Source organism: uncultured Sphingorhabdus sp., from assembly GCF_937872355.1.
Taxonomy (GTDB): Bacteria; Pseudomonadota; Alphaproteobacteria; order Sphingomonadales; family Sphingomonadaceae; genus Sphingorhabdus_B.
In genome coordinates, this window is the sequence record NZ_CALMSV010000123.1 from 1 (window position 1) to 40,463 (window position 40,463).

Sequence of the window (40,463 nt, forward strand, 5' to 3'; positions counted from 1 at the left end):
CAATGGTGCTGAGAAAGCGCTTCTCGGCCTTCACGTCTGTCGCAATCGGACGAAACAGCGGCGGCTGCGCCTGGTTGGTCCGGTTGGTGCGGCCAAGGCCTTGGATCGCGGCGTCGGCCTTCCAGCCGGGCTCGAGCAGGTAATGGACGCGCAACCGGCGATTCCGCGCCGACAGTTCGGCATGGTAACTCCGCCCCGTGCCGCCGGCGTCGGAGAACACGAGGATGCGCTTGACGTCATCCATGAAGGCCGAGGTCTCGGCGAGATTGGCCGAGCCTGCGCGGTTTTCGACCACCAGCCGGTCGCCCTTGCGGATGACGCGGCGCGAGCGGCCCGTCACCTCGGCGACCAGTTCGGTGCCGAAGCGCTGGATGACCTGATCCAGTGCCCCAGGTACCGGCGGCAGCGAGGCAAGCTTCTCGATGAGGCGGTCACGGCGTGCGACGGCTTCCCGGCTCTCGACCGGCTGGCCGTCGCGATAGACAGGCCGGGAGCAGAGGTTACCTTCCGAGTCGGTGAAGGGTTCGTAGAGCTGGACCGGGAAGGAGTGGGCGAGGTAGTCGAGGACATACTCGCGCGGGGTGATGTCGACCTGGACGTCGCCCCATTCTTCAGTTGGAATCTCCGCGAGCCGGCGCTCCATCAGCGCTTCGCCCGTCGACACGATCTGGATGACCGCGGCGTGCCCAGCCTCAAGATCGTTCTCGATCGCACGGATCAGTGACGGGGTCTTCATCGAGGTCAGGAGGTGACCGAAGAAGCGCTGCTTCGCGCTTTCGAAGGCGGAGCGTGCCGCAGATTTGGCCTGCCCGTTCAGCGTTCCCGTTGCGCCGGTGATGTTGGCGGCCCGCATCGCCGCGTCCAGGTTATTATGGATGACGCTGAACGCACCGGCATAGGCGTCGTAAATGCGGACCTGCTCCGGCGTCAGTTGGTGCTCAACAAGCTCGTACTCGACGCCCTCGTAAGAGAGCGAGCGGGCTGCGTAGAGGCCGAGCGCCTTGAGGTCGCGCGCCAGCACCTCCATGGCCGCGACCCCACCCTCCTCGATCGCTTCGACGAACTCGGCACGGGTGGCGAACGGAAAGTCGGCGCCGCCCCAAAGGCCGAGGCGTTGGGCATAAGCGAGATTGTGGACCGTGGTTGCGCCCGTCGCCGACACATAGACCACGCGGGCATTCGGCAGCGCGTGCTGGAGCCTCAAGCCCGCGCGCCCCTGCTGAGAGGCCGCTTGGTCACCACGCTCGCCCTTGCCCCCGATCGCATTCTGCATGGCGTGGCTCTCGTCGAAGACGATCACTCCGTCGAAGTCCGAGCCCAACCATTCGACGATCTGCCTGACGCGCGAAAGCTTCTCGCCACGCTCGTCGGTCCGTAGCGTGGCGTAGGTGGTAAATAGGACGCCTTCCGCAAGCCGGATCCGGGTGCCCTGGCGAAACCGGGACAAGGGCGTAACGAGCAGGCGCTCCATCCCGAGCGCGGACCAATCGCGCTGCGCGTCCTCGATCAGCTTGTCGGATTTGCTGACCCAGACGGCACGTCGGCGGCCCTTGAGCCAGTTGTCGAGCAGAATCCCGGCGACCTGCCGGCCCTTGCCCGCGCCGGTGCCATCGCCCAAGAACCAGCCGCGGCGAAAGCGGACGGCATTCTCTGCGTCATCGCGCGCGGCGGCGATAACATCAAAGGTCGCATCGACCGTCCAGGAGCCCACGAGAAACTCAGAATGCGCCTCGCCGGCATAGATGACGCTCTCAAGTTGGGCGTCCGACAGAACTCCATCTGCCACCAGACTCGAAGGCAGGTGCGGACGATAGGATGGTTTCGGTGACGCAACGGACGCCATCGCCGCGGACTGCACGAGCTTGGTCGGGTGTGCGCACGATCCGGGAATACGGATCGATTGCAATCCGTATTCCTCGTAAAGGGCATCGGTGAGCCGGGTGCCTTCCGGCGGCGACCATTCGACCGTTTCGTATGTAAGTTCGACGCCTTCTGGCGCGGCGTCTCTCGAAGAAGACGATGAGCGTGGTGCAACGGCGCCCAGCGATCGCGACATAGCCGGCCGCTCGATAGCGACGATCTCCGGTGATATGGCGACGGGCAGCCTTGGAGGCACATGCTGGTTCACCAAGTCGAGCAAGGTAGCGACGTCGGCCGCCATGCCTGGCGAAGCCGGAAAAGCCGTCGGATCGGCAGCGGGCAGCTTGTCGATCACAAGCAGCCGTGTGTCGATTTGTGTTCCGTGCTTCGCGTAGATGGCGCCGTCGATCGCCGCAGAAAACGCTACCTGCCCGCGTTCCTGGAGCCGCACAAAGGCTTCTCGCCATGCCGGGTTATCCGGTGCGAAGCTGGCGCCAGTGATGGCGACAAGGCGTCCACCGTCGCCAAGACGCGCGAGCGCTGAAGCGATGTGACGGAGAGCCGCATCCGTCATCCGTCGGTCTACGTTCGTCAATGCCGAGAACGGCGGGTTCATCAGAACGACGCTCGGCACGACACTCGCGTCGAGGTGGTCGTCGATCTGTGCAGCATCGAACCGCGAGACCTTAACGCCTGCGAAGAGATGATCGAGCAGCGCCGCGCGGGCCTCGGCCAACTCGTTCAAGACCAGAACGCCGCCGGCGAGCTCGGCAAAGACGGCGAGCAAACCGGTCCCAGCAGAAGGCTCAAGAACGCGATCGGCCGGCGTAATGCCAGCCGCGGCGCATGCGGCCAGCCCAAGCGGGATCGGCGTCGAGAATTGCTGAAGCGCCTGGCTGTCCTCGGAACGCCGCGTGTGGGTCGGCAGACAGCTAGCGATCTTCGTGAGCATCGGCAGCATTGCTGCCGTCGACCCAGCCTTGGCACGCATCGCGGGGCCGAACTTGCGAAGGAACAGAACGGCTGCCGCCTCGCAGACGTCATAGGCGGTCTTCCAATTCCAAACGCCGGCCGTGTCCGAGGCGCCAAAGGCAGACTCCATGGCGCTACGCAGAACAGCGGCATCGATGCGACGGCCGCGTTCGAGCTCGGTCAGGACCTGTCGCGCGGCCCTGACAGCGGCAGAGGTGAGATTTGCAGCGGCACGCATGGAGAGCGGCGTGGCGATGCCGCCGGCAAGAGATTCGGTCATGGCAGGAATTCTTTCGGAGAGCAGGAATGGGTCGAACCATCAGGCGCTCTCCTTTGCCCCCGACGGCTCAAACCCTTCCCGGCCCGACTCTCACTCTCCGCCGTTCCCAATAAGAATGGGGACCAGCGCTACACACCGGTCCCCAAGCAACCGCGGGACGGCCAAAGCCGCCCCGCTCTGTGATGATCACTCAGCCGCGTCGAGATGTTGCGGATCTTCGTCGGCGGCGGTCTCCTGATCCTCCTCGTCGGCGAGGAATTCGGGCAGCCGGCCCGCCTCGCTCTCCTGCTCTGACGCCGCATCGGGATCGAGGAGACGCAACGGCTCCGGCAACCAACCCGAGCCATCCAGAAGTCGTTCAGCCTCCTTGGCCATGTCGGCCTTCTTCAGATGGTCGATCAGTTGCGCCGACGACTCGCCCTTGGCCTGCCGCACGGCATCCAGAATACGCGGCTTGGTAACCCGGCCGAGATAGTTGTCGACGGTCGGTCGCCAGCCGGCCTGCACCATGTCGAGCCCGACCGCGCGCGCCAGCACATCGGCCTGGTCGAGACGCGTGCGAACGCCATGGGCGGAGACGCGACCCTGATTGTAGCGATTGGCTGGCTCATGGACGGCGTTGACCGCAAACGACGCACAGTGGGCGAACAGCGACGCCTGTGCACCACCATCGAGAGCCGTCAGCGCATCCCAGAGATCGTTCTCGCTCTTTGGCAACCGTGCCTTCCAGACCTCATGTCGCGCCTCGACTGCTTTGGCCGAGACGCTTTCCCTCAGCCCCGGAGCTTGGGCGGGAAAGTTCGGCGTGCGAAGGCTGATCTCAAGACAGCTCCCGGACGATGCGAACCGGTAAAAGGCCGTCAGCACGAAGTTATGCAGAACTGCCTGGAACGCGACCGCTGGATTTCCCGCCAACGCATCACGCAATGTCAGTGTACGATGCGCCGTCAACTCGATGATGAGACGATCCGGCAAAGGTTTGGTCGCGTCCTCATCATCCTCCTCGGCATCAGCAGCGCCGCCTGCGACCGCGATGACCGTGCGCTGGACGGAAGGGCCCACTTCAAGACCTTCGGTCGACGACGCATCGGCGCCCTGCCCGACATCAGGATCAGTTGCCGGCACCTCGTCCTCCGGCCGGACGTAACCCCGGTCCACGGCGAGGCGTCCTTCGGAGTCGATGCTGATGAAGACACCAGCTCGGGCGATCTCCGCCGGTTCGTAAAGCATCGGCCGGTCTTCGAATGCAGCCAGGGCCGACTCGATTTCGCCGAGACGCTGATCGACCTCGTCGGGCAACTCGTCGGCATCCCGGTAGTCGACTTCCAGCTTGGCTTGCTCGGCGTTCAGCGCATCGATGGTGGCCTGCTCCTCAGGCGAGAGATCGACGGGCTTGCCTTCGATTTGTCGTAGGCCTTGAGTGTGACCGTAGGGGAAATCTACGGCGACCGAGATCCACTTCCAGCCTTCGGCAGCAATCGTCTCAGCTTCGGCCTTGAGCTTCTCGGTTACGAGGCGGTCGAGCAAGACGACGTCCTGAAGCCAGCCGCCGTCGTCGTGCTCGAACAGATCCCGCAGAACGCCGCCACCCGCGCTCTGATAGGCATCGAGGCCCACAAATTGGGCCCGGGGATCGGAACCGCGCACGGTGTTCTCCGTGAGCAGCCGGCGGATCTGGTATGGCTCGTCATAACCGGAGCGGCTGACATTCTCCCAGACTTGCTCCTGGCGGGCGTGATCGGCCGTGACCGAGAACGCCATGAGCTGCTCGAGGGTCATGCCGTCTTCGGCATAGACCTCATGCAGCTTTGGCGAGACCGACGCCAGGCGCAGGCGCTGCTTGACGATTGCAGGGTTCACGAAATGACGCGCGGCAATGTCTTCCTCGCTCATGCCGAGATCGCGGAGTGTCTGGAAGGCCCTAAACTGATCAAGCGGATGCAGGCCGACCCGCTCATCGTTCTCCGCCACCGAATCGTCCTCGGCGATGCCCCCTTCACGCACAACGCACGGCACCGCCTGCGTCTTTGACATCCGCTTCTGTTTTACCAGGAGCTCGAGAGCGCGATAGCGCCTGCCGCCCGCTGGCACCTCGAACATGCCGGTCTCGTTGCCATCTGCATCGACGACGGCCCGGACACTCAGACCTTGCAGAAGCGTACGCTGCGCGATGCTCTCGGCTAGCTGCTCGATCGAGACACCGGCCTTGACGCGGCGAACGTTCGACTGGCCGAGCACGAGCTTGTTGAAGGGAATGTCCCGAGAAGGGGACAGCGTGATCTTTTGTACGGCTTTCGTCATTTTGGCTCTCCACGACGGGTGGCCGTGAGACTCTCTCTCGGCTTCCAACCCGTCGCGAACAGCCTCCCCTCCTCTCACTCTCGCGCGAGGCCAGGCATCACGCCGTCTCGTGATCGGCGACAGCCGAATCCAGCGATGCGGGCTCAATGGACCCGGGAACGAAACCGAGCAAATAGTCCGCGGCCTTGCTCGCCTGCGAGGCGGCCCGCACGATGGCGCGATTGTCTTCACGCAGGACTTCGAGCCAGGAGCCGATATAGTCGGCATGGCGCACGGTGGGGACGATCCCTAGCGACGCGCAGCTGAACGCGGAACTCAATTCGGCGACCAGCTCTTCGAAGGCATATTTCTTGGTACCGTAGGATCCGCTCTGGTCGCGATTGAGACGCGACGGGTGCCCAGTCGCATGACCGAGTTCATGCAAGGCCGTACGGTGCCAGTTGATGGGTTCGAAATAGGCCTGCGGCGGCGGGACCTGAACATAGTCTTCGGCTGTTGCATAGAATGCGCGATCTCCACCGATCCGAAATGGAATTCCGCTGGCCGTGATCAGGGCATCGACCGTCGGTTCGATGAGGCCGGCCGGCGGCGGCGGCGCAGCGGTGGCAATGTCGTCGGGCAGTTGCTCGCACTGATCGGTGTTGAAAACGGTAAATCGCTTGAGGAACGGGATCGCCTGCGCGTCTTCGCCGGTCTCGGCGGCGCGGCGCTTTTCATCATTCGGCACGAAACGATCCGCGTAGACGACGGTAGTCCCGCGCTCTCCCTTGCGAACGTGGCCGCCAAGAGAGAGTGCCTGGCGGAAAGTGAGCCAACTTTGACCGGTAAATCCGCGTTCGATCACGACTCCCCAGAGGATGAGGATGTTCACACCACTGTATTGCCGGTTGGTCGACGCATTTTTCGGCATGGCCAGCGGCGCTTTCGCCGCGGCAGTACCCCAGGGCTGAACCCAGGGGACGCGTCCGGCCTCAAGCTCGGCGATGATCTTGTCGGTGATTTCGTTGTAGAGGTTCGCCCGGTCCTGGCCGGCGCGCGCGCAAGCATTAGGGTTTGACATCGCGGGTCTCCGCGACGGGCACCGCGAGCCTCTCTCGCAGATTGTAACCCGTCACGGAAAACCAGCCTGCACTCTTACTCTCAGCTTCTTGCCTTAGGCCGCAGGCCTGATCCGGCGTGCGCCAGGGGCGCATCGCCCCAAGAGAAATGGCACCCGCAGGAGCGTGAGCATAGCGACGCCGAAGGCGGCACGCGGGACCGAGTGCAGCGACGAGACCGGTTAAAAGGGCACCCGGGAACGGGGCAGTGATAACGATCGCCGCAGGCGAGCCCCTTTTCCGAGTGCCCCCGGCGAGGAGCACCAAAGCTCTGGCGCGAGGGATCGAAGCCGCAGGCCGAGACGCGGCGCGGCTCGGTTCACGAGAGCCCGGTGCGGCCCTGGCCGCACGCGCACAACCACTAAAAGACTTGAGCGAAAGTGATGCTGGCAATCCTGCGAGAACAGCCTGGCAATTTCACAGTGGTCTCAGAACGGGCGAAAACCTTGTCCTCTGCTGACTGAGAATCCCAGCCTTGTGTTAGCAGCCGGAACAAACGGCGGACCACTAGATTCGTGTATTCGGAGTTATTCAATGCTGATGACCAGTGAGCGAAGGCCGGCGATACGGACACTGCAGGGTTGGGCGATCCACGTGCTCCAGGAAGCGGGCGCCATCCGCGAATGCGAAGAGCATGGTTGGATGCAGGACCGCGCCGATCCGCATGCACGAGAGCGAGCCTTCGATATTGCCCGTCGAGACCCGCCAGCAGACGTCTCCCGTCAAGCCGCGGAGGCCGCGCTTCACGACGTGCTCGACTCGATTGGCGATACCTGCCCAGAATGCCCCCCTGACGAGGAGGACCCGCGCTAAGCACCGACGCCGACCCGTCTGCTACTCAGCGGCCTAGCCGTTTCTCCACCCGCTTGCGCGCGTTGCCGACCTTTTTGACGGCCTTTTTCACCGCCGGCGCCGACTTTCCGGTCTTCTTCGCCTCGTACTGCACTTCGTAGTCCTGCCCGCCTGCCACCCGCGCCCGGTCCTGCTTTCGTCCGCGCGCCGTTTTGCTCTTCTTCGCTGCCGCCATCGGTGCCTCCTGTTGGGACATCGAAGCAACGCGACAGGGATTCGCAGGTTCCGGAACGATTCGAACTGTGCCAATTTGAATCGGCTGTAGCGTGGAGTTCTTCAGTGGCGTTTCAGCGTAACAAGCCGGCGGCTATCGGCGTCAAGGCGCCTTTCCCCGCCTTCATCGAACCGGCCCTGGCATCCTCGACAGAGAAAGTGCCGTCGGGAGAGCGCTGGATCCACGAAATCAAGTTCGACGGCTACCGTGTTCAGGTCCATCTGGCCAACGAGACGGCGAAGATCTCCACCCGGCGCGGCCACGATTGGACGCACCGCTTCAAGAAGGTCGCTCATGACGCCTGGCGGATCAAGGCGAACTCTGCGGTGGTGGACGGCGAGATCGTGGTGCCAGCTGCCGATGGCACGACCGACTTCTCGGTCCTGCAGAACGAGCTCAAGGGTAAGTCGAGGAGCATCGTGCTCGTGGCGTTCGATCTGCTCTATCTGAACGGCCGAGATATCCGGAAGCTACCGCTTTTTCAGCGCAAGGCCGAACTCAAGAAGATCCTGACCGGCACCGACATCCAGTTCAGCGAAAGCTTCGCGATAGACGGCCGCGAGATGTTTGCGCACGCCTGCAAGCTTGGCCTCGAAGGTGTCGTCTCGAAGGTCCGGGACGGCGCCTATCCGGCCGGACGCACGAATGACTGGGTCAAGAAGACCTGCGTGCAGCGTGAGACCCTGACTATTGCGGGTTTCGCGCTCGATGGAACGAAGTGGGACGGCATCTACGTCGGCCGGCGTAAGGGCGACGATCTAATATACGCCGGGAAGGTGGACCATGGATTCGACAAGGCATCAGCCGCCGACCTTCAGAAGCGTCTGAAGCCGCTGATCCGCAAGACGCAGCCTTATGCAAAGCGGATTGCGCACAAAGGAATCTGGGTCGAGCCCAAGCTGCTGGCCGAGATAGAGTACCGTGCAAAATCAGCGGAGGGAAAAGTCCGTCATCCCTTCTTCAGGGGGCTTCGGGAGGATCTGTAATGGATGCCTTTGACCGCTTCTGGGAGTGGGCGGAAAAGCCGCTCGATAGTCCGCTGACGATCCCTGCGGAGCTCCATCGAGCGGTTATGGAGCTGTCTCCGGAGGACAGGCGGGACCGCGCAAAGGTCAATGAGGCCGCAGGGCGGGCGGTTTCCGACCGATAGTTACCAGCGAGCGCCCAGTCTGAGCGCGCCCGCTCGAGACCCACCATTCAAGATTGACCTGCTTGAATTGGACAGTGTCCGAATTCGCGAAACGGAGTATGATCTGGTCATCACCGGCAAAGGCACTCTGCCCGCGGGCACCGGTGACTGAGAGACCAATCGCGCTCCCGCCTGCAGCAGGAGCCACCAATGTCTCATTATTCCGAACGTGTCATCCTTGCCCGTCACCATGTTGCCAAAGGACGTCAGATCGTCGAAAGGCAGCAACGGATGGTCCGCAAGGGTGGCGCAAACATCGCAGAAGCTCTGAAGCTCCTGGCTCTCTTTGAAGCAACGCAAAATATCTTCGAGGATGATCTGGAGCGCATCTTGCGGGAAGAGCGCAACTGCTAAGGCTCGCGACTTGGCAGTTTAGAGTCTGGCAATTTCCGGTCTCGGCGGCAAATCAGGCGTCAACGCTAAGACACGAGATGGTCGCACTTTGAGACCTAGCCTCGCGCGCGTCGTAACGCGACTTCCAACCGGGCCTTCTCCTTTTCCCAACGCGCTTCCTCGTCCCGCGCGCTTTCCTCAAGAACTTCGAGCTGTTGTTGAATGTCAGCGGCCTTTTCTTCGTGCTTGCGACGGGCCGCGTCCAAGGCACTTTGCGCCTTGTCGACGGCGTGCTGCCGTCGCTCACGCTCCTTCTGCCGGACGGCCTCCTCCTTGGCACGTTCGCGCTCCCGTTGCATCTGCTCCTTCTCTAAAGCAAGTGCAGCCTTCCGGTCGGCCGCATCGTCGTGGGCCCGCTTAGAAGGCTTCCGCGGTTGACGGCGGCCTGTCTTCTTTGAGCTGCCGCTGGCAAGGTCGGTAGGTAGCTCGGCATGCTCCCTGAATGGCCCGTTGGAGCCGACGGGTCTCTTCAGAACGATGCCCGGCGCAGCCATAGTCGCCTCGATGACGTCCGGATCGTCGCTTTCCTTCGCCGCGCCCTGGTGGAAGAGATTGCTGTCAGCGCCCCAGGCTTCGAGGGCCGCTTTCATGGAGGGAGCGGCGATCGCCAGATCGAAGAAGCCCAGCGAGGTCTGATAGGTCTTCAGTTTTCTGGCCATCGGTCTGATCCGCCCTCGTCGATCGTCAACGTCTCGCACGCCACCATGCCTGCGGAACACGACGCGGCCCCGAAGCGTTCCCCAATCCTTGAAGGACGTCCATGCATTTCGCAACGCGCTCTTAAGGATTGGCCTTGAATGAGCCGGATGTCGACCCTGCCCAAGCGCCTGCAGCCGATGCTTGCTACGCTTACCGAGGCGCCGTTCGACGACCCCAGCTGGGTTTTCGAGGACAAGTACGACGGCTTCCGGATGATCGCGGAAATCCGGCGGGGCAAAGTTGCGCTCTACAGCCGCAACGGCAAGATAATCAGCCGCAGCTATATTGAGGTCGCCAAAGCGCTGGAGGGCGTGAAGGGCGACGCCGTGATCGATGGTGAGCTTGTCGCGATCGGTAAGGATGGCGTCTCACATTTCCAGTTGCTTCAAAACGCGCTGCGCCATGAGGCGAAGCTGCTGTACTGCGCCTTCGATCTCATGTTTGAGAACGCAGCGGACTTGCGCAACCACCCCCTCCTCGAGCGGAAGAAGCGGTTGAAGGCAATACTGCCGCGCGACAAGTTGATCGCCTTCAGCCATCACCGCAAAGCGAACGGCATGAAATTCTTCGCCGAGGCCGAGCGGAAGGGTCTGGAAGGCGTCATGGCGAAGCGCGCCGACAGCGCGTATGCGTCCGGAAGCCGGACGGCGGATTGGCTGAAGATCAAGACAGCAAAGCGGCAGGAAGTGGTGATCGCGGGCTTCACGGCGCCGAGGCGTACAAGACCATACTTCGGCGCCCTGGTCCTCGCCGTGCGGGAAGACGACACATGGCGCTATATCGGACATGTTGGCACTGGCTTCAGCCACAAGGTCCTGGAAGACCTCCACGCCAAGCTCGTGAAGCTGACGATCCCGAAATCACCCTTCCCTGCCAAAGTGAAGGACGAGGCCGCCACGACCTGGGTCAAGCCCTCGTTGGTCGCCGAGGTCAAATTTGCGCAGTGGACGAGCAAGGGCGAACTGCGCCAGCCCGTCTACCTCGGGCTCAGGTCCGACAAGCGGGCGAAGGATGTCGTGCGTGAGCGAGAACGTCCGCGCAAGTAGCTTCCCTTCGGCGAAAGCCGGCAAAAAGGATTGATGCACTCTCCGCCGACACTCACTCGCCTCCAAGGTCGTGGATTTCCGGTCGCATGCCGTCAGGCGTGAGTTCGAGCGTCGCAAACGTGATCGGCAGCTTGAAACGCCGAGGTCCCGCGCTGCCGGGATTCAGGTAGAGAATGCCACCGACCGTGTCGATCTTCGGTACGTGGGAATGCCCGGAGACGATGACGTCGAAGCCGGCGCCGAGATCGGTCTTCAGCGTCTTCAGGTCGTGCAGAACGTAGATCGACTTACCTGCCAGACGGACGAGTTTCGTGTCGGGGTAGTCGCGAGCCCACTTGCCACTGTCCACGTTTCCACGAACGGCCGTGACGGGTGCGATCCGGCGAAGCGCGTCGACGATCTCGGGGCGTCCCATGTCGCCGGCATGAATGATGTGATCGACGCCCGTCAGGCCTCGCTCCGCCTCGGACCTCAACAGGCCGTGCGTGTCCGAAATGACTCCAATCCTGAACATCATTTCCCGACGCTCTCAGCCGAGATCGCCAAAAGACGATCGAGAAACTCTACCTGAGCGGACAGCATCTTGGTCCGCGCTAACTCGATATCAAACCATTCCGCGCGGTCGACTTCGGGAAAGCTCTGCCGTCGACCGCTTCGAGGCGGCCATTCGACATCGAAGGTATTGCTGGTCAGTGCTGCCGGATCAAAGTGTCCCTCGCCGCCGAATGCGATGACGCGCTTGCCTCCTCGCTGTCGGACCTCCCCCAGCGCCTGGAGTGGACCAATCGAAGCGCTCGGGCCGAGTTCTTCGGCAAATTCTCGTTGAGCAACGTTCTCCGGAACATCATTGGCATCGATTTCGCCCTTTGGAATGGACCAGGCGCCATCATCCTTCTCACGCCAGAACGGACCGCCGGGATGAACGAGCAGAACCTCGAGCCCCCGAGCTCCTCCCTTGCGGTATGCGAGAATGCCCGCGCTCAAGGTCGATCTCCTGGAAGTCTTTTTCACCGCAGCCATATGGCTCCTACTTTGCAGAGCAATCGAGAGCCGGCGAGCCGTCGTCCCGCCATACGGGACCGCGTTCGCCAAGCGCCTGCTTAGCTTCGTCCGCGGTCCTATGCACCGTTACTTCGGCCTCGCGCTCGGCCGCCTTCCTGGCGCACGCACCTACCCGCCGGGTCGCCATTAGACGGCGACGAGATGATCTCGCGTGACCTCGTTGAGACGGATTTGCCATTCGCCAGAGCCTGCCACGGACGACGAAGGAGTGCCGTCCGGCGTCACCGGATGCTTCACGACACCTAAGCCGACTTCCGCTGCGGCTTGGCCGCCGGCTTTTTCGCCGCGGCCTCCTTCGCCGGCTTCTTGCCTGCGATCGGCATCAGCATTTCCTTCTGCCCGGCCGCCGCCTTGCGCGGCTTTTTTCCTGATTTCTTGGGTGCCTCTGTCGCTGAGGCGCCCTCTCTTCCGATGCTCTTTCGCAGCGCGTCGATCAGGTCCACCACGTTCTCGCCGCGGGGACGCGCTTTCGCGGTGATGGGTTTGCCGGCGCGCTTCTGATTGATCAGTTCGATGAGGGCGGTTTCGTATTGGTCTTCGAACTTGTCCGGCTCGAAATGGCCCGCCTTCTGATTGACGATGTGCTTGGCGAGATCAAGCATGTCCTTGGTGACTTTGACATCCTGAATGTCGTCGAAATACTCATCAGCTGAACGGACTTCGTAAGGATAGCGCAGTAGCGTTCCCATCAGGCCCTTGTCCAACGGCTCCAGCGCGATGATGTGCTCGCGATTGGTCAGCACCACACGGCCGATCGCGACCTTGTTCATCTCGCGGATGGTTTCCCGAATAACGGCGAAAGCATCGTGCCCGACTTTACCGTCGGGACGCAGATAGTAGGGGCGAATGAGATATCGCGGATCGATCTCGCTGCGGTCGACGAACTCGTCGATTTCGATCGTTCGCGTTGATTCCAGTGCGACGTTCTCTAGCTCCTCCTTCGTCACCTCGATGAAGGTGTCCGTGTCGACCTTGTAGCCTTTGACGATGTCCTCGTTGTCGACCTCCTCGCCGGTATCGGCATCCACCTTAGCGTACTTGATCCGATGGCCGGTCTTTCGATTCAGCTGGTTGAACGAGACCTTTTCGGATTCCGACGTGGCCGGATAGAGCGCAACCGGACAGGTGACGAGGGAAAGACGCAGGAAGCCTTTCCAGTTGGCGCGGGGGGCCATCGCGGGGAACTCCATTACTGATGCCGGATTAAAGACGAACGACCGGGCTTGGTTCCGACATCGCGACCCGCCCCACAGCGGGATTTTTCTCATCGGCCTGCCTGGCCGGACTCGACATTTGTTCTTGTTATGTTCTAATTCGGGCATGACCGACCGACCCGCGAGCTGGCGCATGCCGACCCCGAAACAGATGGAAAAATTGGCCGCTGAAGCCGACCGCAGACGAGCGCCGCCCGCTGCGGGTCCAGATGCCCCCCTCCCGGCCGAATATTGGGAATCGGTCCTGAAAGACGCACGCGCCGGCACGACCGGGGCTCAGATGCGGCAGCGACGTCTTTCCGAGATTCAGCGTCACGTGCTGCGCGTCTCCTGCCGCCGCTGCGAGCGGACCGTGGAAATCCAGACCGCTGATGCCGTTCGACTGTATGGCGCCAACGCGCTCTGGAAGGACGTCGCGCAGCGGCTGCTCGACAATACCTGCCGGCAGCGCACCGGCAGGCATGAAGAAGACGGGTGCTGGCCAGCGTTCGAGACGCCGTAGCCGCTCTGGATTTGCCGATCCGATCTCTTTGCGCCTGGATGTCTGGATGGCCCCGAAGTATCACCCTACGCCCTTGTCGGGCGGCGATCGCAAGGCTCTGGCGAAAGAGCTCGGCAAGGCACGCGCGATGGCCAGCATGCTGGCGACCCAATCGGCGGAGATGCGGGCCAAAGGCGGGGCGATGATCCAGCAAGCCGACAGGCTGCTTTGCGAAAGCTGGAACGAGCGGATGTGGAGTGACGGCGAACCGATCGATCCGTCGCCGACCATCGATCAGGCCGTAAATGGAGGCTTCCCCTGGCTGGAGATCAGGTGCGCGCGCTGCAAGACGCCGAGCGATGTCGACCTGGCCGCGATGAAGCACCCGCCGACCACCTTCGTGCACGATCTCGCCAGCCGGCTGCGCTGTCGCAAATGTGCCAAGGCCGGCCGGCGTCCATCCGCGACTCTGCTACAGTTGACCTGGCAGCCGCGCCACCCTCGAGCCGAATCCTGACCGATGTGCAATCTTTATTCGATCACGACCAATCAAGCCGCGATCAACGCGCTGTTCCGCGTTGTCAACCGATACGTTGGAAATCTGGCGCCGATGCCGGGGGATTTTCCCGACTACAAGGCACCGATCGTGCGCAACGGAGTGGAGGGCCGCGAGCTCGCTACGGCGCGATGGGGAATGCCGTCGTCATCAAAGGCGCTGATGGACGCCACGAAGAAGCGAGCCGAGAAGCTGCAGGCCAAGGGCAAGGCAGTGGATTTCAAGGAATTGCTGCGAATGGAGCCGGACGGCGGCACGACCAACATCCGCAATGTGAAGAGCAAGCACTGGACGCGATGGCTGGGGACTGAAAATCGCTGCGTGGTGCCGTTCAACTCGTTCAGCGAGTTCAACAAGGCCGAGGGCGGTGATATCTGGTTCGCGCTCGATGAGACACGTCCCCTCGCCTGCTTCGCCGGTATCTGGACCAACTGGACGTCCGTCCGGAAGGTCAAGGAAGGCGAGACGACCAACGACCTCTACGCGTTCCTCACGACGGAGCCCAACGCCGAGGTCGGCGCCATCCACCCCAAGGCGATGCCGGTGATCCTGACAACGCCAGATGAAGTCGAGACCTGGATGACGGCCCCTGCGGACGAAGTACTGAAATTGCAAAGGCCGCTTCCGGACGGAAGCCTCCGGGTCGTCGCTCGCGGCGTCAAGGAAGACCCAATAGGGCCGACGACGTGACGGACGAGACCGACTACCAAACGGGGCCAGCACCGCATCAGCGCAAGATCATTCTGTCGATATAGACATCTTCTACGCATCAGTGGAGCAGCGGGACAATCCGGACTTGCGTGGCAAGCCAGTCGCTGTGGGCGGGATCGAAAGAGCGCGGTGTCGTAGCTGCAGCGAGCTATGAGGCGCGAAAGTTTGGAGTTAGGTCGGCATTGCCGTCAGTGACAGCCAAACGGCAATGCAAAGAGCTAATTTTCGTAAAGCCGCCGCGCTTCGAAGTCTACAAGGAGGTCTCTCGACACGTCCGGACAATCTTCGCGGAGCATTCTGACGTCATTGAGCCCCTGTCGTTAGATGAGGCCTACCTAGATGTCACCGAGAACATCCAAGGCCTCCCAATCGCGACAGAGATCGCGACCTTGATTAGAGTCAAGATCCTGAGCGAGACAGGCCTGACCGCGTCTGCCGGCATCTCTTACAATAAGTTCCTGGCAAAACTTGCGTCCGACCAACGGAAGCCCAACGGACAGTTCGTGATCACGCCAAAGATGAGGCCGAGCTTCGTTCAGGATCTCCCAGTCGGCAAATTCCATTGAATCGGACCGGCGACCAGTGCGAAGATGCATGGCCTTGGCATCTTCACCGGCATGAATATGCGCAATCAGTCGCTCGAGTTCATGAACGCCAATTTTGGGAAAGCTGGGGCGTATTATTACTGGATCTCGCGGGGGATTGACGAGCGTCCTGTCCGTGCCAACCGAATCCGAAGGTCCGTCGGCGCCGAAAGCACGTTTCGCGGGACTTGGCAGACCACGAAGCGCTGACCATCGAACTGCGCCCACTGGTCGACAAGGTCCGGCAACACTGCGAGGCGACGGGCGCGCGAGGCCAAACGGCGATCCTTTTCAGATTTCGAGCTGATCACTCGCAGCACGTCCGTACGCATGAACGACACCGCGGACGATCTCTCTAGCCTGGCTCTTGAACTATTAGCGCAACTTATGCCGCCAAAGAGGCCGATCCGGTTTATCGGTTTTTCTGTTTTGGGGGTTTGTTGGGTCAGGGCTCGATGATGATCAATTGCCTCTCATGCTGGCTTGATTTGGCGGGTCCAACCGCATCTCGTTGCTGCTTGCAATAGGTGCCATCCACTCCCCCAATTTACACAGAGCATGCTTGGGAAAACGCGCAAAATATCGCTTTGCAGTCGATAACTCTGACCCAAAGCATATACTGCGCTATCATATACGAATCACCGCATTTGTACTGTTTCAAGGATGGATTACGGCGCTATGGCGCGAGCTACCATGCAAGGCAAAGCGACGCTCGACGCACGATTCAAGTTTGCTGATACCGCGTTTTCGAGCGGCACCGAAGGTTGGAATTCTCAACTTCGTTTTGCCACCGGCATCGCCGACGGCGAGGACTATCTTCTTCGTCTGTTCAAGAAGACCGGAACCCCGCTGGACGAGGACCTGAAGCGGCTCATCACGCACGGCCTCAGGCGTGTCCGGCGTGTTCTGTCGTCACGCCGTGCGCGCCAGTTATTGGTCGAGGTTCTTGAGATCGTCGAGGACCAGGAAGAGATCGGTATCTTAATGGTTGATCCTGGCAGTCCGATCTGCGGGTCATTGCACAGGGTTCGAGCGCGAGAAGGCCGGCTGCTTACGACGACCGGCCGCAAGATGTTTTGGCGCAATATCTTGCGCGTAGCTGAAGGACTTGCACTTTGTCATGATGCGGGCATCGTGCACGGCGCTGTCAGCGAACATACGATCTTTTCGCATAGCGATGAAAAAGAGGATTTCCGACTCGGCGGCTACGAAGCGTGCGTACACATTGCCGACGGCGATGTGGGCGGCGCGGGACATCTGCTGCGGCCCTCCGGCACCGTCTCGTTTCGCCGGGACTGGAGTGATCTTGGGCAGGCAGCGTCGCGGATCCTCGGCCTGACCGAGGACGGCGGCGGTCCTTCCCTGCTGTCGATCGAGCGACGCATGCTTAATCGTCTTGCCGATCCGCCACGCTACCAGCTTTTCGACGGAAGTATCGTGCTAAACGAGATCGCCGAGGTCGTGGCCGATCTTGACCGGTCGGGGTCAAGCGGCGAAGGCGAGCTAATTCTCTACCCTTCCACCCAGGTTACCCAAAGCGACCTTGCATCGCTTACATCGGGCACCATCCCGGCTGACGATAGGGATGCGGTCCTCCGTTTTGTCGAAGAGGATCTCAGCGGACCAACGGTACGCACTGTTGTCGTAGATGAGGCCTTCGTGCGTATCGTCACCGACCTTGCCGCGTATGGCGTGAAAGTCATCGATGACTATGTCGGCATGATCGAGAACGCCAACAAGAGGCGGCCTGACGACTACATCTATGATGCCGTCGAGGTTCGCCACCGGATTCATCTTGCGCGAACTCGGAGAAGCGCCGAAGAGCGAGTACGCAGGCTTGGCCCTGGCGCCAAACCGTGGATTGACGCGAGTGTCACAACAGGAGTGAGCCGATCAGTCGAAGAGATTCCCACTTGGTACGCCCTCATTCTTCTCGAAGCCTTTACTTGGCTGCGGGAGCAATTCCGAATCTATCCCGTCGAAGTGCTTCACCCGCCGTCCGGCGGGGATTCAGATTTGGCCTGGATCGCCTCCCGCGAAGATCCCGACCGGGACATGCGACGCAAGCTGATGGGACTGCGCCCGGCATACGACGCCTTGGCGCGCGAATTGAAGTACGACGACGGCAAACCAAATTGGACTCTTTCACGCAGCGACGCGCTCGCCGGCGATCGGGAGCGATTTCCGGAACTCAGTTATGAGGGAACGGGCGGTGTCGTCGACGGCCGCCTACCGTTCACGTTCGCGACAAGCGAAGCTGTTGTACCGGGGCAGCTTCTTTTTCTTCGTCCTCGAAGAGATGGTGGATTTGAACGCGCAATTCGCCGCCGCCTTCAAAATATTGTGGCGGCCCGGACGAATATTGAACTCTTGAGAGCGATTGACGATCCGGCGCAGGTCGCGCTGGACGAAGTATTACGTGATATTGCGACCCCGAATGCGGTGCCGCCGGACGAGATGGACGGTTCGAAAAAGGTGGCATGGGACGCAATCGTATCAGGCAAGTCCATCAATGTCGTTGTTGGCCCTCCTGGCGTCGGCAAGACGTTCCTAATTTCGAATCTTGTCAAAAGCATTCTGGACAAAACACCGGACGCAAGGCTTCTAGTGTCGGCGCAAAACCACGAGACCTTGATTCAAATGGAGGACGAACTCAAGGCGACACTGGCGAGCGGCACGAAGATCGTCGTTCGTGTCGAGCGGACACGATCGACCGATGAAGTCAGCTCCTTGCGTGCGAGCTCCGTTGATCTTCTTAGGTCCGTTTCGACGGTCGACCACGCCGCTGAAAGCATGATGGTCAACCAACGCTATCAAATCAAGCAGGCGCTCCGGCCCGTTGATGCGTCGGAAGCGACGGTTGCGGAACGCGTATTTCGCGATACCGACAATCTGCTGCTGCGCTCTTCCGATGTCACGCTTGCCACGACATCGTCGCACATCATCGAGGAGATGATTGCCGATGGCGATCAATTCGACTGGGTCATCGTCGAAGAAGCGGCCCGCGCCAACGGTGCGGAACTGATCGGCGCGCTATTGCTGGGCAACAGAAGAATCATGGTTGGCGATCACAACCAACTCTCTCCATTCGATGCCGCCCAGCGGCAACAATTCTACGATCCCGAGCGCGCAGTTGATCTGCTGCGGGACGCGAAGGAGCGGCTTGAAACCATCTCCGATCTACCGCCGGAAGTTACTGAGGCGCTTGATACAGTTAAGTCGAGCGAACATCTGATGAGGGAGGCTCTCGCAACAGCGGCGCGTCTTGAAGAACCGTTTCGATCAATAGCTGAGCGCGAAATTGAGCGCGAAAAGGACACGGGGCGTCCGAGCACGATCGTCAACACGCTGCTGGAACAGAGCCGCATGCACCCCGCCATCGGCGATCTCGTCTCGAATACTTTTTATGACAGAAAGCTCGCTCCCTCCGACCGCGTCAAGCGTCGCACGCTAACGGTCACGTCCACGGTCGCGTACCTCACCTCTCCAATCGTTCTTCTCGATTTTCCGCCCCTCAGCATGTCAAAACGGCGACATTTCGAACACAAAGTGGAGCGATCATTCCGCAACGAGCTTGAGGCGCAGGCCTTGATAGCGGCCTTGAAAGGGTTGCGGCCGATAGTTGGCGCGGACGGCCGCCGACCGACCCTCGTGATCATCTCGCCCTACGCGGCGCAGGTGAGATGGTTCAAGCGCTTACTGCGCGGCCAAGTCAGGAAAGACAAGACCTTGTTCGGCTTCGCGAGCCCGCGCAGTAATGGTGAGTTCGTCTTTACCAGCGATAGCTTCCAAGGTGGCGAAGCCGATGTCGTGGCCGCCAGCCTTACGCGCAACAATGTCATGGTGGGATCGCGCGCGCTCGGATTCGTCAAAAGCCCACAGCGCATGAATGTGCTGCTCAGCCGCGCCAAGCAAAAGCTGATTCTTGCCACAAGCCAGCGCTTCATTCGCGAAGTGGTCGAAGGAATCGATCCGGATGCAAAAAAGGACGATCTTGAATTCCTACGAAAGATGCTGAAGGAGCTCGCGACCCTCGCCGGGACCGATTACGAGCTCGTCAGGAAGGATGCTCCTAGCATTAAGGTGAAAGGCGCATCCATCGTCGCGATCGACGAGAACGGGAGGCTTCCGGCGTGAAAATCTACCTTCCCGCTTGGCACTATCGCGCGCGCGCCATCGTTCAACGCACATGGGGATGGAGTCCAATCGAAGAAATGATCCTGCTCGCGCTCGATCGCACCCCAGAAACGATCGAAGAGGTGGCAACGTCGCTCGGGATTCCAAGCCAGGTCGCGGGCTCGACCATCGCGCGGTTGATGCAGTTCGGCCTGGTCGAGCTTCGCCTGGCTCCTGTCCCTCAATTGGCGACAAGCGGCGTCGGTCAAGACTTCATCCGGTTGGGTGGCGCCTTGCCGGAGCGAACTGAAGATCGGGAGATTCACATCAGTCTAGTGCTGGAGAAGGTCGGACACTCGGTCTTTCGCAACCGCGACGTCGAGACCGCTCCACTCTATCGGATGACCCATACAGATCACAAGGTCAACTTTCCTCCGGGCCCAGATGAGACCGATGACACAATGGCGGTCCGCGTAACGCAGCTCGTCGCCGGCATGCTCCGTCCCGGCGAATGGCTGCGCGGCGTTCAAACGATCAACTCCGTTCTCGAAAGAAAATATCTCGCGATCGAACTGAACGACGTCAAGAACGGATTGCTCCCTGAGGGGGCCAGCCAGGACTTGATCGGCGCTCTTCAAGCAACAATCAGGACTGGTATTCTGCCGGAAGCTAGCGATCCGCAGCCAAGCCGGTCAGTGACCGTCGATACGATGATTGGCACCGATCAATTGATCGTCGGCGGCGAACAGCATCTCGAATGCTTCGAACGCATCGTGGGTCAGGCCGAGGAAGACGTTTTCGTACTTTCGACTTTTGTGACGCCTCACGGCGAAAAATACACGGAGCAACATGAACGCATTCGAAAAGCTCTTGAACAGGCTGCGCAGCGTGGCGTGCGCTGCCACTTGTTCTACGGTACTGCGCTAGACACCGACAGAAAGAACGCGATCGCGATGCAGGAGCTCAATATGCGGCTCTCGTCGGTCCGTCGCGCGCGTGGCTTTGTGTTCACGCAGCGCGATTCTGTTCGAAGCCATGTGAAATGCCTTGCCGCGGATGACGGCCACGGCGGCGCTGTCGTCGTGCTCGGCTCCTCCAATTGGCTGTCGTCGCCCTTTTCTGCCTTGGAGGTGTCTGTCGAGCTGACAGAGAACCGCGCGGCCGCGGCGGGCCTGGATCTTTTGCGTTCTATCGTGTCACCTCTTTCAAGCGCCAGCCGTTCGATTGAGACGCTCCAATTCATAGCATCGGATTTAAGGCGCTCGCGGAGCGCCTTAACATCTAGCGCCGATGCTGGAGGGAGTATTCCAGTTCGGATGAGCATTCTCCAGGCTGACGATCATGAGCGATTGATTCGGAGGGTTGCTCACGAAGCCGAAGAGCGATTTGTCTGCTGTACCAACAAGGTCGGAGCTCCCATGGTGCCGGCGATCTTTAACCCCGCCGAAATCGCAGGACGCCGACTCGACGACGTCCGTGTTTACTACTCGCGCCAGACCGGGCCGATCAAACGGCGGCACGTCAAGGCCCACCGCGAACGGCTACATGGTGTAGTCGATCTGATCGCCGTGGAGGATCCGCAAGTCCATGCAAAGTTTCTTTTGTGGGACAGAGATCACGTCGTGGTGAGCACGATGAATTGGGGCTCTCAGTCGGGTTCACCGGATAATCCTCTCGACGAGATCGGCCTCCATTTGGAAGGGCCTGGCATAGCCGAGTTCCTCCTAATGAAGTTCGAGAGTCAACTCGACGATTAGTATCTGACACGTATTTTGGGCTGCGTCCAAATTGTCAACGCGCTGCGCGCCAATTGCGCTGAAATTGCTGAGTTCTTTGTTCAAGGTGGAAAGAGAACCTTTCGCCATCTATCATCAGGCGCAGCCAAAACGCCTGATAAATACAAAGCAGACCGAGCTCGCCGATTTTCCTACAGACTACGACGAAGATCGGTATGACCCCCAAAAATCTGCCGTCGTGAAAGCCACGCCGTCATAACGCAACCCGTTTGCAGTGCTTAGCCGGGTGGGCAGCCCCGATCGGGAGCGTCCAAAAGACCGCCTCACGAATTTTACCGTGGCGTTCTAGTCGTGACCCACCGAATGACGCCATCCGTCATGTAAACCACGGCGCCCCGAGGTGCTCCTGTGGCACGAAGATAGTCGCTCAGCTGAGCGGCATGATCGCGCCTATCCTGCTCGCTGGGCGCGACATCGCTCTTCCAATCCAGGACAACGGCAGGCTGACCATCTTGAACAGCGATGGCATCTATCCGCCCAGCCAGCGCAGTCGCCGCGGGTGAAGCCGAGAGCATCGCATAAATTGGCCACTCCGGAGCGAGGCTTGGCCTGAGTGCGGCGATTTCGGGCAGTGCAAGGGTGCGCGCGACGGTCACCGCTATTTCCTCTGGGTCCGGAAGCTTCGCTCCGTTGTCAGCATCAATTATAAGCTGCGTCATCAGCACTCGCGCACGTGCAGCGACGACCGGCATCTCCTCGGCCAGTTCGCCGGTAAGCATCTCCTCCATCAGCTTGTGGAGAATAAGGCCCCGCACGCGGCCGGCGCCGACCGGCAATTCGGTTTCTGGGGCTTCGCCAGGCTCCATCGCGATCGCCTCACCTCTTGGCGCTCGATCAGGATCGTGATCGCTTGGCCGCAGCCACTGGAGCGGCATCGCCGCGGCGGCGATCGCGGCACGCTCTGCCCCGAACAGCTCCGGCGTCTGCGTATTCGGAGGCGCGACGTCGGTCACGCGGGCGACCGGCGTCAAGTGCGACAGGACAAGCTGCGGCAAGTCCCGATGCGCAAGATCAACGATCCGTGCCCAGGACCGCTGCTCAGCCTGAGGCAATTCCGGAACGATCAGAAGTTCGCGGGCGCGCGTGCAGGCGACATACCAGAGGCGCTCCCGCTCGCGGGCCAAGCTATCGTCTTCAGACTCGAGTGCGCGAAGCAGTTCCGGCGGAACCACGTCGCCAATCAGCCAATGCAGTGTTTCGTCGTCGGCGCGGTAGACGAATGCCTCGCGCGAGCGCAGCAAGGTGCCGGTGTTGATCGGAATTACCACCGGCCATTCGAGACCCTTAGCGCTGTGGATCGTGATGATTTCGATCGCATCGCCTTCCGCATCAACTCGTCCCTCATTGTGGGGCACGCCGTCGCGCCATTCCCGGGCGAGATCCCGAACGAACTTCCTGAGGCCTCGCACACCGTAAGGCCGCGCACGTTCCAGGAACGCTTCGAGATTGGCGGCCGCGCGCGCACTACGATCACCCTCGCGCGCGGCGAGGGTTGCACGGACCGCGAGGCGTTCGATCGCTTCGGCCAAGAGCAGCGCAGGCGTGGTCGCCCGCACGCGTTTTCTGAGGTCTTGTAGGATCGCGAGCGTGCGACGTGCCAGAGGATGGGCGACATGATCGACATCGGTCAGCACCGAGAAGCGCTGGGGCGCTTCGGCGCGATCGAGATGCGGCGGAAGACCCACGGTGATGTCGAGTAGCTCCTCCTCAGTAAGCCCGACCAGTGGGCCACGCAGCAGCGCGCCGAAGGCCAATGTGTCGCCAGCGTCGGCGAGTACGCGAGCTAGCGCGAGCAGGTCCTGCACTTCTTGCCGGCGGAACAAACTCTTGCCGGCCTGCGAGGCGATCGGCAGCCCGCGCTGCTCGAGCGCGCGCTCATAACGCCAAAGCTCGGCGCCAGTTGGCGCAAGCAGGGCGATGCCGCCGGCAGTGAGCGGTACGATTGCGCCGTCCTCGTCGCGGATAGGGAGATTGCCGATAAGGCGGGTGCAGAGATCGGCAACGGCTTCGGCCTCCGCGTCGCGGATTTGAGCGGGCCGAGAATCAGGCGGCACATCCACTGTGATTCGCGCCGCGCAGGGCAGATCATGATCGGGGTCGCCGAGCGTCGACGTGAGCGGCACGTAACCGGGCTGGCCTTCTCCCGACAACGGGCGCGCGAAGCAGCGGTTGATGTGCCTAAGGATGTCGGGACGCGAACGAAAATTGGCGGTGACCTGAACGATATTTTCCGGCAATTGCCGCTCAACAGCGGCGCGCGCCTGCGAGTATGAGCCGATATCGGCGCCTCGGAAGCGATAGATTGCCTGCTTCGGGTCACCGACCATGAATAAAGCCCCGGCACGCAGCACGCTGTCCTGCCAGCGTCCGGCGCGATCCTTCCCCGCGATCCCGAAGAGGATCTCTGTCTGAACAGGGTCGGTGTCCTGAAATTCGTCGACGAAGATGTGGCGATAGCGTTCTCCAAGCGCGCGGCGCACGTCGTCATGCTGGCGCACCAGCGCACGCGCCTTCTCGAGCAAGTCGTCGAAGTCCAAGACTGCAGCGGCCCGTTTGAAGGCGGCGTAGTCATCGAGTACTTCGTCGAGCTCGGCCGCAAGCTGGGCGACAAGCGCGGTCGCGAACCGACCAAGAACGGTCCGGTAGCAGCGATTGACCCGCTCAAAGCATGCGGTCGCCTCTTCATTGAGGAGCGCGCCTCGCTCTTTGCCCGCGACACGCTCCCAAGCTGATTTCCGTCTCGGCGTGAGAAGATCGAAACTGTGTCGGCGCATGCACGCGAGCTGTGGCGGATGGGCGAGACGCCAGAGCGTGGCAAAATCCGGTGGAGGGTCGAAACTACCGGCGTAGAAGTTGGCGAGCGTCTCAAGCTCTCCGACCAATTCTAGGGTCTTGGGCTCGACCGGCTGCGACGAAATCCAGCGTCGGAAGTCCGCGACGGCGTCGACCAGGTCGATGTCGGGCCGACCGCCGAGCTCGGCGGGCAGAGCGCGTGCGCCGCGATATCTGAGACGGAAGCGTGCGAGTTCCTGAAGAGTATCGACGATGCGACGCGGATCATCGCGCGAGAGTGTCGCGATGGCATCGCCTGGCCGCTCGGGCGCATTCAATCGCCGTTTCAGCCACTGCTCGAAGACGGAATCGAAGGCCGCCGCCGCCTGAACGGCGTCAAGAATGCGCGCGCCCGGATCAATGTCGGCCTCAACCGCATAGCTGGAGATGATCGTCTGGCAAAATGCGTGAATGGTGGCGGTTGTCAGTTCGTCGAGCTTCGCCGCTGCACCGGAAAGTGCGCGTCGTTGGTCCACGTTTAGTCCGTTGGGCAGAGCAAGCCGCAAAGGTTGAGGCACACGTCCCGCAAGCAGCTCCTCGACATAGCGTTGCACGCGCGTCGCCAGCCCGCTCGCGGCAAGCTCTGTGAAAGTGATCGCGGCGATCGCGCCGGGCTCGGTGCCACGCGCGAGCAGCATGGTCAGGCGTCCGGCCATTAGCGCCGTTTTGCCGGTGCCGGCGGCGGCCTCGACGAGCAACGTGGCGTCGAGATCAGTCAGGATGCGAAGCCGTGCGGGATCGTCGGCGAGTGTCATCGGCAGCCCCACACTCGTGCAAACCCTCCGAAAGCGCGCATGAACGCGCCGTTCTTGAGCTGAAGATAGGCTGCTGGCGACGACGGCAGGGCTATGCGGAAGTCATTGTGCTCTTCCTGAGCGTCGGGGCCAGGCAGGGCATGGCCACCGCGCAGGAGGGTGATGGCCGCCGTGACATGCCCGCCGAGTTCGGCGATCGCCTGGTCGACGTCCGGTAGGCGATAGGGCCTCGGCTCTTTGTTGCCGAGAAAGACGAGGCGCGCGATCACGCGCGGATTGTCGGGGAGCAACTGACTGGCCGCGACCGAATAGATGACGCGCTGAAGCTCCGCACCGCGGCCAAGCACGATCTCCTCCGCTCGGCGCGGTTCTACGCCGGTCTTATAGTCCGACACGCGCACGCCGCGACGGTCGCCGGTGAGATCGAGCCGATCGATATTGCCTCGGATGCGCACCTGGGTACCGGGAATCGTAACAAGGGAATCGGGGCGCCAGGGTAGATCGTGTGCCATCGCACCATCGCCAGCTTGACTGAAAGCAAGCTCCGTCCAGCTTCGCGTACCGGGTTGGAACGTCTCGTCAAGCGTCAGTGCCTTGAGGGCGAGCTGAGCTGCGGCAGCGGGCGTGTGTTCCCAGAGCAACGCCCGCGCCGCTGATCGCTTGAGTGGCCAATGCGTGCGGACCGTCTCCGTCGAGGTCGCGAGCGCAGCTTCGATTTCCTCCCGGGACGCACGCGCATAGCCCGGCACAGGTTCGAGCGCATCAACCGTGCGCTTCAGCAACTCATGGACCAGCTCACCATAAGAGCGTGCGTCCAGCGTGAGGGGCTGATCGTCTTCTGGGACCGCGCGCCAGCCCAGCGCGTAGCGCCAGACGAAGGCGAGCGGATCGCGCAACATCAGCCGCAAGGAGGTGGCGGACTGGACATCACCGATTGCGCGGACGATTTGGGGATGGTCTGCGCGAACCTGGCCATCGTGGGCGGTGACGATCGGGCGCCGCCAGTTGCGCCAGCAGAGATTGGCTGCGGTGAGCGCCGGCGATGTCGCCGCTTCGTCCGGCCGTGCAAGAAGACGATCGGCCTCGCTGAATGCATGCTGCGGAATGCGCGCCCGCTTCAGGATCTGCAAAGATGCGCTCTGCGGGATCAGCGGGCTGGCGGACAACTGCCCACCTTGAGCGTTACGCCGGCTTCGCGAGAGAACGCAGCCGCGCGCCGCCTGACTGGTGATGACGGCAAAGGCGCGTCGATCTTGCTCGGCGACGGGATCAGGGTCAAGCACAGAGCGCGGCAGGATGTGGGCCGGTATCAGTGGGTCCTCGGCCGTGCGGCGCGGCCAAGAGCGCGATGTCATGCCGAGCAGGCGCACCCAGGGACGCGGCGCACCTGCAAGGTGGCTCGCCGGGCACCAGACAGCGCTCGCGCCTGGATCGCGTCCATCGGGCAGCCGCAAGTCCTCTAGTGAGAATTCGAGCCCTTCGGCCGGCGCGCGTCGAAGCGCCTCGGTCCAGAGCGCACGGGCCGCTGTGCCCAATAGCATCGCGCCGGCCTGCGCAGCCGCCTCGGGGCCACTCGCAAGCAGCCGCAGAATGGGCATCACGACCGGTCTTGGATCGCCTGCGTCGGCGCGGCGGCCGGTCGCCTCGTCAAGCGCGCGCTGCCACTGATCAATCTCGAACAGCGCCGCACCAGGCTGGAGGCCGAGCGACCAGTCCGCAGGCAAGTCGGCCAAGGCACGGCTTCGACCCGCGGCATGGCCGAACAGTCGCCGGAGGCGATCCTGGCCAAGCCCGTTGAGCAGGACGTCGGCAAGTGCGGCGCACGCTTGTCCCTCGCGCGATGCGAGGACCGGCACGCCGTGCGAGAAATGGAGTGGGAGATCCGCGTCCGCGACGAGAACCAGGAAGTGCTCGTCCCAGTCCTCGGTGGCCGTGGCACAGATCGCGATCTCATCGGGTCGCGCGCGGCCAGAGGCAATGAGTTCACGCATCCAACGTAGCGCTTCGACTGCTTCGGCGCGCGGGTTCGCGCAGGAAACTAAGGATATGTCCGCAGCCATCTCGCGGTCGCTGGTAATTAACTGGCCCGGAAACCAGTTCGCATCGGAGGTTCCAGGATTGCGCCAAGCGAGTGGGACCGTCTTCGCGAGCGTCGCAAGAAGCGGACGCCAGACCGATGCAATCTCACTGAGCTGATCGATATCGATTGACCCGAGCGCTGCAGCCGCATGGGCCGCGTGCGCAATTGCGGCATCGCGCAAGTCGCGCGGTGTCAGAACCCCTGCTGGGAGGTTGGCGCGAACGCGGCGCTCGACCTCCGCAAGCTCGGCAAGCCGAGCATTGTGGCTAGCGAGCCCCTCAAGATCGAGGTCGGCTTGCCAAACCTTTGCGAGCGTGCGGGCGATTGACCGTGTCGTGCCCGGAAGCTGACGGATACCTTCGAGCTCCGTCAAGCCGCCGGCGGCGAGTGCAGCGCGAATGGCTGGGTCGAGGTCCTGGGATCGCGCCGGTCGGTTAAAGCCTCCGGCGAGACGTGCAGCAAGCAGTGGAAGTGTGAAAATCTGCAGCCCAGAATCCGCTCGCTGTGCGGCAGCGATCCGCGCTGTACGGAATGCAAGCGGCCCTTCGACAACTATCGATCGTCGACTCATTTCCCCTCAGCCGCGACGCTATCATCGCCATGTTCGAAAGTTGCCGGCGTAATGCGAACCTGAGCCGCTCGCCCCTCCTCATGGAACCACAAATCTCTAATTCTCGCGTCATCGCTTGCAGGCAAAGGATTTGCGTCGCGCACGCGAAAGGTCGTGGGAAGGTTCACGGAGGTGCCGAAGACCAGCGCATGCTGCTTCGGAAGCGACGGGAGCCGCTTCAGGACCGCCTCGGAGATGAACGGGGTCATCTGCCGTATATGAGCAAGGTCGTCGGGATTCTGGATTCGATGGATGACGAAATTCGAGCACTGCGAAAGAATGGTCTTCGAGAGTTCACTGGGCCTCTGCGAAGCGGCGAGAATGAACAGCCCGTACTTTCGCCCTTCCTTGGCAATCCGCTCGTAAACTCTGCTGGCGTCTATGGCATAGCGGGATGGCTTCTCCGCGATGTATCGATGCGCTTCCTCAAGAAGCAGATGGATCGGAAACCGATTGCGTGGATCTGCTTGTCGGAGCAGCCGAAAGGCCATTCTAGCGAGCACTGACGCTACGAGCTCGACAACCTCATCCTCCACCGCATTCATGTCGATGATGACGATCTGGTTGCGTTTGACCCAACCCGCTCCGTCGCGTGCCAAACCGAGGAGCTGCTCAAGGAAGTTTTCGAGCGACGGCCCAGCTTGGCTTCCTTGAAGGTCGTAGCGCAGGAACGCATATTCAGGTCGCTCCTCGAGCGACTTAAAACGCGTCAGCATCTGCGAGCAGTAATCTCGGATCTGACGGTTACCGTGAGCCTCCTCGTATAGGATCGCCAGATCGAGCGCCTCTCCCAACGCGGAAAACTCAAAGGGAAGGTTGGCATATGCCGGGAATTTCAAACCTTCGATGATAAATCCGCCGCCATTGGCGTTTCCCAACAAATAGGTTGTTAAACCGGCAGGGTTGGCCATCTGGCCGAAGCCGATTTTGATGAATGGCGCGATCTTTTGATTGTTGATCTCCGGCGTGTTGAATCTTTGCAGCAGACCGACCATGCGATCGTGTTTTGACGGACTGCCTGTGTCGTCACGAAGAATTTGGCTCAGGCAGGTTGCCAGAATGTGGTTCTTGATCCCCTTCAGCTCCGCCGCGCTGCCCGCTGAGAACAATGTTGCCAGCCCGAGCGCCATGCGCAGTATCGGTAGTTGGGTGCGCTCGCTGGCCTGCAGAAGCAGCTCCCACTCTGACTGCTCCAGAAACCAATGGGGCAGACGAAAACGCTCCGTGCGTGCGGTGCCGTCCAGAATGACATGGTCCACGCCGATCTGCTTGCGCTTTGCGAGCGGCGACAGCGCCTTCGCATATTCTCCATTGACGTCGAATACGACGAACGTGGCACCGCGAGCATGGTGTTCTTCCGCCTTTTCGAACAAGGATTGGAGGACCGATGCGACCGTGCAGGACTTCCCGCTCCCTGTGTTTCCCAGGACGGCAGTGTGTCCGCCGAAGAAATCATCGATCCTGACCTTAACGTCGTAACCCTCGAATATGACGGACCGGCCGATCGTCAATGCGCGATAGCGGGTGGCATCAGGTGGCGTGGGTGGAACATTGTCGATCGGGGGTGTAGGCTCCGAAGGATGATCGGTTTCGAAGACTCGATCCAGTTCAGCGTCCAGCGCATACAGTGCGTCGCCGTAGAGTGACGGGAACACGGAGACGCCGAAGCGAAACCTTTCGCGCCGATCTTGAGGCAGCATCCCGACGGGAACGACATCGAGGTACTTCGCCGAAGAAGCCTTATCCAGCTCCCCTTCACTGCGACTAACATGACCAACGTCGCGCTCACGCAGGCCGACGACCTCGACAACCACGTACTCGGTTTGCACCGCGACCATCAGGAACGATCCGAGCCTGGCGACATAGTGAACGTCGTCGAATCCGACGACGGTGAAGTTGTCGGTGCCCGCATGCATCTCGATCACGAAACGGTCGGCCGCGACCGAGACCACCTTGCCGATTGCGCGCTTCCGATCGTCACGACTCATCGTCATCCTCCCCCTTCTGGGGAGCCGCGGCCTCCTTCTTCGGGGCCATCGCCTCGATCACCTTCCGAACGGCGTCATCAATGCGCTCGCTCGGGCGTTGCGGCATGAACTCTTCGATAATGGTGTCGAAGTAATGGGCTTTGCGTCCGGCGCTGCGTCCGGCACCCCCAATGATCCAAATTCGTGGATCATTTAGCGCGCGAAGCTTCGCAATCTCCCCGTCCAAATCTGGATCTACAAAGATCACGAGCCGGAACGTGGGAATCGTCAGGGCCTGATAGATGATATTGTTGATGTGCTCGTCGCCGAAGGCATACCCCATCGTAAATAGCACGCTCTGTTCGCGAACAATGCGTGACTGGAATTCCCGAAACAGATCGGCATAGGGAGACCCAAGGCTCGAATTCTGCTTGGCAGGCGTCGGATAGATCATCACCTTGCCCGGTTCTTTGGAGACGGCCGTTTCTCGGATCGGGAAAAGTCCGTGATCGTCCTCTGTCCAACTAATGGACCCATGAATCTTACACAGATAGACAAAGCCATCGACCGCAGACCACTTGCGGCTGGTGACATCGAGCTGTTCAGCGAGGGCGTACCGAAACGTCGCTGGATTGAACCGCCGTTCGACAACGCCGGAGAAGCCGTTCGTGTATGGCAGGCCGAGCCTATCCATTGCGGTCTCGTTGAAGAGATCGTAGTTCGTGGTGAACACCCAAGGACGCGGAAGAGATCGGTCGCGCAGCACAAGCTTGCGATAGAAGGATTCATAAAGGCCAACGACGGTATGGTCGCCATTCGCGAAGGCGCCGTTCGTGCATTTGGCCCAAAGAAATGTTTGAACCTTCTTGATGATCGATTCGACAGTCTTGAGTCTTGTGGCGGCATCACTCAGCGAACTGCGCACTAAGACGAAGCGCAGGCTGAAAAGAAGCTCCATCAGCCGCTCTAGGTTGCGCGCATACTCCGCGGCACCGAGGTCGATTCCAAACTGCTTCAACAGAGCATCACGTTCGTCGGCTGTCGGGAACGATTGATCCCCTTCCTTCGGTGCCGCCGTGAATTCCTTCGCGAGGGGCGCCATCGTTGGGATGCCGACCTCCTTGTCATTAGCCCACGACGAAGAACAGCCAGCTCCCAGGAGGAACGCCACATTTTTGGCATTCAGTGACTCAGCCAACGCCTTTCTGACAATATCCGCCCCATCAGGCCAATCATAATCAGCCTTCTCACCCTCGACGCCGCGAATAAACTTGAATGTGAGCTTCGATGGCTCCGTCTTGTCTGCATCCGCCACCGCATTCCCCCCAAATCTCTATTTCGCCGCCTCGTTTGCCCGGCGCGCGACATCTGCACTCCGCGCCATGAGGACCTCGAAGGTTTCAGCATCTTCCAACAGCAGACCGTCCTCGACCATGCGACCATAATCTTCTTCCAGCGCCTTCGCGGCATCACCGCCAGGCACGAGCTGCAAACCGCCATTCACGGCAGCCGCATAATCGATCGGACTTCGATCGGCCGCCCTCTCAACGAAGAACATGCCCTTGTGGCGCGCGACCGCGTTCGCCAGCTCCCTATCGGCGAAAGCCGCATCCGCCAGGCCGGCGTCATCCAGACGCGCTATGTCATGCCAGTGGCGTGCGAAGCGATCACCGCGCAGCCGCTGCTGGAGGCAGAAGACGTGGACAGCCGTCGCCTTCTCCCAGAAGGTCCGCTCGGCGTGCATCACGCGCGGCCGCGCTGTTGGGAACGTTACGCCTTCAACCAGGCCGGATGCATCGCATTTGATGTCGCGGAGGCTCGCCGGCTCGCCCGTTGATCGCGCCCCGAACTCCAGCATCACACTCGGTGCGACGTAGCCCGAGCCAGCGGTGGTCGCCTCGTAGTCGACAAACAGCTTCTCGCCTTCCACGCGGACGGCAGCCGCCAACGTCGCGGCAGCCAACGCGTCCGCGACGACCGGCTGCGCGGTGCCCGCCACCCAATCCGGCAAGCGCTTGCGCACCTCGCTCGACCAGCGCTTCTCCTCGCTACGTGTTTTCGGCAACGCCTCGCCGTTGCCGTCCACCAGGTCGGGCGCGATCGCCCGGATGTCGTAGGTCAGGTCGACGTCCTCGGAAAACCGCCGGATGACCCCATAGGCCTTCGACAGTGACGTGCCGCCCTTGAACACCAGATGCTCGCCGAGCGCCGACCCGTAGAGCGTGGCGAGCGCCCAAACCACCCACACATCCTTCTCGAGAAGGTGCGCCGGTCGTCCCGACTGATCGGCCGCGACGCTTAGCGCCTCGCGGCGGTCAGCGACCGGAAGGTGGAGAAAGGCGTCAGCCATGCGCCGCCTTTCCTACGCTGCGCGCGAGCCAGGTCGGAAGCTGCGGCGCTGCCGCGACCAGTTCGCTGAAAGTGGACGGCGAGAGCTTCCGCTTCAACGTTTTCAAGGCGGCTTCCGCTTTCTCCGGCCCAAGCCAGGCCAACGCCCGCACCGCCTCGCCAGCCGGCTTATGAGCCAGGGCGAGTTGCCAGCGCGGAGCATGACGAAGTTCGACAACCTGTTTGCCGAGATTCATCGTTCGGCTGCGGCCGGAGGTTAGATAGACCGACCGAACCGGCACCTGGGTCGTCAGGCCGAGAGTGTTGGCCGCCGCCGCCCCGCTCGGGACGATGACTTCGCCGCGCTGGTTGGCGAGCGCCTCGACCGCTTGCTGGACGGAGGGGGCCCTCGTTCCGAACCGGCTCGTGATGGGACGGAGATAGACGCCGCGACCGGCCCGGATCAGTTGGCCCCGCTCAGTCAGACGCGACAAAGCCTGATCCACCGCGGCGCGATTACCGAGGTGAAGCAAGCTCTTAGCCGCCACGGGCGTACCTTCCGGCAACCCTTCGGCATGCGCGAGAATCTGTTCGGTTAACCGTTGCATGGCCGTTCTCCTGTCAGAAATATACGCGGTTTTCTGACAGTTTTCAAGCCAGCGGACTTGCTGGGGAGCCGTCTATTTCGGCTAGATCAAGGGCGAACCCCTGTCGAGTAGACCATCCAGGAAATCCTCCCGCGAGCTGATCGGCCCCGCGAGCGTCGCAAGGATCAACGCCTCGACGATCTGGCGGGCCAACGACCGCGCCATCACCCGCTCTTTCGTCGAGATGGCGGTCATGGCTCGGCCGTGCAGGAATGCGCTTCGCACGTTGAAGAGCTGCTCATACTGATCGGCGAAGCGTCGATCGCCCAGCAGGCCGGCCACCCGTCCCCGAATTCTATTCGTGGCGCGCATCCCTTTGTGGCGGTCAGGCGCGATGCGAAAATTCTTCTGATAGTCCGCGCGCAAGCCGAGCGCCGCCTCGATCGTCGTGATGTGCGCAAGGAATTCATCCACGCCCTCGGCCAGGAACGCGCGGACGAGGAAGTGAGGGATCGGCGTCTCAAACAAAACCGATTGCTTCGCCTGCTCGACGGTCGTCCATCGGCTCTGGTCCCACACCGTCAGCTCGGTCTTTGCATCCTCTTCTAGGTGCAGCTCGACCGGGCGCTCTTCCTCGTATGTCCCGCCATAGCCATCGTCGTAGACCCGGTCCTCCCAGCTCAACGTGTCGGGGGACGGCGGCGAACTGGGACGAACGAAGATGTCGCTGTCGATCGTGTAGACCCATGGCACACGGAAGCCCCGCCAATCGACTTCCTGCATGGTCGACCAGCTCTCCCAGGGGGCCAGCAGGAGGAAGAACAGCGCTTCTTCCAAGGCAGTCGGGAACCGCCCTTGATGCGGTTCGACCCGCCCCAGATCTAGGCTCAGGTCCATGAACAGGACCGGGACCGCGCGTTCCTCCGGCTCCTGCTCGAGCACCACGACCTCCTCAACGATCAGCCAGTGGAATTCGGCGAAGCGCTCGGCATCGAAGTCCTGACGCGGATAAAGCCGCCTCAGCCGGCGCGCATCGATCACGCCGCGCAGCTCGTCGGCGCTCAACCGGCACACCCTGGCCGGACCGAATGCGTGCGGCGGCAGGTCGGCGGCAAGATCGAGCGGCGCAAGGTGAATGCGCCTGGCCCGGGTAGCGCGCAGCGCCGCGTCCAATCCCTTCGCCGCTTCCTCCACAGGCATGGCAAGATGGGCCGTGTCCTTCTGCAGGTGACATGGAAGGCCCAACGCCCGCAATGCCGTCGAGAGCGCGAAGTTCGGCCCCTTCTTGCCGGCGTTTGGGTAGTCGTCGCGGCAGATCTCACGCAGCCGCATGAAGGCCGGGTGCGCAAGAATATTGTCGGGCCCGGGCGGTCGTATGCGCCACAGGTCCGTCATCGCCATCAGCATCGCCATTCTCGGACCCGTCTCGCTCATCAGGAGATCCGGAGCCGCCGCAAAAGCTTGCCGAGGACCGCCTCGTACTCCTCGGGCTTGGAGAAATCGGCGTAGAGCTTGCCTTTCAAGAACTCTGGCAGCTCACATTCCTCGTAGAGCAGCGGCAGCACGACCACCTCGCCGCTCGCGATCTCGCGGTTCATCGCCACGTCGAGCTCCTTCTTCACCCAAGGAGCGCCGATCGACTTTTTCGACAGGACGACGGCGATGTAGCGGCTGAGCTTCATCCCCTCTTCGATCTTGGCGATCAGCGAGTCCCCGATGTCGATTTCGGCCTCGTCCAGCCACACATGCTCTACGCCATGAGCGAGCAGATCCTTGCGAAGCTGGCGCACGAAGGGTTTGTCGACGCCAGTATGGCTCAGGAAGATGCCGTGATACTTCTCATGCGCCGGATCGGCCTTCTCCAACGCGAGGCTGTCGCGAACGAGCTGGTTCTGGGCTTCCTGCGACGTCGGCGGCGTCAGCAGCCAGCCCGTCGGGGTGCCGAGCATCAGCTGACCGCCGAGGCTGTAGCCCTCCGGCGTCGCGGCGATCGACCCATAGCCTTCGCCGGGATCGGATAGGCACAGCGTCCAGCCGCCGGTCCGCGACAGAACCTCGAAATAGCGCGCGAAGGGGCTGTCGAGATCGACCGGCCCCATCCTGCGCCCCTTCTTAATGAGAAGCTCCGAACGCTTTACGAAACTCGCCACTTTCGGCGCCACATATCCAAGATGGGTTTCGCGATAGCCGAAGAAGTTCACCCGCTTCGGCTCGGACAGGCACCAAACGACCGTCGCGCCACCCGCAATCGCGGCCTCCATCTCCTTGCGTCGGTCCTCGCCATCGAAGGCGGAGTCGAGGTCGTAGCGGTCATTCTGCCCCTTCAGCTTGCCCAGCTCGTAAAGTTCGTTCGAAAACTCTCCGGCCTTACCGAACAGAAAATGCGTGTAGCTCTCCGGATTGATGATGATCGTGTCGTATTCGTAGAGCGGATAGGCCGCCCGCTCTCGATCGACATCGGGCTGGCAGAGCCCGAGATTTTCGATCTCCACGCCATCGATCTTGTCGCCGGTGTAAGTCAGCCCGACAGTCAGCACCCGTTTCACGTGTCGTTCCTTTCCGCCGCCTGCTTGGCCGCCTCTCTAGCTTTCACTTCCAAAACCTCGCCGCGGCTGCCGACGAGCGCGATCTCGATGCCGGCCAAGGCGCACCGCGGCGCGAGCCGCTCGGCCAGGCGCAAGGTGCCGTCCGTCAGCGGAACCACGGCCACCTGACGCCCCTGCGATGGCGTGGCCATCAGCAGGCCTACGGTCTCGCAAAGACCCCGGTAGAGCCGCGACAACTGGCCTGGATGCCGCGCGTTGATAATGCCGCCCTTGCATTCGGCCGAGATGACGTGGTCGCCGATATTCGCGACGACATCACCGAGCCCGGACTTCGGGTTGACGGTGATCGTCTGGCCCGCCGGATTTCGATAGACTCCGCCATAGGCGGTGCTACCGACGCCGGAGACCTTGGTGAACGCTCGCCGCCCCAGCCAGCCCGCGAAATCGAACTGCTTTCCGTGCTCGCCGTCGGGATGGACACGGACGTCCCGTGCGCCCTGCGTGCGGAGCAAGTGCATCGCGTAGGCGACCATCACCGCGCCCTCATACAGATGATGTTCGTGGGCGCCGTCCGATTTTCCGGCGCGGTTCGGCGGCGGCTCGAGCGCCGTCACGAGATCCTCGAAATCCAATCCAGCCTCCCCGCGATATCTGCGGACGCGCAGCGCGCACCATTGACAGGAGCTTATAACCGGCCATATTTGCCCGGTAAAGGAAGGCCTGTCATGTTTACCTATAGCCCCGAAAAATTTGCGTCGCTCTACGCCTCCGAACTTGGCCAGCGCATCTGGGCCTTTCTCACGCGGCCCGAAAACGTCGCCCGCCTGGAGACCGCGTCCGAACTCGGCAAGCCCGCGGTCGAAGGCATCGAGGAGCAGCTCCTGGCGGAATTCCGCGAGGAGGTCTTGGCCGACCGCGTGAAGCAGATGGTCGGCCATATGGTGCGGCAGATCCTGGAGCAGCGAGATTGGGTGCTCGACCAGACCGATGTGAAAGTTCAGTCGGTGCCCTTCAGCAAGGCGGCACGCTATCGCCGGCCTGACTGGTTCACCTTTCACGCCTTCCGCAACAGCAGTGATCCGCGCGACGTCGTTATCACCGATCGCCGGCAAAATCCGACGCTGCCGAACGGCGCGCGCTGGACCTTCTACGCTACCTTCGCCAGCCCGCTAAAAGCGGCGGTGGCGTTCGGCGTCAACGACATCAAGCAGCTTCGTCAGCAGGTCCATTCGCACGGCTTCCACCGTGTTCGCATCGAGCGGATGCTGCGCCGGGCATGAGACGAGCAGATGATGACTGATCTATTCGATGTCGACGGCGCCAATCTCGATCGCGGGTTTGAAAACCTGAAAGCCGCCGAGCTTCCGATCGAGCAGCAGCTTCACGCCATGCTGCAAGAGATGTGGGGGCGTTACGAGCCTTATGCCGACCCCGACTTTCGGCAGGGTTTCGCACGCGATGTCGATGGCCGATTTTGGGAGATGTATCTGGGCTGCACGCTGCTCGAGGCGGGCCGCACCCTGCTTCCCGTCGTCGAGCGCCAGCGCGAAGGCGGTCAGCCGGACCTCTGCGTCCTGGAAGATGGCCGCCGAATCTGGATCGAGGCCATTACCCCAGATGAAGGCGCACCGGGTCCTGACCAGATCGTGCGTCCGGTCCCCCTCAACGAGGGCGGCGGCCTCTTCGCCGCACCGATCCGTCAGGCGCAGTTGCGCACGTCCGGGGCGTTCTGGACCAAGGCGCAGAGGATCGCGCGCTATCTCGAACAGGGTGTGATCGGCCCGGAAGACACGAGGATCATCGCGATCAGTGCGAGCCGCTTCGGCGTCTATGTCGCCGACCAGCCGTTGCCGCTGATCATGACCACGTTATTTCCGATCGGAGATGCCTACATCACCATCGATCGCGAGACCGGCAACGTCGTTGACGAAGGATTTCACCCGGCCCCCTTCATCGACCGCGAACGCAATCCGATCCCGCGCACGGCGTTTCTCGACGAGCGTTTCGCTGACATCTCAGGTGTGATCTGGTCGCGCGTTGGCCTCGGCAACCTCTCGCGTCGAAGCCGCCCGCTGACCTATGTCCACAACCCCTTGGCGCAGGTTCCGCTGGCGACAAGCTGGGGCGTCTGGGATCGCGAGTTCGTCATCACGCCGCGCGGCGACGAGTGGGAGGCCAACGACATTCTGGCGCAAGCCGCAGCGGAGGCATCATGACGATGCGCCCGAGTGCCCGCGTCTGGCGCCTTCCGTTCCGTGAGGTTGATCATGGCCGTCGGCGATGAGCAGCGACTGATCACGCCGATCAGCCAGCGGCAGTTTGAGCTCTATGCGCTGTCGCTCGAACGTGGGCCCAATTTTGATCCCGCGCAGATCTTCGGGAGCTATCAAGCCGGACACGGCAGCGCGAGCGGCTGCATCCTCCTCGATCCGGAGCGCGGGACCTTCACCGCCCTGGCCTTGCGCAGGCGTGTCGATCATCGCTGGGTCCGCGTCGATGAAGGCGGCCCCTATCCCACTCCCGAAGCCGCGCTGGATCAGCTCACCATCAGCATGCGCGCTGGCGAGCCGCCCGAGCCATTGCCGCCGGGCGCACGGCGACGGCCGCTTCTGCTGAAGACCGGATCGCGAGGCACATCGCCGGAGTTCGACCTGCTGACGAGCACGATCAGCCATTTCCCGGCGCTGATGGCGGTCGGCGAATGCTACCTCGCGCTTCCCAATCCGGATGCCAATTTCGTCCCCGATCTGCAGACCAGCAATTTCGCGTCCCGCCTCTTCGAACTCTATCTTCTTGCCTGCTTCCGCGAGCAAGGCCTGATCGTCCGGCAGAAGCATGTCTCACCGGACTTCCTGATCGAGAACGATGGCGCCGCCTGCTGGATCGAAGCCGTGACCGCGAATTCCGAGACGCCCCGCTCCGGCGGGATCGGGGACTGGGTGCATGCTCCGGTCGATCGAAATGAACGCTTAACCGGCGCGCCAGCTGAGCGCTTCGCCAAGACGCTGCGCGGCAAGCTTCAGCGCAACTATCATGAGCTGGATCATGTAAAGGGGATACCCTTCGCTCTGGCGATCGCTGACTTCTATGAATCCGGCTCGATGGTTTGGAGCCGCGAGGCTTTGCCGACCTATCTCTACGGCCTGCGGGCAGATGTCGAAGGCGAAGGCGCCGGGCGACGTGCGATCGGCACGCCGATCAACAATCTTACGGGCAGGCACGGCATTCCGGCCGGGCTATTCCGCGATCCCGACTTCGCTCACCTCTCTGCCGTCATCTTCAGCAACGCGGCGACGCTCGCCAAATTCAACCGCATGGGCTTTCTCGCTGGATGGCGGCCGCCGGGCCTCACGATGACCCGCCGCGGCATTCTCTTCGACCGAACGCCGGGCGCGCTGGAGCCCATTGATTTCGATCTGTCGGTCGACAGCGCCGAATACCAAGCGCTCTGGCCTTGGGGCGAAGCCTGGTGTCAGGAACTGGAGGTCTTTCACAACCCACAGGCGACGCACCCCATTCCCTTCGATCTCATACCCGGCGCGACCCATTGGTTCGAGCGCGGCGGCGACGTCGAGTGCAACACCATGTGGGCGAACTCGGTCATTTCATCGATCACTCATCTGCGCATGGCCGGCGCGCAAGGCGAAAGCGAGCGGCCATGATCTGCCCGCCATGCATGCGTCGCCGTCCTCGCCCATCAAAGGAGCATCGTTGAACATGGAAACGGAACCATCCGACCGGACCATCGTCCTCCATCTCCTGCGCGGGGCTGTACCCGAGCGCGCCGACGAGATCAGCGGCCTATGGAGCCAGTATGGTCATGGTGTGGAAGTCGCGCCGAGCACCAAGGGCGTGACGATGAAGGCCGATGACAAGCGCATCCAGTTCGACACCAAGACGATCGACTTTTTCTGGCTGCTCGGCTTCAGCGCATGGCGTGCCATCGAGGTGTATTCGCCGGCCCTGCTGGTGGCGACATGGACCGGAATGCCGCTTGATCAGGCCCTCAAGATCGATGCCGAACGGGGGCAATACGAATTCGATTACAAGCAGCGCGTCAGCACCGCTCAATCGCTCATCGCGGCCGAACAGACCGCACAGATTTCCTGGCCTGCGGACATCCCCGAGCCGACCGCTGACCGCGACAGCTTGGGAGATGTCCAGCACAAGACGATGTTCGACCTCGTCGCGTTTGCCCTGGCCTTCGCGCTGCTGCACGAATTCCGGCACGTCATGTATTGCGCCGACAAGAGCGCACCGTCGACACTGCCCGAGGAGGAAATCGGCTGCGATAACTGGGCCCGCGAGTTCATGACCAGCGGCCTCGCCGCCTATGCGAAGGAGCATAGGACAACTACGCTCAAGTCCAGCAGAAGCGCGCGATGGGAATAGCGCTCGCCGCCGTGATCATCCATGCGATGACGCCGACCCACGCGCATTGGGGCAATCGGCAGTATCCACCGATCGCCGAGCGGCTGACGGCGATGATCGGAGGCTACAATCTGCCGCCCGGCTCGTCCTTCTGGCCCTTCACGGCCTGCCTTTTGATCACGCTGATGAGGCAGGAGGGCCGGCCGCTCGACATCATCGCGTACTCAAATCAGGAAATGGTCGAGGCCCTGCTCGACCGGCTCCGTTGACGCTGCGGGGAGCGCGACGTGCCGGTCTATTTCATTGGCGAAGATGAAAACGGATGCTCCCCGATCAAGATCGGCGTGGCGAAGAACATCGAGGCGCGCCAGCGCAACCTCCACACGGGGAATCCTTTGGAGCTGCGACTGCTCGGGTGGATCGAAGCGACCGACGCCTTCCAGCTTGAACGAGAGCTGCACAAGCATTTTGGATCGACCCATGTGCGTGGAGAATGGTTCGACATCGAGCCGGGTGACATCCTGGCCATTCTCAAGCGCGCCGGCCGCGCTGGATTTGTCGCCAAGAACGCCGATGCTTTCCAGATCGTCGGTTATGATCGCGACGCCATTCCCGAATACCTCGGCGTGTGGGAATGGGCCGATCTGGAAATCGACGAATGCTGCCCGTTCTGCGGATGTCTATGCGGCATGCATTTTCAGGAAGCCTCGCAGATGTACTATTGCATCCGATGCGACACGCTGACCGACTTTTCCGAGCTCGATCCGCGTGAGTATCCGCCGGACGAGTGATGTCCTGAAAGGCGGAAAGATGCCAATCCTGAGAAGCTGAAACCCGGCTTTGCGCTTCTGAGGGGAACGCCATCCCCTGCGGCCGGCCTTCGTCTCAGCCGCCCCCTTTTGCGGGGAGCCCCCGCAACGCCCCCTTCAGAGTGAGAGTGCGGACGGATTTTCCGTGACGGGTT

General features: G+C 61.8%; 35 protein-coding genes. 18 read left to right on the forward strand and 17 right to left on the reverse strand.

The genetic code is table 11. The annotated features are described in order from the left end of the window. The 3 genes from Q0239_RS07400 to Q0239_RS07410 form a co-directional block, all read right to left on the reverse strand. On the reverse strand, window positions 1-3,070 hold a 3,070-nt coding region (locus Q0239_RS07400), incomplete at its 3' end, for a strawberry notch-like NTP hydrolase domain-containing protein (protein ID WP_298600645.1). Between the two features lie 228 nt (window positions 3,071-3,298). After that, on the reverse strand, window positions 3,299-5,413 hold the full coding sequence (locus Q0239_RS07405) for a ParB/RepB/Spo0J family partition protein (RefSeq protein ID WP_006018709.1): 2,115 nt from the start codon (window positions 5,411-5,413) through the stop codon (window positions 3,299-3,301). Between the two features lie 97 nt (window positions 5,414-5,510). Beyond that, window positions 5,511-6,473 carry a zincin-like metallopeptidase domain-containing protein gene (locus Q0239_RS07410; protein ID WP_024337240.1) on the reverse strand — a complete coding sequence of 321 codons (963 nt, stop codon included), beginning with the start codon at window positions 6,471-6,473 and terminating at the stop codon, window positions 5,511-5,513. A gap of 571 nt (window positions 6,474-7,044) precedes the next feature. On the opposite strand from Q0239_RS07410, the gene Q0239_RS07415 reads away from it, so the two are divergent. Continuing rightward, window positions 7,045-7,323 carry a hypothetical protein gene (locus Q0239_RS07415; protein ID WP_006022624.1) on the forward strand — a complete coding sequence of 93 codons (279 nt, stop codon included), beginning with the start codon at window positions 7,045-7,047 and terminating at the stop codon, window positions 7,321-7,323. A gap of 25 nt (window positions 7,324-7,348) precedes the next feature. Here the strand turns inward: Q0239_RS07415 and Q0239_RS07420 are convergent, their stop codons facing one another. Beyond that, window positions 7,349-7,537, reverse strand: coding sequence for a DUF3606 domain-containing protein (locus Q0239_RS07420; protein WP_006022625.1), 189 nt, complete (start codon window positions 7,535-7,537; stop codon window positions 7,349-7,351). Window positions 7,538-7,641: 104 nt separating this feature from the next. On the opposite strand from Q0239_RS07420, the gene ligD (Q0239_RS07425) reads away from it, so the two are divergent. From ligD (Q0239_RS07425) to Q0239_RS07435, 3 genes are all read left to right on the forward strand, one after another. Next, window positions 7,642-8,562: a non-homologous end-joining DNA ligase gene (gene ligD / locus Q0239_RS07425; RefSeq protein ID WP_006022626.1), complete on the forward strand. Its 921-nt coding sequence runs from the start codon at window positions 7,642-7,644 to the stop codon at window positions 8,560-8,562. Beyond that, entirely contained in the window at window positions 8,562-8,726 is a 165-nt protein-coding gene (locus Q0239_RS07430; RefSeq protein WP_006022627.1) for a hypothetical protein, read from the forward strand. Before ligD (Q0239_RS07425) ends, Q0239_RS07430 begins: the two co-directional genes overlap by 1 nt. A 189-nt stretch (window positions 8,727-8,915) precedes the next feature. Continuing rightward, window positions 8,916-9,119 carry a hypothetical protein gene (locus tag Q0239_RS07435; RefSeq protein ID WP_006022628.1) on the forward strand — a complete coding sequence of 68 codons (204 nt, stop codon included), beginning with the start codon at window positions 8,916-8,918 and terminating at the stop codon, window positions 9,117-9,119. A gap of 95 nt (window positions 9,120-9,214) precedes the next feature. Here Q0239_RS07435 and Q0239_RS07440 read toward each other — a convergent pair whose 3' ends face one another. Next, on the reverse strand, window positions 9,215-9,817 hold the full coding sequence (locus Q0239_RS07440) for a hypothetical protein (RefSeq protein WP_006022629.1): 603 nt from the start codon (window positions 9,815-9,817) through the stop codon (window positions 9,215-9,217). Window positions 9,818-9,955: 138 nt separating this feature from the next. On the opposite strand from Q0239_RS07440, the gene ligD (Q0239_RS07445) reads away from it, so the two are divergent. Beyond that, window positions 9,956-10,903 (forward strand): non-homologous end-joining DNA ligase, encoded by a 948-nt coding sequence (gene ligD, locus Q0239_RS07445; protein WP_006022630.1) that lies wholly within the window; start codon window positions 9,956-9,958, stop codon window positions 10,901-10,903. Between the two features lie 52 nt (window positions 10,904-10,955). Here the strand turns inward: ligD (Q0239_RS07445) and Q0239_RS07450 are convergent, their stop codons facing one another. The 3 genes from Q0239_RS07450 to Q0239_RS07460 form a co-directional block, all read right to left on the reverse strand. Then, a complete protein-coding gene (locus Q0239_RS07450; RefSeq protein ID WP_006022631.1) occupies window positions 10,956-11,420 on the reverse strand; it encodes a metallophosphoesterase family protein in 465 nt (154 codons plus the stop codon). Beyond that, the gene (locus Q0239_RS07455) at window positions 11,417-11,887 is read right to left on the reverse strand and encodes an NUDIX domain-containing protein (RefSeq protein WP_006022632.1); all 471 of its coding nucleotides are present in this window, start codon (window positions 11,885-11,887) and stop codon (window positions 11,417-11,419) included. Before Q0239_RS07455 ends, Q0239_RS07450 begins: the two co-directional genes overlap by 4 nt. A 320-nt stretch (window positions 11,888-12,207) precedes the next feature. After that, window positions 12,208-13,155 (reverse strand): Ku protein, encoded by a 948-nt coding sequence (locus Q0239_RS07460; RefSeq protein ID WP_298600625.1) that lies wholly within the window; start codon window positions 13,153-13,155, stop codon window positions 12,208-12,210. 130 nt (window positions 13,156-13,285) lie between these two features. On the opposite strand from Q0239_RS07460, the gene Q0239_RS07465 reads away from it, so the two are divergent. From Q0239_RS07465 to Q0239_RS07490, 7 genes are all read left to right on the forward strand, one after another. Next, a complete protein-coding gene (locus tag Q0239_RS07465) occupies window positions 13,286-13,681 on the forward strand; it encodes a hypothetical protein (RefSeq protein WP_024337238.1) in 396 nt (131 codons plus the stop codon). Between the two features lie 46 nt (window positions 13,682-13,727). Next, window positions 13,728-14,177 (forward strand): hypothetical protein, encoded by a 450-nt coding sequence (locus tag Q0239_RS07470; protein ID WP_006022635.1) that lies wholly within the window; start codon window positions 13,728-13,730, stop codon window positions 14,175-14,177. A gap of 3 nt (window positions 14,178-14,180) precedes the next feature. Further along, window positions 14,181-14,906 (forward strand): SOS response-associated peptidase, encoded by a 726-nt coding sequence (locus Q0239_RS07475; protein WP_006022636.1) that lies wholly within the window; start codon window positions 14,181-14,183, stop codon window positions 14,904-14,906. A gap of 110 nt (window positions 14,907-15,016) precedes the next feature. Then, a complete protein-coding gene (locus tag Q0239_RS07480) occupies window positions 15,017-15,493 on the forward strand; it encodes a DNA polymerase IV (RefSeq protein ID WP_006022637.1) in 477 nt (158 codons plus the stop codon). A gap of 348 nt (window positions 15,494-15,841) precedes the next feature. Further along, window positions 15,842-15,970 (forward strand): hypothetical protein, encoded by a 129-nt coding sequence (locus Q0239_RS18185; protein WP_367276075.1) that lies wholly within the window; start codon window positions 15,842-15,844, stop codon window positions 15,968-15,970. 234 nt (window positions 15,971-16,204) lie between these two features. Then, a complete protein-coding gene (locus tag Q0239_RS07485; RefSeq protein ID WP_006022639.1) occupies window positions 16,205-19,648 on the forward strand; it encodes a DEAD/DEAH box helicase in 3,444 nt (1,147 codons plus the stop codon). Then, the gene (locus Q0239_RS07490; protein ID WP_006022640.1) at window positions 19,645-21,384 is read left to right on the forward strand and encodes a phospholipase D-like domain-containing protein; all 1,740 of its coding nucleotides are present in this window, start codon (window positions 19,645-19,647) and stop codon (window positions 21,382-21,384) included. The genes Q0239_RS07485 and Q0239_RS07490 overlap by 4 nt, the downstream gene beginning before the upstream one ends. Window positions 21,385-21,695: 311 nt before the next feature. Here the strand turns inward: Q0239_RS07490 and Q0239_RS07495 are convergent, their stop codons facing one another. The 9 genes from Q0239_RS07495 to Q0239_RS07535 all read right to left on the reverse strand — a co-directional run bounded on the left by Q0239_RS07495 (window position 21,696) and on the right by Q0239_RS07535 (window position 35,760). Then, complete coding sequence (locus Q0239_RS07495) at window positions 21,696-25,010, reverse strand: UvrD-helicase domain-containing protein (protein WP_006022641.1); 3,315 nt, start codon at window positions 25,008-25,010, stop codon at window positions 21,696-21,698. Next, the gene (locus Q0239_RS07500; RefSeq protein WP_298600632.1) at window positions 25,007-27,661 is read right to left on the reverse strand and encodes a PD-(D/E)XK nuclease family protein; all 2,655 of its coding nucleotides are present in this window, start codon (window positions 27,659-27,661) and stop codon (window positions 25,007-25,009) included. The genes Q0239_RS07495 and Q0239_RS07500 overlap by 4 nt, the downstream gene beginning before the upstream one ends. Next, window positions 27,658-29,688: an ATP-binding protein gene (locus Q0239_RS07505; RefSeq protein ID WP_006022643.1), complete on the reverse strand. Its 2,031-nt coding sequence runs from the start codon at window positions 29,686-29,688 to the stop codon at window positions 27,658-27,660. The genes Q0239_RS07500 and Q0239_RS07505 overlap by 4 nt, the downstream gene beginning before the upstream one ends. Further along, window positions 29,678-30,982, reverse strand: coding sequence for an SIR2 family protein (locus Q0239_RS07510; RefSeq protein WP_006022644.1), 1,305 nt, complete (start codon window positions 30,980-30,982; stop codon window positions 29,678-29,680). The genes Q0239_RS07505 and Q0239_RS07510 overlap by 11 nt, the downstream gene beginning before the upstream one ends. An 18-nt stretch (window positions 30,983-31,000) precedes the next feature. Continuing rightward, window positions 31,001-32,017, reverse strand: coding sequence for a nucleotidyl transferase AbiEii/AbiGii toxin family protein (locus tag Q0239_RS07515; RefSeq protein WP_006022645.1), 1,017 nt, complete (start codon window positions 32,015-32,017; stop codon window positions 31,001-31,003). After that, on the reverse strand, window positions 32,010-32,603 hold the full coding sequence (locus Q0239_RS07520; protein ID WP_006022646.1) for an AbiEi antitoxin N-terminal domain-containing protein: 594 nt from the start codon (window positions 32,601-32,603) through the stop codon (window positions 32,010-32,012). Before Q0239_RS07520 ends, Q0239_RS07515 begins: the two co-directional genes overlap by 8 nt. An 81-nt stretch (window positions 32,604-32,684) precedes the next feature. Continuing rightward, window positions 32,685-33,995 carry a hypothetical protein gene (locus tag Q0239_RS07525; RefSeq protein ID WP_249131583.1) on the reverse strand — a complete coding sequence of 437 codons (1,311 nt, stop codon included), beginning with the start codon at window positions 33,993-33,995 and terminating at the stop codon, window positions 32,685-32,687. A 20-nt stretch (window positions 33,996-34,015) separates the two neighbouring features. Then, window positions 34,016-35,128: a toll/interleukin-1 receptor domain-containing protein gene (locus Q0239_RS07530; RefSeq protein WP_006022648.1), complete on the reverse strand. Its 1,113-nt coding sequence runs from the start codon at window positions 35,126-35,128 to the stop codon at window positions 34,016-34,018. Next, window positions 35,125-35,760, reverse strand: coding sequence for a hypothetical protein (locus tag Q0239_RS07535; RefSeq protein ID WP_006022649.1), 636 nt, complete (start codon window positions 35,758-35,760; stop codon window positions 35,125-35,127). Before Q0239_RS07535 ends, Q0239_RS07530 begins: the two co-directional genes overlap by 4 nt. Window positions 35,761-35,853: 93 nt before the next feature. Between Q0239_RS07535 and Q0239_RS07540 the strand changes: the two genes are divergently transcribed. Genes Q0239_RS07540 through Q0239_RS07565 form a run of 6 tightly spaced genes read left to right on the forward strand, consistent with a single transcriptional unit; the run spans window position 35,854 to window position 40,290 of the window. Continuing rightward, window positions 35,854-36,408 (forward strand): hypothetical protein, encoded by a 555-nt coding sequence (locus tag Q0239_RS07540; protein WP_006022650.1) that lies wholly within the window; start codon window positions 35,854-35,856, stop codon window positions 36,406-36,408. 9 nt (window positions 36,409-36,417) lie between these two features. Continuing rightward, window positions 36,418-37,344 carry a hypothetical protein gene (locus Q0239_RS07545; RefSeq protein WP_006022651.1) on the forward strand — a complete coding sequence of 309 codons (927 nt, stop codon included), beginning with the start codon at window positions 36,418-36,420 and terminating at the stop codon, window positions 37,342-37,344. Between the two features lie 51 nt (window positions 37,345-37,395). Beyond that, on the forward strand, window positions 37,396-38,790 hold the full coding sequence (locus tag Q0239_RS07550) for a hypothetical protein (protein WP_006022652.1): 1,395 nt from the start codon (window positions 37,396-37,398) through the stop codon (window positions 38,788-38,790). Between the two features lie 49 nt (window positions 38,791-38,839). Further along, complete coding sequence (locus tag Q0239_RS07555; RefSeq protein WP_158267765.1) at window positions 38,840-39,520, forward strand: phage exclusion protein Lit family protein; 681 nt, start codon at window positions 38,840-38,842, stop codon at window positions 39,518-39,520. After that, window positions 39,511-39,768, forward strand: coding sequence for a hypothetical protein (locus Q0239_RS07560; RefSeq protein WP_006022654.1), 258 nt, complete (start codon window positions 39,511-39,513; stop codon window positions 39,766-39,768). Before Q0239_RS07555 ends, Q0239_RS07560 begins: the two co-directional genes overlap by 10 nt. Before the next feature lie 18 nt (window positions 39,769-39,786). Further along, window positions 39,787-40,290 (forward strand): GIY-YIG nuclease family protein, encoded by a 504-nt coding sequence (locus tag Q0239_RS07565; RefSeq protein ID WP_006022655.1) that lies wholly within the window; start codon window positions 39,787-39,789, stop codon window positions 40,288-40,290. Window positions 40,291-40,463 lie beyond the last annotated feature (173 nt).

Coding starts and splice junctions, on each gene's coding strand:
- Q0239_RS07405 (WP_006018709.1), bottom strand. CDS start 5,413: ATGACGAAAGCCGTACAAAAGATCACGCTGTCCCCTTCTCGGGACATT.
- Q0239_RS07410 (WP_024337240.1), bottom strand. CDS start 6,473: ATGTCAAACCCTAATGCTTGCGCGCGCGCCGGCCAGGACCGGGCGAAC.
- Q0239_RS07415 (WP_006022624.1), top strand. CDS start 7,045: ATGCTGATGACCAGTGAGCGAAGGCCGGCGATACGGACACTGCAGGGT.
- Q0239_RS07420 (WP_006022625.1), bottom strand. CDS start 7,537: ATGGCGGCAGCGAAGAAGAGCAAAACGGCGCGCGGACGAAAGCAGGAC.
- Q0239_RS07430 (WP_006022627.1), top strand. CDS start 8,562: ATGGATGCCTTTGACCGCTTCTGGGAGTGGGCGGAAAAGCCGCTCGAT.
- Q0239_RS07435 (WP_006022628.1), top strand. CDS start 8,916: ATGTCTCATTATTCCGAACGTGTCATCCTTGCCCGTCACCATGTTGCC.
- Q0239_RS07440 (WP_006022629.1), bottom strand. CDS start 9,817: ATGGCCAGAAAACTGAAGACCTATCAGACCTCGCTGGGCTTCTTCGAT.
- ligD (WP_006022630.1), top strand. CDS start 9,956: ATGAGCCGGATGTCGACCCTGCCCAAGCGCCTGCAGCCGATGCTTGCT.
- Q0239_RS07450 (WP_006022631.1), bottom strand. CDS start 11,420: ATGATGTTCAGGATTGGAGTCATTTCGGACACGCACGGCCTGTTGAGG.
- Q0239_RS07460 (WP_298600625.1), bottom strand. CDS start 13,155: ATGGAGTTCCCCGCGATGGCCCCCCGCGCCAACTGGAAAGGCTTCCTG.
- Q0239_RS07465 (WP_024337238.1), top strand. CDS start 13,286: ATGACCGACCGACCCGCGAGCTGGCGCATGCCGACCCCGAAACAGATG.
- Q0239_RS07470 (WP_006022635.1), top strand. CDS start 13,728: ATGGCCCCGAAGTATCACCCTACGCCCTTGTCGGGCGGCGATCGCAAG.
- Q0239_RS07475 (WP_006022636.1), top strand. CDS start 14,181: ATGTGCAATCTTTATTCGATCACGACCAATCAAGCCGCGATCAACGCG.
- Q0239_RS18185 (WP_367276075.1), top strand. CDS start 15,842: ATGAACGACACCGCGGACGATCTCTCTAGCCTGGCTCTTGAACTATTA.
- Q0239_RS07485 (WP_006022639.1), top strand. CDS start 16,205: ATGCAAGGCAAAGCGACGCTCGACGCACGATTCAAGTTTGCTGATACC.
- Q0239_RS07495 (WP_006022641.1), bottom strand. CDS start 25,010: ATGACACTCGCCGACGATCCCGCACGGCTTCGCATCCTGACTGATCTC.
- Q0239_RS07500 (WP_298600632.1), bottom strand. CDS start 27,661: ATGAGTCGACGATCGATAGTTGTCGAAGGGCCGCTTGCATTCCGTACA.
- Q0239_RS07505 (WP_006022643.1), bottom strand. CDS start 29,688: ATGAGTCGTGACGATCGGAAGCGCGCAATCGGCAAGGTGGTCTCGGTC.
- Q0239_RS07515 (WP_006022645.1), bottom strand. CDS start 32,017: ATGGCTGACGCCTTTCTCCACCTTCCGGTCGCTGACCGCCGCGAGGCG.
- Q0239_RS07520 (WP_006022646.1), bottom strand. CDS start 32,603: ATGCAACGGTTAACCGAACAGATTCTCGCGCATGCCGAAGGGTTGCCG.
- Q0239_RS07525 (WP_249131583.1), bottom strand. CDS start 33,995: ATGGCGATGCTGATGGCGATGACGGACCTGTGGCGCATACGACCGCCC.
- Q0239_RS07540 (WP_006022650.1), top strand. CDS start 35,854: ATGTTTACCTATAGCCCCGAAAAATTTGCGTCGCTCTACGCCTCCGAA.
- Q0239_RS07545 (WP_006022651.1), top strand. CDS start 36,418: ATGATGACTGATCTATTCGATGTCGACGGCGCCAATCTCGATCGCGGG.
- Q0239_RS07550 (WP_006022652.1), top strand. CDS start 37,396: ATGGCCGTCGGCGATGAGCAGCGACTGATCACGCCGATCAGCCAGCGG.
- Q0239_RS07560 (WP_006022654.1), top strand. CDS start 39,511: ATGGGAATAGCGCTCGCCGCCGTGATCATCCATGCGATGACGCCGACC.